The following is a 57671-nucleotide window of genomic DNA, read 5'->3' as shown; positions in this document are numbered from 1 at the left end:
GGCGTACATGGAGGGGCCGATGATCGGCTTCACGGAGTCGTACGCGTCCGTGGACGCGCTGTTCCCCGCGTACCTGACCGCGCTCGCCACCCGCGGCTACCCGTTCCCGCCCGGGATCTTCGGCGCGCACGGCGAGCAGACCGAGGGCCGCGACGGCTACCCGTGGGAGGTCCTGCACATCCGCACGCAGGGGTTCATGGGCGACAACGGCCCCGCCCGGCTCCAGCTCGCCGAGATCGTCCGCGAGTGGAACGACACGTGGACGTCCCCGACGCTGCGGGTGTCGCGGAACGAGGACTTCTTCGCCGAGGCGGAGGCACGCCACGGCGACGAGCTCCAGACGTTCCAGGGGGACTGGGGCGACTGGTGGGTCGAGGGCGTCGGCTCCGCGGCCGTGCCGCTCGCACTCGCCCGGGAGGCCCAGGCCGCCGTCACCGACGCCGGCGCGTTCTCGCAGGCGGCCGCGTTGATCGGCGCTGCCGCGGTACCGGAGGAAACCGCGCGCCGCACCGAGGCCTACGACGCGATCTCGATGTTCAACGAGCACACGTGGGGCGCCGGGAACTCCTGGACCCACGGGGACGCCGGGTTCGAGTCGGGGGAGCTGCAGTGGCAGTGGAAGGTGGCGCAGGGCATCGGCGCGCACCAGCGGGCCACCGAGTTCCGGGAGCAGGCGATGGCCTACCTCGGCGCCACGGTGCCGCGCGATCCCGACGCGGTCGTCAGCTTCACCGCCGCGAACGCCACCGGCCGCCGCCGCAGCACCGTCGCGCGCCTGCTCGTCAAGGAGGCCCACATCGGCCTCGACCAGGACATCGAGATCCGGGACGGCCGCACCGGCGAACCGCTGCCGGTGGTCCTCGAACCGCAGTCGAACACGGCGCACCGGGAGTCCGGGCGCTGGGCGGTCGTGCGGGTCGAGGACGTCCCCGCGTTCGGGTTCGTCCGACTCGACGTCTCCGTTGCGGCGACGTCCGCGCCGAACGGCGCTCCCGTTCCCCTCGGGTCCCGGGCCCGCGCCGAGGTGCTGACGCTCGAGAACGAGTACCTGCGCGTCGTCGTCGACGAGACCACGTCCTCCATCGCGTCGATCGTCGAGCGGCGGACCGGACGTGAGCTCGTGAACGGGTCGTCCGTCGCTGGGTTCAACGCGTACCTCTACGACCAGTACGGCAGCTCGGGCGCCGGGTTCAACCACCTGGCGAACAAGCTGTCCGTCTCCGACCGGCTCGAACTGCTCGTGTCGCGGACGACCGCCCGGCCCGCCGTCGTCCTCGGGCGGACGAGCGACGCGGTCGAGGAACGCCTGGTCTACGAGTTCGTCGCCGACGGGGTGGACTCCGTCGTCGTGACGCTCCGGCTCCGGCACGGCGACGGCGTGCTGCTCATCGAGAACCGCCTGGCCAAGCCGACGACCCTGATCAAGGAGAGCGCCTACTTCGCGTTCCCGTTCGCCGTCGACGACCCGGTCGTCCGGTTCGAGGTCTCCGGCGGGGTCACGGGCGACGGCGTCCCGCACATCCCGGGAGCGCCGCAGCACATGCGCGCGATCCGCAACTGGATCACGTTGACCGACCCGGAGACCCACGACGACGTCGTCTGGGTGACGAAGGACGCGCCGCTCGTGCAGACCGGGAGCATCGCGGTGCCGTACGCGCCGTTCCCCGCGAGCACGAGTCCCGTCGAACCGGGCACCGTGTTCTCGTGGCTCCACAACAACGTGTGGGACACGAACTTCCCGATCGAACAGGCGTTCACCGCGACCTTCCGGTACGCCGTCGGTGTCCGCACGGACCGGGACGGCGCCTCGACCGAAGGGCTGGCCGTGGCGGTGACCGGCGAGGTCGTGCACCCGCTGACGACCGCGGAGGCCAAGGGCCGTCCGGGCACCGCTCGGGCCGATGCGTCCCTGCTCGACCTCGACGACGACCGCGTGCAACTGGTCGGTGTCGTCGCGGGACCGGAGGAGGGCACCTCGATCGTGCGGCTCCAGTCGTTCGCCGACCAGGACGTCGCGCTGACGCTCCGTCCCGGCGCGGCGGTGGCCGAGGCGTGGGTGAGCTCGTTCCTCGGGGACCGGGGGACGGGCCTCCCGGTCGATGATGGTGCGGTGCGGGTCACGCTCGCGCCGTTCGCGACGACCGCGGTGGGCGTGCGTTGGGGCGGCGGGGTCGCCACCGACTGAGTGCACACGCGGACGACGTCGGCTGATTCGACGGGGTCAGTACTTCGGCCGCGCGAACTTGTACTGACCGCTCGTGTCCCAGGGGTCCTCGTAGATCTTCACGTGGTTGGTCGAGGCGTTGCCCGAGCCCACGTTCCCCTCCACCGTGCGGATGTGGCCGTCGCTGTGTGACCGGACGAGGCCGATGTGCCCGACGCCGTAGTACCAGATGATGTCGCCCTGGCGGACGTTGGCGGCCGACACCGGCGTGCAGAGCTTGTAGAAGTCCGACGCCCGAGGGCTGAAGCCGGTGTCGGTGCCACGGAGGCACCAGCTGACGAAGATCGCGCACCAGTCGCCACTCGTCTTGTACTTGGAGGACCAGATCGCGTTCATCTGCGCGAGGCTGTTGCCGGTGTAGCTCTTCGCCTCGGTGATCACGGCGGACGGGGTGGTGGGTGCGGCGGCGCTCGCCATCGATGCGGGTCCTGCGACTGCAGCGATCGCGGCGAGCGAGACACCGCCCGCTCCGATGAGGAGCGAGCGTCGGCTCAGTGAGCCGGAGACGTCGAACTTCGTTGTGGGTGCGTCCATGGCGAGACACTGGCAGCGGCACGAGCAGGCGACAAGTCCTCACTCCAGAGGACAGACCGCGGCGCGTCCGCCCGGCATGTCAGTGTCGCTCGGCCGCGGCCGCGGCCGCTGGGTCCCGGTCGTGTCGGCCCCTGCGTGCTGGTCGTGTCGGTCGTCCCGGTCGTGCCGGTCGTGTCGGTCGCGACCGCTACCGTCGTGCTGCGCGACGAACGAGCGCACCCGGGGGAGGAACCGTGCAACTGACGACCGACGGCCGCGTCGTGCTGAGCCCGAGCGACCTCAGCGTCTGGGCGTCGTGCGAGTGGGCGTTCCTGCGGCGCCTCGACGCCAAGCTGGGGCGCGCCGAACCGGTGGCCGAGGCGGCAGACGCGATGCTCGACCGCACCGCTCGCCTCGGCGACGAGCACGAGCTCCGGTACCTCGCCGCGCTCAAGGCGGAGTACGGCGCGGACCAGGTCGTCGAGTTCGAGCGCCCCGATCCGGACCGGTACGCGCAGGCTGCCCGGGCGGCGGCGGAGGCCATGCGCGCCGGCGTCGCGGTCCTGTACCAGGCGACGTTCCACGACCCGGGCTTCATCGGGTTCTCGGACTTCCTCATCCGCAACGACCGCGGCGAGTACGAGGTCTACGACACCAAGCTCGCCCGGCACGCCAAGATCACCGCGCTGCTGCAGCTCGCCGCGTACGCCGAGCAGATCGAGCGGCTCGGCATCCCGGTCGGGGCGCAGGTGCACCTGGTCCTCGGCGACGAGACCGTGAGCAGCCACGACCTCGCCGACATCGCACCGGTGTACCGGACGCAGCGCGACGAGCTCCGGCGCGTCATCGACGAGCGCATCGCCGCCTCCGAGCCGCTCGCGTGGGGCGACCCCCGCTACACCTCGTGCGGCCGGTGCGGCATCTGCAGCACGCAGGTCGAGGAGCACCGCGACCTCGTCCTCGTCGCCGGCATGCGCCTCGACCAGCGAGCGCGCCTCATCGCGGCGGGCGTGACGAGCATCGACGCCCTCACGACCGCCGAGGGCCCGGTGCCCGGTGTCAGCGCGGCGACGCTGGCGACGTTGCGGGCGCAGGCGCGCCTCCAGACCGGATCGGAACGCGACCGACAGCGGGCCGGTTCCGACGCGCACCCCGCACCACGGTTCGAGGTGGTCGACCCGCAGGCGCTCGCGGCGATCCCGGCGCCGGACGCGGGCGACGTGTTCTTCGACTTCGAGGGCGACCCGCTGTACTCCGAGGACGGCCACACCTGGGGCCTCGACTACCTCTTCGGCCTCGTCGACACGGACGCCCGCTTCACCGCGTTCTGGGCGCACACGATCCGGGAGGAACGACGCGCGCTCGTCGACTTCCTCGCGTTCGTCAAGGAGCGGCGCGCGCAGTACCCGGGCATGCACGTCTACCACTACGCGTCGTACGAGCGGACGCACCTGCTGTCGCTCGCCGCCCGGCACGGTGTGGGCGAGGACGACGTCGACGACCTGCTGCGCGACAACGTCCTGGTCGACCTGTACCCGATCGTGCGGAAGGCCCTGCTCGTCGGCAGCCGCAGCTACTCGATCAAGAAGCTCGAGCCGCTCTACATGGGCGAGGACCTGCGCGACGACGCCGGCGTGACGAACGCCGCGGACAGCATCACCGCGTACGTCGACGCGATCGAGGAGCTCCGGAACGGGGACCCGGTCCTGGGGCAACACGCGCTCGACCAGGTCGCGGACTACAACGAGTACGACTGTCGCTCGACGCTGCGGCTCCGCGACTGGCTGCTCGGCCTGGAGGCCTGGGGGCGCGTCGACGACGGCGGCTCCGCACCCGACACGGCCGGGTCCGACGGCGCATCCGACGAGCTGGAGGTCGCGCTCCCGCCCACGGTGCGCGAGCCCGACCCGGTGTACCTGGCGCTCATGGCCGAGATCGAGGGCGTCGACGCGCTCGACCGCACGGCGGACCAGCAGGCCATCGCGCTCGCCGCGGCCGCCATCGACTACCACCGGCGTGAGGGCAAGACGTTCTGGCAGGAGCACTTCGACCGGCTCCGGAACCCCATCGACGAGTGGGCCGACACCCGCGACGTGTTCATCGTGGAGCAGGCCGAGGTCGTGCAGGACTGGGCGAAGCTGCCCGGCAAGCGGACGTTCTCGCGCGAACTCCGCCTGCTCGGCACGCTCGCACCCGGCAGCAAGGTCCGCGAGGGCACGAAGCCGCACCTCGTCTATGACGAACCCCTGCCGATCTCGATCGCCTCGCCGGGGCTGGGCATGCGTGGCGCCTCGAGCAAGGGCGAGGTCCTCGACATCGGGCCGAACGGCGACCGCATCGAGATCCTGCTCAAGGAGTCGGTCGGGCAGGGGCAGACGGGGCACGAGGACCTGCCGGTGGCCCTCACGCCCGCCCCACCGCCGGCCGCGAAGCCGCAGCCCGAGGCGATCGCCGAGTGGGGGCGCGAGGTGCTCGATGCGCTCCCGTCGATGCTGCCCGACCCGGCCCTCGACCTGCTGCGGCGGGTGCCGCCGCGCGGAGGCGTCGTGCCGCTGTCCGTGACGGAGGACGACACCGTCGCGGCCGTCGTCGCGACCCTGCTCGGACTCGACCGGTCGTACCTGGCGATCCAGGGGCCTCCCGGCACCGGCAAGACGTACGTCGGCTCGCACGTCGTCGGACGGCTCGTGCAGGAGCACGGGTGGCGGGTCGGCGTGGTCGGGCAGTCGCACGCGACCTCCGAGAACTTCCTCGACGCCGTCGTCGCCGCGGGTGTTCCCGCCGACCGCGTCGTCAAGGTGCCGCAGCGCGGGGGAGATCCCGACCGACTCGAGGCGGCCGCTTGGACGCCCGTCAAGGACAACGTCGCGCTCGCCGCGTTCCTGGCCGGCCCCGCAGCGGGATCGACCGGTCGTCCCGGCGGTGTGGTCGGCGGGACGGCGTGGACCTTCGCCAACGCCAACACCGTCGAACGGCGGTCGCTCGACCTGCTCGTGGTCGACGAGGCGGGGCAGTTCTCCCTCGCGCCCACGATCGCCTCGTCCGTCGCCGCGTCGCGACTCCTGCTGCTCGGCGACCCGCAGCAGCTGCCCCAGGTGTCGCAGGGCTCGCACCCCGAGCCGGTCGACGAGTCCGCCCTCGGCTGGCTGGCCGACGGCGAGCACGTCCTGCCGCCGGAGTTCGGGTACTTCCTGGCGCACACCCGGCGGATGCACCCGGCCCTGACCGCGCCCGTCTCGCGCCTGTCCTACAACGGGTCGCTCACCGCGTCCGAGGCCGTCTTGTCCCGGTCGCTCCGGGGACTCGAGCCGGGCCTCCACGTCGCGCCGGTCGCGCACGTGGGGAACACGACGTCCTCGCCCGAAGAAGCGGAGCGGGTCGTGTCGCTCGCGTCCTCCGTCATCGGGCTGCCGTGGACGGACGGCGGCGTGACCAGGCCACTGACCGACGAGGACGTCATCGTCGTGGCGCCCTACAACGCGCAGGGCGCGCTGATCGGCGCCGCGCTCGACGCCGCCGGGCTGCGCGGGACGCAGGTCGGCACGGTCGACCTGTTCCAGGGCCGGGAGGCCGTGGTCGCCATCGTCTCGCTCGCCGCGTCCTCCGCGGCGGAGATCCCGCGGGGGCTCGACTTCCTGCTCATGCCGAACCGGCTCAACGTCGCGATCTCGCGGGCGAAGTGGGCGGCGTTCGTCGTGTACTCGCCGGGGCTCACGACCGCGCTGCCGACGTCGATCGCGGGGATGGCGTTGTTGTCGCGGTTCATCGAGCTCGTCGACGCTCCGCGGTAGGTCAGGCGGCGCCGGGTCGAGCCGGGTGCCAGCGCACGGGTCAAGCGCCGGGCATCGTGTCTCATGGCACACCGGCCCTGCACGCCGACGATCGCGATGCGGCCGCTGGTAGCGTCCGCAGATGGCGCCGACGATTGACGACACCGCTCGCTCAAAGGTTCTCGAGCTCCTCGCGCTTCCATCACCCGATTCGATGCGACCGACAGCGATCCGTCGAGAGCATCTTCGGCGCGATGAGGGAGTGCAGTACGACCGCGTTGTGCTTGACGCTGCTGACGGCGACACGATCCCCTGCCTACTGCTGACGCCGGATGAGCAGGCCGGGATCGACGTGATCGCGGTGCATCAACACGCGGGAGCATTCGCCATCGGGAAGAGCGAGCCAGCTGGACTCATTGGCGAACCGACCCTTGCCTACGGTACGTCGCTCGCTCGCGCTGGAGCGCGTGTGATCCTGCCCGACCTCGTCGGCTTTGAAGAGCGCCAACGGAGGTGGACCGACGATCCCGCTGCCGACGAGCGACTCGACGCGCTCTTCCGAGTGGCGAAGGGCAGCAGCCTTCAGTCCAAGCACACCGGCGACATCGCCGTCGTGACGAGCTGGATGCAGGACACCAGCGTGGGTCCCACTGATGTCAGGATCATCGGTCACTCGCTTGGTGGTCAAGTGGCGCTGTTTTCCCTCGCGGTCGACGCTCGGGTCTCGAAAGGAGTCGTGAGCTGCGGGATTGGCCCGCTGGCGTCATTTGAGTCGGAGCGCATCCGGCACAACCCGGCGTGGTTCGTTCCCGGCCTGTTGGCATCGGGCGACGTTCCGTTGGTCGCCGCTGCCGTCGAGCAGCCCGTTCTCGTCGCTGCCGGACGCAACGACAAGCTCTTCCCGATGGCCGGGGTGCAGGACGCGTTCGACGCTTTCCGGCCGGGCGTGTTGACCGCGATCGTGTTCAACGGTGGACATTCGATGCCGCCGTTCGTCCTGGACGCGGCCGTTCAGCATCTCCTTGCGTCGCCGGCGATGAATTGACCGACGGACAGCTGCGTGGGTTGTCGAGCTCGTCGACGCACCGCGGTAGGTCACTCGTCGCCGCGTTGAGCCGGGATCGCGGCACGGAGCGCCTCGGGAGCCCCGACCTGAACGAGATATTCGCGCCCGTCGTTCAGTCGAACCCGAGCAGCCGGACCGGATGACTGGAACACCGCGAGGGGGCGCCCGGGAGTCTTCCTGATGCCTGTGCCGCTGTGCTCTCTTGCACGGATGACAGTGGGCGAGACCTCGGCGACGTCCTGCAGCGGGATGCTGCGCCGGTACAGGGGAACGACCGCGATCTGGAGCCGGTCCTGGTCGACGGTGACGGACAGCCACTGGATGAGCGCTGCGATGCCGACGAGCCCGGCGACGGTGAACGCGACGATGACCACAGCCCGACCATCACGGTTGCCGGTGCCGAGCATCAGTCCGACGACGACGAGGCTCAGGGCGAGGATCATCGCGCCGACGATTCGGACCCACACTGGGCCGCCCCGGCGTTCGTGAAACAGCGGTTCGACTGGAGACCGGTCAGTGCTCATGGTCTCCCCCACAACGGCTATCTGAAATGTCAGCACAACGGTGCTACTGCAGGGCTCAAGCATTGCTCGGCCGATCTGGCTGAAGGGCGAAGTGCAGGACCCGGACTGGGGGCACGGGTCCGTTCGGGGTGACGTCTCGCTGCTCCTAGCCTTGGAAGACGTCCGTGGGGGTCACGGGCACTGGCGGCAGGGGGAACGTGAGCAGTCTCACGAACGATGGTCCAACGGTCTCGGGAACCACGGCACGTTCAGCTCCTCGCGGCTCCGCTCCCGTGACGCTCCGTGCTCGGAGGCCGGGTTATTCGGTGATGCAGAAGTGCCTCGAGATCCAGCACGGCGCGACGCCGCCCACCCGTCGCGAGCGCTTCTTCGGCAAAGACCCACTCGTGCCCGAGGCGCGGAGCTGGTTCAAGGGCGCGCTGGGTGAGCGGGCCGTCGCGGTCGCACTCGAGCAGCTCGGGCCGGAATGGACCGTCCTGCACGCGGTCCCCGTCGGTACGGGGCAATCCGACATCGACCATGTCGTCATCGGGCCAGGAGGCGTGTTCACCGTCAACACGAAGAACCACGCAGGGCAGAAGGTGTTCGTCGGCGGCGGGTCGTTCATGGTGAGCGGGTACCGGCAGCCGCACATGCGCAACGCCCTGCACGAGGCCGAGCGAGCCGAGCGACTCTTGTCGGTCGCAGCCGGGGTGCAGGTCCGCGTACAGCCGCTGCTGATCCTCGCCGCGGCCGCATCGTTCAAGGTAGGCCGTAAGACCCCGATGGTCGTGACGCTGCAGGCTCACCAGGTCGGTCGCTGGTTCCACGGCCTTCGACGGGTGAAGTCGGCGGAGGAGGTCCGCTTCCTCAGCATGCTGGCTGAGGAGCGGGGCACCTGGCACGTGGAGTCGCTGGTCATCACCGACACGCTCCGCCATGTGCAGCGGTTCGAGCGGCTCGAACGCGAGGTCATCGCCGCAGCGGGGCGCCGGCGCTTCGTTCGACAGGTGTCCGTGCTCGGGGTCCTCGCCGTTCCGGCAGCATGTCTGCTTGGGTACTGGTGGGCCATCGCCGTGTCAGCGCTGCACGGCTGAGCCTGATCTCCAGCACGAAGCGCTGACAGTCCGTCCCCACCGATCGAGGCCGCGGGAGCACCAGGTCCGGCCGCGCCCGGGTGCGCTGGCTGATGCGACGGTCGACGAAGAACCGGCGGCCGCGGCGGTGGAGGAGTCGCCGCAGCGCCAGCTCGGGCGCGGTGTCCCGTCGGCCCAACCGCGCCATGCGTGCCCGCCGTTCATCGTCCGCCTGCCACGTCTCGGTGACCATGCCGGGACGGTAGCGGGGCGGCGGACGGGTGCCGCGCCTCCTGGCCGGATCGGTGGACGACGGACGATCGCGCAGACGTGTTCGGGACCTGTGAGCACGTCAGGAGTCGTGCGCACATTTCCCGGAACGGTCTGCGCGGGGCCAGCGCCCCCGGCCCCGCCCGCACGAGCACTGCGGAGCAGACGACGGAGCAGGCGCACCCGTACGGCCGCCTGCCCCTCACCCCGCCGTCACGGGTACAGCTTGTTCGTGTCCCCGATCTGGATGGCGCCCTGCGCAGCTGGCCCGGCGCCCGAAGCGGTGACCGCCGACACGGACACCAGGTACGTGATCGTCGAGCCCATGTCGCCCGTCGTGTAGGAGCGCGCGGACGCCGGGAGCACGACGACCGTGGGTGTGGCGTGCGGGAGCGGCTGCACGGTGACCTGGTATCCGAGCACCTTCTGCCCGGCGGTCAGGACCGGTGGTGCCCACGCTGCCGACACCGTGCCCGTGAAGAAGTCCTTGTCATCACGGGTGAGCACGAGGTTCCGCGGTGGGGTGGCGAGCTCGGGACCGACCCGGACCGTGACCGTCGACGAGAGCCCTTGGCCCAGGTTCCCAGCGACGGTGACCGTGTAGGTCCTGCCTCGGATCAGGTGGTTGAGGACGATGGACGTGTCCCACACGCCGTTCGTGCTGATGCTCTGGGGACCGATGCCGAGCGAGTCGGTGCCATCACGGCTGACCACCCACGGGCCGAGCGCGCCGGCGGGCTGCGTCCACTGGATCAGGGCGCTGCCGAACCTGGCGGTGGCGGAGGCGAGGGGCAGGGGCGTCGCGCTCACATCGGTCGGCGCGGCGCTCGGCGCGGGGGCCGTGTGGATCGAGTCGGACGCCGCCGGGCCGACGCCGGCCTTGGTGATCGCCTGGACGGTGAAGGAGTAGTCGGTGTCGCGGGCCCAGTCCGTGTAGGTGTGGGACAGCGTGGACGCCGACACCGTCAGCGTGGAGGTCGGCCCGGGCGCCACCGTCGACAACCGATAGCCCGTGACGGGCGAGCCGCCGTCGGTCGCCGGAGCCTTCCAGGTCCAGGTGACGGTCTCCTTCGGCACGTTCTGCGATCCGCCGAGTGCCTGCAGAGCGCTTGGCAGCGAGGCGAGAGGTGCGACCGCCGGTTTCGATGTCCCGGCGGACGTCCTGGAGGCGGTGGCCGGCGAGGCGGACGCCGTCACGGCGGCGTGGGTGGCGGCCGCGGACGAGGAGGACGTGGTCGCCGCGGTTGCGGGGACGGCCGCGCCGACTGCGGCGATGCAGAAGGCCGCGGCGAGGGCAGCGAGCGTTGGTTTGCGCACGGGTTCGGGTCCCATCTGTGAGAAGCGCGTGTGGTGAGTGGCGCTCACCGTAGACCTCGTGGAGCGGCCCCTGGAAGGGGGTAGCGCGCTTCGTCATGTCGCGCTCCGTGATCCGTCGGCGCACGATCGCCGGCGCTCCCACACCCGTTGCTAGAGTTCCGAGCATCCGCCCGGGGCTCCCACCGACCGGCGCCGAAGCAGACCACCCGGAAGGAACCCGATGGACCTCACGATCAACGGCGCCCGACTCAACGTCGAGGTGCTCGAGCCGACGAACGGCGACCCGGACGCACCGGTCCTCATCGCGCACCACGGCGGCGGGGGGATCGGTTCGCTCGCCGAGCCGAAGGCCACGTTCGGCCCGCTCCACGACCGCTTCCGGGTCATCGTCTTCGACTCGCGTGGCTGTGGCCGGAGCGAGGGCGTCGGCCCCTACACGCACGAGCAGTGGGCGGCAGACGTCGACGGACTGCGACAGTGGGCGGGTGTCGAGCAGATCGTCGTGGCCGGTGGTTCGTACGGCGGGTTCATCGCCCTCGAGTACGCCGTCCGCTACCCGGAGCACGTCTCGGCGATCATCCTGCGGGACACCTCCGCCGACGGCAGCAACCTCGAGCTCGCGTTCGAGAACGCGCGGAACCAGGACCGCGTCGAGATCAACTGGGACCACTTCAACCGCTACTGGGGTGGCCAGACGCGCAGCGACGAGGAACTCAAGTCGCTGTGGACGGAGCTCATCCCGCTGTACGACTACGAGTACGACGAGGAGAAGTCCACGGCGGCGGTCGAGGCCGGCATCTACCGGCACGAGGCGCACAACGCCTGCTTCGTCGACAACTTCCCGACCTACGACCTCAAGCCGGACTTGCCGGGCATCGCCGTCCCGACGCTCGTGACGGTCGGCCGCGGGGACTGGGTCACGCCGGTCAGCGCCTCCGAGACGATCGCCCGACTGATCCCCGACGCGGAGCTCGTCGTCTTCGAGAAGTCCGGCCACTCGCCCCAGGTCGAGGAGCGCGAGAAGTTCCAGCAGACGCTCCGCGACTTCCTCGCCCGCGCCGTGCCCGTCGCGGCCACCGTCTGATCCGCAGCACGAGGAGATCGGGAACGGCGGCCCGCGCATCGTGTCCGGCTACGAGTCCTACGACTACCTCGACGGTGACCTCCACCTACCGCGAGATCCGCTGACGCCGGAGTTCGACCGCGTTCCGCCGTACGACGGCGGGCACGCGCCGGCGGTCGTCAAGCGCGCCGAGCGGCTCCTGGCGGCGACCATCACGATCAGCCTGCACGACCACCCGGTCCGGTTCCCGGCCGACATGGCGAACACACCCGCCTACAACCGCACGGGCCGCCAGTTCACCGCGTTCGAGGGCCTGCGCGCGTCCGGGCTGACCGTCGTGTTCGACAACATGATGGACGGCACCGCAACCGTCACGGGCAACACGCCCTGGCAGTGGGAGGACGTCGTCACCGACCTCGGGATGCGGCAGGCGGACATCGCCCACCAGTCGGACGTCGTCGTCATCCGCACGCTCGCCGACATCCACGCTGCGCACGCGGCCGGGAGGACCGGGCTCGTCTTCGGTCTGGAGGCCGCCACCCCGATCGGGAACGACCTCGACCGCCTCGACATCCTGTACGGACTCGGGATCCGGCAGATCGGCCTCGCGTACTCCCAGTCGAACGGTCTCGGGGCCGGCCTCTCGGAGCGAACCGACTTCGGCTTGACCGACTTCGGTCGCGCGGCCGTGCGTCGGATGAACCAGCTCGGGCTCGCGATCGACGTGTCGCACTCGTCCGACCAGACCGGCATCGACGCCGCCGACGCGTCCGACGTCCCGATCTTCATCACGCACGCCGGGGCGCGCGCACTCTGGGACATCCCGCGGCTCAAGTCGGATGACGTGCTCCGGGCCGTCGCCGCCGGCGGGGGAGTGATCGGCATGTCCGCCGCCCCGCACACGACGATCTCGCGCGACCACCCGACGCACAGCCTCCTGTCCGTCATGGACCACTTCGAGTACTGCGCCGAACTCGTCGGCATCGACCACGTGGCCTTCGGTCCCGACACGCTCTACGGCGACCATGTCGGCCTGCACACGACGTTCTCGTCCATGCTCGGGGCGGCCGCGGCCACGACGGAGGACCACCCCCGGGTCGAGTACGTCGACGGGCTCGAGAACCCGACGGAGAGCTTCCACAACATCGCGGCGTGGCTCGTCGAGCACGGGTACTCCGACGACGAGATCGGGAAGGTCCTCGGCGGGAACGTGCTCCGGGTGCTCGGGGAGGTCTGGGTCGCCTGACCTCGGGGTTCACGTCGTCGATGGGAGCCCTGCCCATCGCAATCTGATGGTCTTCCTTCCTTCTAAGAGGACCTTCCGGTGTCGCGGGTCTTGCGGGGGTCGGAATCGAATCGATTCTGGCTTCCTTCAGGGCCATGGCCACGAGCGGCGTTGTCCGCTTGAATGAGGACATGGTCGATCGGCCATCGCGTGACCGGAGGGGACGTACATGACCGACGACCAGGACATCACCTTGGAAGCCGAGGTGTCCGACGAAGACGCGGAGAAGAACATCGCCAAGGCGGTGCGTGGGCGTCGTGCCATCGCTCGCGGCTACGTCCGGTGGGTGCGCCGTCGGCACCCTGACGCGACGCCAGCCGAGGTCATCCAGTTGCTTGAGCGGCACTACGCCAGTTCGATTACGGCGGCTGGTGCGGCGATCACAGTCGGCACGATTGCCGCAGACGTCGGCATCGCGATGATCCCCGGCGTCGGCGCCGCGGCTGCCGGAGCGAAGAGCGCCAGCCAGCAGGTGGCGAAGAAGGCCGGGAAGGAAGCAGCGAAAGCGGTTGCGAAGAAGGCAGGCAAGGACCTTGCGCTCGGCGCAGCCAAGGGGGGCGCCAAGCGCGCCGCTGCCCTCCTGCCTGCGGGCGACGAACAGTTGCAGTTCGAGATCACGGCGTTGTTCGCGCTCGCGATCGCGGACATCCACGGGCTCGAATACGACCACGACCAGGCGCAAGCCCTGGTGTACGGGATTACCAACGAGCGGGTCAGCCAACAGCAAATCGCCACCATGGCGAGTGACCTCGCGAGGACGTCCACCGACGCGGACGCCAGCGTCGGGAAGAGCATCGCGGCCGGGAAGGGCGACTGGTCACACTGGGCGAGCACTCTTGCGGACACCCTGCCAGGCGGGGCGGCGCAGAGCCTCGTCCGCACCATTCAAACCGGCCAGCTGGAAACCGTGCGCGAGACCCTCACCGGCAAGCAGCAGTCGACCATTGAGTACGGTGTCGGGGCGCTCACCGGCGGTGTCGCGCGATTCGTCTTCGGACGCGACGTGATCCTGTCGACACGGTCGGCTTTCCCCGAGCCGCCTCAGGAGTTTCCGGACCATTTGGCCGTCGCGGCGAAGGACGAGCAGGATCTCCGTGACGGCGAGCCGAACCGGGCCCTCGCTGCGCTGGAGCAGGCGGCGAATCGGACCGGGGCGAGAGTGGTCGAGGCGGCGGGAGTCGTGGGAGGCGGGGTGGCGACGGGAGCGGCTGCTGTCGGATCCGGTGTCAGCAAGGCAGCCGGAACGGTCGCGCGTCAGTTCCGGAGTGTGGACCTCGATGGAGACGGAGTTCCCGACGAGCCGCAGGCGCTCACTGCGGTGAAGGGGGCGGGCGGTGCCATCGTCGGTGCGGCGAGTTCGGCCGGTGGAAGCATCTCCGGGCTGTTCCGGAGGAAACGCAGCGACCGAGCCGAGCAAGCCGATCCCGCCGACGCTGACGGTATCGAACTGGCCGATCCGTCCTGACAGAGAGCGTCCCACTCGCTCGTTATGGAGGGACCGGCGGAAGCCGGCATCCGAGCTCGCGCTCCACCGATGCGGTTGACTGTCGCGCTCATGGTCACGGTCGCCGAACCTGTCCCCAACCCCAGGCCACGGCGATGACTACTGGGCCTGTAGGTGTGAGGCTCGCGCCCATGCCCACGATGACCAGTCGGCGCAGGCGCTGGAATTCTGTACATGACGACCCTGTCCCTCGCCGAAGCCCGCGCCAACCTCTCGAAGCTCATCGAGTCCGCGGTCGCCACGCAGGAGCGCTTCGAGCTGACGAGGAACGGAAGCCGGGCCGCCGTGCTCCTCAGTGCGGACGACTACGACGCGCTGCTGGAGACCGTCGACATCCTGAGCCGACCCGACCTGGTCGCGTCACTCCGTGGTGCACTGCAGGAACTCGAGGAGGGTGCGGTGTCGTCGGTCGACGAGGTGCGGACGGCGATGCTCTCGCGAGCTCGGCTCGCGGAGTGACGCAGCCGTATCAGCTCGTCTTCACGAGGACCGCGCGCCGGGCGCTCGCCGAACGTCTCCCCGCAGGTGTCGCCGCCGCAGCCTGGCGATTCATCGTCGGACCCCTGGCGGCGAACCCGAAGCGAGTCGGGAAGCCCTTGCGACCGCCCTTGGCCCCGCTCTTCTCGGCGCGACGCGGGGAGTACCGGGTGCTGTACCGGATCGACGACGACCGCCCGTCAAGCGGGACGGCCCGGGTACCTCACGGGTACAGCTTGTTCGAGTCTCCGATCTGGATCGACCCCTGCGCCGCGGGCCCCACGCCGGAACTGGTGATCGCGGACACGGACACCAGGTAGGTGAACGTGGAGTCGAGCTCACCCGAGGTGTAGGAGCGCGCGCTCGGCGCGAGCACGACGACGGTCGGCGCGGCACCGGTGGCCAGCTGCTGCACGGTGACTTGGTACCCGAGCACCTTCTTGCCGGCCGAGACCTGCGGTGCCGCCCACGCGGCGGACACCGTGCCGACCCGCGCGTTCTCGTCGTTCCGCGTGACCACGAGGGCACGTGGCGGCGTGACCTGATCCGACCCGACGCGCACGGTGGTCGAGGCGGATCGCCCCTGGCCGAGGTCGCCCGTCACGGTGACGGTGTAGGTCCTGCCGCGGACGAGGTGGTTGAGCACGAGTGCGGTGTCGTTCGCCGAGGTCGTGCTGATGCTCTGTGGGCCGATGCCGAGTGAGTCCGTCCCGTTGCGGCTGACGACCCACGCGCCCTGGGCGCCCTCGGGCTTCGTCCAGTGGATGAGGGCACTGCCGAACGTGGCGCGGGCCGAGGCGAGGGGGAGCGGTGTCGCCGTGAGGGCGGTCGGAGCCGGGGCCTTCGCGGTGGCGGTGCGCGCGGGCCCGGCGGCGCTCGGCTTCGCCGTGGCGGCAGTACTCGACTTCGCCGCCGCGGCAGCGCTCGGCGTGGCGGACGCGGTCGCGGACCACGGCGTGGCGGACGGCGACGCAGACGAGGGCGTGGTCGCGGACGGTGTCCGCCCGGCGGCCGGCGCGCTGCTGCGGGCTGCGGCGGACGCCGCCGTGGTCGCGTGGCCGGATGCGGTCGCCGCGGCGGCGGGAACGGTGATGCCGACTGCGGCGATGCAGACGGCAGCGGCGATGACGGTGATGGTCGTTGTGCGCACGGGTTCGGGTCCCCTCGGGTGTCGCGCTTCGGGTGGAGCTCGATCACCGTATCCGGTTTCGGCGGGCCCCCGGAAGGGGGTGTCCGCTCTGCGTGTCGCCCCGCATGTCGGGCCGCGTGTCGGGTCCGGGCTGGCTCACGCGTCGGGGCCGCGTTCCGACCCGCGTGCACGCGCCGCGCGTCAGCCCCGCCCGCCGGCGACGAGGACGGTGACGTCGCCGCGCGCCCGGAACGGCGCCAGCTGCTCCTCGGTCGCCCCCGCGTCGGTGATCAGGGTCCACGGCTGTTCGATCGGTGCCCACGCGTCGAACGGGGCGCGACCGAGCTTCGAGCTGTCGGCGAGCACGTAGACGTGTTCGGCGTGGTCCATCATGAGTTCCTTGAGCCGGGTCTGCACCGGGCTGGCCTCGCAGATCCCGAGCCGGGCGTCGAGGCTGTCGGCGCCGAGGAACGCGCGGTCCGCTGTCAACCGGGTGAGGGCGAGCTCGGCGAGGGGGCCGACGAACCCCTGGCTGATGTTCCGGAGGTCGCCGCCGAGGCCGATGACGTGGACGTGCTCGTCGTCGGAGAGTTCGGCCAGGGTCGTCATGCCGTTGGTGATGACGGTGAGGCCGGAGCGTCCGCGCAGGCGTCGGGCGAGGCTGCCCGTCGTGGTGCCGGCGTCGAGGATGAGCGTCTCGCCCTCCTGCACGAACGTCGACGCGAGGCGGGCGATCTGTTCCTTCTGCGCGACCGCCATCGTGGTCCGCTGACCGAGCGAGGGCTCCTGGCCGGCCGCGCTCGTGGCGATGGCGCCGCCGTAGGTGCGGGCGAGTTCGCCATCCGCGGTGAGCTGTGCGAGGTCGCGGCGGATCGTCGACGGGGTGACGTCGAAGGTCTCGGCGAGCTGTTCGACGTCCACCAGTCCGGCGCGCGAGGTGAGCTGCTTGATCTGCTCGCGGCGCTGGGCGGCACCGGTCTTGCCCCTGCCTCTGGGCATCTCCGCGGCCCTCCCGTCCTCCGGTCCGCCGAGTCCGGCTCGGAGAACGGCACACGGAGCATACCGGGCGGCCGGATCCGGGCGGGTCTGGAGGCGCGGCGCGGCTTCGCCACGGCAGGTCAGCCGGTCCGTTGGTCCGTCGAGCAGCGGTCCGGCCCTCCTGGTGTTGCGCTGAGCGAAACGCGCAGTACGCTTGGTTCTTGCGCACAACGCGCAATCAAGGAGCCGGCCCGGATGCCGAGCCCCCTCGCCCCCCTCGAGAGGTAGTCCATGAGCGGCACAACGAAGTCGTCGTCCAACCACGTGTTCCTCGTCTGGCTCACGGTGTTCCTCGGGTGGGCGGTGACCACCCTCGACCTGCAGATCGTCAGCTTCGTGCAGGGGCCGATGGCGAAGTCGTTGCACACGAGCACGGGCACCGTCGGCGACGCGTTCTTCCTGTACGCGGTGGGTCTGGGCCTCGGCGCCCTCGTCCTCGGGTACTTCAGCGACCGGCTGTTCGGCCGGAAGCGCGCGTTCATGTACGGCATCATCGGCACCGTCCTCATGACCGGTCTGACCGGTCTCGTGCAGGACGCGCCCCAGCTCATGGTGGTCCGCTTCCTCGCCGGGTTCTTCTCCGGCGGTGAGTGGGCGATGGGCCTCGCGATGCTGTCCGAGTTCGCGCCGGTCAAGCGACGGTCGCTCATGCTCGCCGGCACCCAGGCCGGCGTCGGCGTGGGCTACGGCCTCGCCAACGTGTTCGCGCAGACCTTCGGCGCCCCGACGGCCGCCGGGTGGCGCGTCGCCTACCTGGCGTCCTTCGCGTTCGCGGCCATCGCGTACCTCGTGCGCCTCGGCCTGCGCGAGTCGCCGCAGTGGGCGAGGATCAAGGAGGCCCAGGAGGCCGCGCCCGGCGAGTTCAAGCAGGGCCTGCGTGCGCTGTTCGCCAAGAAGCAACTCGGCTACACGCTGATCGCGCTCATCATCGCCTTCCTCATCGGTGCTCCCCAGGGCGGCTGGGACTTCAACTACCCGGCCTGGTACGCCCACGGCGGCATCACCGGACACCCGATCCCCGCGGTGTCGGGCACCACGATCACGTACGCCTACGAGATCGCCCTGGTCGTGTCCACGGTGTTCGGCGGCTGGTTCATGGACAAGGTGTCCGCCAAGTGGACGCTGCCGCTCGTCTGGATCGCGGTGCCGTTCACCCTGCTCATCTGGCTCGCGCCGTTCTCGCAGGGCGTGGTGCCCGTCTCGCTGTACCTGTTCATCGCGGGCTTCTTCCGTCAGCTCGGCTGGAGCGTCACGGCGGCGTACTTCGTCCTCCTGTTCCCGACGCGGATCCGTGGTGTCGGGATGGGACTGGCGGTCGTCGCGGAGTGGTCGCTCGGCTACGGGACCTCGGCCTTCTGGGGCACGAACCTCGTCACGAGCGGCAACTGGAACACGTTCTGGCTCCTGCAGGTGATCCTGCTCGCCCTCATCCCGATCCCGATGGTGATCGCCGGTGTCGAGACCCGCGGGCGCAAGCTCGACTTCCAGGAGGACGTGCTCGAGCCCGGAGCCACGGCGGCCGTCGCGGCGCCCGGTCTCCTCGGGAAGGGGGAACCCCGTGCGCGCGCCTGAGCCCCGCGAGATCGGCCGCGTCGGGGACATCGGTCCCGCCGACGTCCTCGACGCCCTCGGGGCCGCCGGACAGGGCCGCGTCTACGACCTCGACGCGGGCCGGTTCGTGGGCATGCCGCAGTGGGACGGACACCCGACCTTCACCCTCACCCCGTACCGCACGCCGCAGGGCATCAAGCGGTCGCAGGACATCCCCCTGTTCGGCGAGCAGCAGAACGCCGCAGGCGTGAGCATGCTGACCGAGCTCATGATCACCGGCATGCACACGGGCACGCACCTCGACGCCCTCTGCCACATCACGGACGCCGACGACACGTGGTTCGGTGGCTTCCACGCGGCGGAGCACAGCAGCGACTTCGGTCCCACCCGGGCCGACGCCGCGAGCATCCCGCCGATCGTGCTGCGCGGTGTCCTGCTCGACGCCGCGGGGTACTTCGACGTCCCGCTGCTCGAACAGGGCCGCGGGCTGTCCCGGGCGGACCTCGAAGCCGTCGCCGCGGCCCAGGGGACGACGATCCCGCCGCGGTCCTGCGTGCTCGTCCGCACCGGCCTCATGTCGGTGTGGCCGGATCCCGCCCGCTACGGGGCCGCCGACGGCGCGGGCCCCGACCTCGAGGCCGCGCGCTGGCTCATCGACGACCTCGGCTGCGTCGTGCTCGGCTCGGACACCTCGACGGTCGAGCAGGTCCCGTCCGCCGACCCGCAGAACCCGCACCCCGTGCACGAGTTCGCTCTGCGGCAGCGCGGCGTCCACCTGCTCGAGAACGCGTTCCTCGAGGACCTCGCGCGTGATGGCGTGGACGAGTTCACGCTCATCTGCCTGCCGCTCAAGATCGCGGGCGCGACCGGCTCGATGGTCCGTCCCATCGCGATCGCGTAGACGGGATCCGAGCAGTGCAGCACACAGACCGAGGAGGAGACGCGATGGAACGGTGGCTCATCCTCGCCGACGACGTCACCGGCGCGCTCGACAGCGCCGTGGGCTTCGCCGGGACCGGCCTCGTCGAGTACGGGGTGACGCTGCCGGTCCACGTCGACGTCGCGTCCGTCTCGACCGGGTCCCGCGCCAAGCCGACGCACGACTGGGAGACCGACGACCGGTTCGACCGCGACGCCGTCGACCGCCTGTTCGTCAAGATCGACTCCACGCTCCGTGGCTGGCCGGGCGAGCACGTCCGCACCGCCGTCGCGTGGTGGGGCCCGTCCGCGACGGCCGTCATCTGCCCGGCTGCCCCGGCACTCGGCCGCACCGTCACCGACGGCCGCGTGCTCGTCCACGGGACCCCCGCCGCGCAGACGGCCGCCGGAGCCGATCCGGTCGCCCCGACCCGCGAGGACCGCCTGCCGGTGCTGTTCGACGCGCCCCTGGTGGACCTCGCGGACCTCCCGGGCGCGATCGGGCACCACCCCGCCGTCGTCGTGGACGCCGCGACCCAGGCGGACCTCGACGCGCTCGCCGCCGTCATCGAGGCCGCCGGGCCCCGTGCCGTCCCCGTCGGCGCGTCGGGCCTCGCGGCGGCACTCGGCGCACGGCGCTCGCCACGGCAGGCGCCGAGCCCGCGGGCTGCACGCGTGGTCGTGGTCGTCACCTCGGTGCACCCCGTGTCCCGCGCGCAGATCGACGCCCTGGAGGTCCGGGTGCCGATCGTCTCGCCGCCCGCCCTCGACATCGGGACGGTCACGCACGAGCAGGCCGTCGCGATCGCGCGGGCCACCGCCGACCGTGCCGCCGAGCACGTCCACCGGGATGCCGACACCGCCGTGGTCGTCATCGGCGGCGACGGCACCGACGCCCTGCTCAGCGCGCTCGGCGCCGAGGGTGTCGAGGTCCTCGGGTCCGTGCTGCCGGGCGTGCCCTGGGGTCGGATCCGCGGTGGTCGCGCCGACGGCACCACGATCGTGACCAAGTCCGGCGGCTTCGGCGACGCCGACACCCTGAACGCCATCATCCGCACCCTCACGAAGGACGAACCATGACCAACCCCACGCTCGCGCTCACCCTCGGCGACGTCGCCGGCATCGGTCCGGAGATCACCGCCAAGGCGCTGCTCGCACACCCCGAACTCCGGGAGATCGCGCGTCCGGTCGTGATCGGCGATGCCGACGCGATGCGCCGCGGGATGCGCGCCACCGGATTCGACACGGACGCCCTCGTCGTCATCGAGGACCCGCGCGAGGCCCGGAACGACCCGGACACCGTCGAACTCGTGCAGAGCGGACCGTCCCTGGCCGACGTCCCGATCGGCGAGCTCAGCGCGGCCGCCGGCGACGGCGCCTACCGCTTCGTCGTCGAGGCCTGCTCCCTCGTCAGGGCCGGCCGCGCCGACGCGATCGTCACCGCGCCGCTCAACAAGGCGGCCATGCACGCGGGCGGCCACGACTTCGCCGGCCACACCGAGCTGCTCGCCCACGAGTTCGGCGTCAAGGACTACAGCCTCGTGCTCTCGGCCGGGGACCTCTACGTGTTCCACCTCACCACGCACGTGTCGCTCCGCCGTGCGATCGAGGACGTCACCGTCGAGCGGACGACCCAGGTGCTGAACCTCGCACACGGGCTCGCACGGGCCCTCGGGCGTCCGGAGGAGCGGATCGCCGTCGCCGGCCTCAACCCGCACGCGGGCGAGAACCGGCTGTTCGGCGACGAGGACGCCGACGTCCTCACCCCGGCGATCGAGGCCGCCCGCGAGCGGGGCATCCCCGTCGACGGACCGATCCCCGCCGACGCGCTGTTCCCCGCGGCGATGCGCCGGGGCCGCTGGAACCTGCTCGTCGCGTGCTACCACGACCAGGGCCACGCCCCCTTCAAGTCGGTCTACGGTGACGACGGGGTCAACATCACGGTCGGGCTGCCCGCGGTGCGCGTCTCCGTGGACCACGGCACGGCGTTCGACATCGCCGGGACCGGCCAGGCGAACGAGGCGAGCATGCTGCTCTCCTGCGTCCGGGCGGCCGAGCTCGCCCCGGGCTGGGGCGCGGTGGTCGACGCGCTCAGCTGATCCGGGGGAACGGCCGGGAGGCACGGTGCGGGTCGGACCCGCACCGCGCCTCCCGGCCGTCCCGGCTCGCTCGTCGCGCCGCATCACGCTTCCTCGAGCACGGCCTCCGCGCGCTCCGGGCTGCCCTCGGCGAGCCCGCGGTCGATCGAACCGCGGAGCCCGAGCCACATGACGATCCCGGCGACGAGGACGAGACCCTCACTGACGGTGAGCGCCCAGATGATGCCCCCGAGGCCGAACCAGAGGTTCGCCAGGATCACGATCGGGATGAACAGCACCCCCTGGGTGACCGACATGATCGTCGCAGGCAGGGCGCGACCGGTGGCCTGGAACAGCGACGTGATGAGGCCGGTGAACCCGTTGCAGATCATCGACACGAGCTGCGCGGTGATGATCGTGGCGCCGACGGCGAGCAGCGCGTGGTCCGCGACGAACAGTGAGAACACCTGGTCCCGGAAGGCGAAGACGACCCCGGAGAACACGAAGGCGATGCCGCCGACGGTGATCGCCGAGCCGCGGAGCGCCGCAGCGAGCCGTGCCCGGTCGCCCTTGCCGAACGTGTAGGCGAGCAGCGGCAGGACCCCGAGCGTGACGCCCATGATGAGGAACTCCGGCACCTGCGCGATCCGCACGGCGACTCCCATCGCGGCGAGGGGGCCGTCGCCGTAGCCCGCTGCCAGGTTGTTGAGCACGAGCGACGTCACGATGAGGAACGCCGACTGCAGCAGCTCGCCGATGCCGACCCCGAACACGGGCCGCATGACCGCGGGGGAGAGCGTGAACCATCGCGGCGCGAGGCTGACGTGCTCGCTGTGCCGGGTCAGCCACGTGACGAAGTACACGACGGTCACGAGGTTCGACAGCCCGACCGACAGTGCCGCGCCGGCGACACCCCAGCGCAGCACGAGGATGAACAGCACGTCGAACACCAGGTTGCCGACCGTGGACGCGATGAGGCCGATCATCACCTGCCGTGCGGCGCCCTCGGCGCGCACGAGTTGCTCGAGGCAGAACGCCGCGGCGAGCACCGGGACGAAGGCGAGCATGACCGCGACGAACGCGCTCGTCGCGGGGACGGCCACACCGTGCGCGCCGAGGGCGAGCACCAGGGGGTGCAGGACCACGAGGCCGACGCCGCCGAGCACCGCGCCGACGATCACCGCACCCCACACGGAGAACGCGGCGACGTGCTTGATCTCGCCCGCCTCCGCGGGGTCCTGTTCCGACGCGCCGAGCAGCCGCGAGATGAGGGCACTGCCACCGGTCCCGAACACACCGCCGACGGCCATGACGAGCCCGAGGATCGGCGAGCCGAAGGTGACGGCGGCGAGCAGCGTCGCGTCGTGCAGCGAACCGATGAACCCGGCGTTGACGACGTTGTAGACGGCTCCGACGATGAGCGCGGCGGCCATCGGGATGCAGAGGTGGACGAGCGCCCGCACGATGGGCGCAGCGGACAGGTACCAACGGTTCGTGCCGATGGCGGGGGCGGCGACCGATGCGTCGACGGTGGTGGGGGCTGAGGTGCTCATGGTGACTCCTCGAGGGCAGGGTGGAGCCCGGTTCCGGGCATGACGGATGGCGCGCCGACGGACGCCGGCACGGCGGTGGTGGGGGTGCGGCCCGCGGACGGGCGCGCGGGCGACTGGCTACTGCTCCCGCGTCGGACGCGGGAGTGCGGAGGTCACCTTGGTGAGCAGGGCGTGGAGGGTGTGACGCTCCTCCTCGCTCAGGGGCGCGAGGATGGTCTCCTCGGCGTCCCGCATCGCGTCGTCGAACCCGGCGATGAGCGCGGCGCCCGCCTCGGTGGCGTACACGCGTTTGCTCCGTTCGTTCCCGGGTTCCGTGCGGCGCTCGATGAGTCCGCGTCGTTCGAGCCCCTGCAGGAGACTCGAGACGCTGGCCGGGGTCGTCCGTGTCATCGCGGCGATGTCACGCTGGATCGCACCGGGGTTCTGCACGAGGAACCCGAGTGCGAAGCCCTGCTGGTGGCTCAGCTCGCGCTGCCGGATCCAGTCCAGTCCGGCCTGCTGCTGCGCCCAGCCGACCCACCGGAGCAGGTCCAGGTTGGTCGTGAGTTCGGGCTCCTGTTCGGTCATGGTCAGAACTCTGACAGTTCAATACCTAACTGTCAAGGATCAAACCGACCGATCCTGATCGGGCGCGACGGCCGGGAGGCGCGCGACGGCCGGGGGCGCGCGACGGCCGGGAGGCGCACACGGCGCCTCCCGGCCGGGAGTGGTCCTGCGGTGGTGGTCCGGGGGTCAGTACCCGAGCGGCTGGGCACCCGTCTTCCGCGCCTTGACCGCGGCGAAGTAGGCGCTCGACGGCCGGAGGTACATGAGGATCGTCGCGACGATGGCGGCGACCTCACCGACCGCGTTGATGCCGTGGCCCCCGAGGATGGTGAAGAGCGACAGGATCGTCAGGATGAGGAGCACGATGCGTGCCCAGTTCGCCCCGCGACGCATGAACACGTCGAACAGGGCGAACGCGATGATGGAGAGCACGCCGATGACGATCGCGATCACGAGTCCGGCGACGAGCGCGGCGTGCACCGTCGACTCCGAGAGGTTGCTCGACGTCGACGCGACCCGTCGCTTTGCTTCGTCCTCCGCCGTGCCGAAGGTCGAGATCGAGACGATGAGGCTGACGATCTGGGCGAGCACGGCGAGCATGAACAGCCAGAACGCGGCGTTCACCAGCGTCGGCGGGGTGGCACGGGCCTGGCGCTCGGAGGCGTAGGTCATCGGGACTCCTTCGTCGGAAGCATGAGCGTGGTTCGACTGTGAGTCTGCCCGTTCAGCGGCCGCCGCGTCCGCGGGCATGTGCTCCCGGCTCAGGTCGAGGGCTTGAGCGGGTCGTGCCCGATGGACATGAGCCGGTGCCGCCACTCCGCGTCGCCGGCCGTCGGCTCGCGGTCGTCGCCGCGCTCGGCCTGCACCTCGGCGACCACGGTCTCCATGACGGTGACGTCGTCGTCGGTCAGGTCCGTCCTGCGCTTGCCGAGGATCTCGAGCACGGCGCGCGAGCGCTCGTCACCGGCCTGGTCGGCGAAGGCCTCGCTGTCCGGCTGCGACGCATCGGTCTCGAGCCACTCGCGCAGTTCGCGCGAGGTCATGTTGACGGCCGCGTGGAAGTCGTCCCAGAGGGCGTCGTCGATGTCGGTGTGGGCCATGGAACCTCCTGCGTGGGTGGGAGAGCGGACCGGTCGGACCGCGGACGAGGACCGGTCCGACCCTAGACGTCGGGTGCCGTGCCCCTTCAGCTGCGGGTCAGGGACGCGGGAAGCGGGCCTGTCGCCGTCGGGAGCGCCATGCTGGGGGTGATCGTCCGCCGTTCGTCGACGTCCCTCGTGCAGGGACCACGACCATCCCAGGAGGCCAACGCCATGTCCGAACCCACCACCCCGGGCCTCACCGCACGCGACGACGGCGAGCTCATCGCCATCGACGGCACCGACCCGGACTGGTGGCGCCAGGCCGTCGTCTACCAGGTGTACCCGCGGAGCTTCGCCGACAGCAACGGGGACGGTCTCGGCGACATCGCCGGTGTCACGAGTCGCGTGCCGTACCTGCAGCGGCTCGGCGTCGACGCCATCTGGCTCAGCCCGTTCTACCCGTCCGCCCTCGCCGACGGTGGGTACGACGTCGCGGACTACCGGAACGTCGACCCGCGGCTCGGCACGCTCGACGACTTCGACGCCATGGTCGCCGCCGCGCACGACGCCGGCATCAAGGTGATCGTCGACATCGTGCCGAACCACAGCTCGAACGACCACGCGTGGTTCCGGGAGGCGCTCGCCGCCGAGCCCGGTTCCGCCGCCCGCGAGCGCTACGTGTTCCGCGACGGGCTCGGCGACGACGGGCAGATCCCGCCCTCCACGTGGCAGTCGAACTTCGGTGGCAGCGCCTGGACCCGCACCACGGACCCCGATGGCACACCGGGCCAGTGGTACCTGCACCTGTTCGCGCCCGAGCAGCCCGACTTCAACTGGGCGAACCCGGAGATCCGCGAGGACTTCCACACCACGCTCCGGTTCTGGGCCGACCGCGGGGTGGACGGGTTCCGCGTCGACGTCGCACACGCGCTCGCGAAGGACCTCAGCGAGCCGCTCCGCGACGCGAACCCGAAGGACTTCGACCTCCCGCTCGACGGCAGCGACCCGCTGTACGACCGCGACGAGGTGCACGAGATCTTCAGCGGCTGGCGGCGGGTGTTCGACGAGTACGACCCGCCCCGCACCGCGGTCGCCGAGGCCTGGGTGCCGAGCGCGCGGGTCGCCCTCTACGCGCGGCCGACCGAGCTCGGGCAGGCGTTCAACTTCGACCTGCTCCGCGCCGACTTCGACGCCGGCACGTTCTCGCGGATCATCGACGACAACCTGCGGCTCGCGGCCGAGAGCGGTGCGTCGAGCACGTGGGTGCTCTCGAACCACGACGTCGTCCGCCACGCCTCCCGCTACGCGCTGCCCGCCGGTGCGGACGAGGAGGACTGGCTCATGTCCGGCGGCACGCGTCCTGCGGCGGACGAGGCCCGGGGACTCCGCCGCGCCCGCGCCGCCACGCTCCTCCTGCTCGCGCTGCCGGGCTCGGCGTACCTGTACCAGGGCGAGGAGCTCGGACTCCGTGAGGTCGCGGACCTGCGTGAGGAGGACCTCCAGGACCCGGTGTGGGTCCGGAGTGCGCACACGCGCAAGGGCCGTGACGGCTGCCGTGTCCCGCTGCCGTGGGACACGTCGACGCCGGCGTTCGGCTTCGGCCCGGCCGCGCCGCACCTGCCGCAGCCGGCGTGGTTCGCCGACCTCGCCGTGTCCGTGCAGGACGGTGCGCCCGACTCGACGCTCGAGCTCTACCGGGCCGCACTCCGCGCCCGCCACGCGCTGCAGCACGGCGAGGACCTCCGCTGGCTCGACGCTCCGGGGCCGGACGCGATCGCCTTCGCCCGGCACGACGGTTGGGTGTGCGCGATGAACTTCGGGACCGACCCCGTGCCCGCGCCCGCCGGCTCGGTCGTCGTCGCGAGCGGTCCGCTCACCGCGGCTGGCGTGCTCCCGGGGGAGACCACGGTCTGGGTGCGTCCCTGACCGTCGCCCTGGGGAACGGCCGGGAGGCGCGGCGCGGGTCCGACCCGCACCGCGCCTCCCGCTGCGTCATGCCTGCGTGACGGCCGCGATGAGTCCGGGGAACCGCACGTCGAGCTCGTCGCGCCGCAGCTGGATGGCGTGCGTCCGGCCGTCGATGATCGTGCGGGTCAGACCGGCCTCGCGCAGGGTGCGGAAGTGGTGCGACATGGTCGACTTCGTGACGTCGACGCCCCAGTCCTCCATGGTCTTGCCGTGGGGTTCGCCGTCGGCGAGGACCCGCACGATGTGCAGGCGGATCGGATCCGCCAGGGCGCGCATGACCTCGACGAGCTCGACGTCGTCGATGGCGGGGACGGGGTAGTCGGGCACGGGCCTCCAGAAATAGTTCGACAACAATCGAACGAATGCGTACGCTGCACCGTATGACGGTGATCGAACGATCGTACCCAGCCCGCGCCGTGACCGCACGTCTGGCGGTGCTCGCCGCCGGCCTGTTCGTCGTCGGGACGAACGCCTTCGTGATCGCCGGGCTCCTGCCCGAGATCGCGACCAGCCTGCACACCTCCGTGTCGCGGGTGAGCTACTCGATCACCCTCTACGCGATCGTCGTGGCGGTCGCCTCGCCCGCGATCTCGGTCCTCCTCGCTCGACTCGACCGCAGCCGCCTCATGGCCGGTGGGCTGGTGCTCATCGCGCTCGGCACCGGCGTCGCAGCCATCGCGCAGACGATCGAGGTGTTCGACGTCGGCCGGTTCCTGGCAGCGCTCGGTGGTGCCGCGCTCGTCCCCGCCGCCACCGCGGCAGCGCCCGCCATCATGCCGCCGGACCAGCGCGGTCGGGCCCTCGCGATCGCCGGTCTCGGCTTCACCCTCGCCACCGCGATCGGATCGCCGGCCGGGACCGCGCTCGCCGGGATCGGCGGGTGGCGGCTCCCGCTCGGCGTCCTGGCGGGCCTCGGGCTCGTGCTCGCGGTGACGGTGGCCGTGTTCGTCCGCGGGGTCCCGCTCGGAGCGGCGATCGGCATGCGGGAGCGGTTCCGCACCCTCGGACACCGGCCGATGCTCGCGACCCTCCTCGCCACCGTGCTCCTCACCATGGCGTTCAACGTCGTCTACATCTTCAGCGCCGTCGTGACCCGGCCGGCGACGCACGGCTCGAACGGCGTGCTCGCCGTGCTCCTCCTGCTCTACGGCATGGGTGGGATCGTCGGGACGAACCTGTCGGGGCGGCTGACCGACCGGGTCGGGAGCCGGCCGATGGTCGCGGTCGCCCTCGCAGCCGAGGCGGTGGTGCTGGCGGTCCTGCCGTTCGTGGACCGTTCCGTCGTCGCGGTCGGCGCCGCGTTCGTCGTGTGGGGTGTCGTCGCGTTCGCCGCCGTGGTGCCCGTGCAGCACCGCCTCGTCGGCATCGACCCCGGTACCGCGGGGATCGCGCTGTCATGGTACTCCACCGCGATGTACGTCGGGATCGCGCTCGCCCCGGTGGTGGGCGCGCAGGTCCTCGGGGTCGGGGTCGACGCGGGAGCGGTGGCGGTGCCCGTTGCTGGTGCCGTGACCGCCGTGCTCGCGCTCGTGGCGTTCATGTCCGGGTACGCACGTCCTCGGCGGTGAGCGGCCCGCGCGGATGCGGCCGCTCGTCGGCGCCCCGCCGTACGCTCGGAGGCGATGACCTCCTCGCTCTTCGCCGACCTCGACTCGTTCATCCGCCACCCCCGCGTCACGGGCCTCGCGCTCAGTCACGACGGCGCCCGCCTCGTCGCGACCGTGCAGGAGCCCGACGCGGACGCCGCCCGGTACCGGAGCGCGCTGTGGGAGGTCGACCCCGTCGGCGATCGCCCGCCGGTCCGCCTGACGTCCTCGGAGCAGGGGGAGTCGTCGCCCGCGTTCACCCCGTCCGGCGACCTGCTCTTCACGTCGAGCCGCCCCGACCCGCGCAGCGGCGAGAACACGGAGGACCCCGCGCTCTGGTCGCTGCCAGAACACGGTGAGCCGATCCGCGTCGCGACGAGTCCCGGTGGCGTCGGGAGTCCGCTCGTCAGCCGCTCGGGTGTGGTGATCGTGACCGGCAGCCGCCTGGTCGGCTCGTCCTACGCCGACGAGGACCGAGCCCGCCGCGAGCGCCGGAAGGACCAGGCGGTCACCGCGATCCTGCACGACGGCATGCCCATCCGCTGGTGGGACCACGAACTCGACGACACCGAGGCGCGCCTGCTCGTGCTCGACGATGCGGGGGCCACCGCCCCCGACGCCGCTCGAGCCAGCGACCGGGAGGCCCGTCCCACCCCGCTCCGGGACCTCGCCCCCGACGCGGGGCAGCGCTTCCGGAACCCCGAGTTCGACATCGCTCCCGACGGCTCCTTCGTCCTCGCTCGCGCCACCGAGCGGATCACGGGCGGACGCTCGCATGCCGTGCTCCTCCGGATCGACGTCATGACGGGGGAGCGGTCCGTCGTCGTCGACGAGGACGGCGGCGACGCGAGCCAGGCGCGGATCGCGCCCGACGCCTCCCGGTTCGCCGTCGCGATGCGCGTGCGCGGGACGTACGACTCCCCGCACCAGGAGTGGATCGAGGTCCGCAGCATCGACGGCGGAGCAGCGGTGCGGCTCGAGCTCGGCGACATCACAGCGAACGACGTCGTATGGACGGCCGACGGAACGGGCCTCCTGGTGACGGGTGACCTGCACGGCGCGGGGGCGGTCGTCCTCGTCGACCCGACCTCCGGTGCCATCGTCCGATGGCTCGTCACCGACGCGTCGTACTCGAACCTCCTCGTGCACCCGGACGGGCGGACGCTGTTCGCGCTCCGCTCGGCGATGGACCGTCCGGCGAGCCCGGTGCGGCTCGACGTGACCGCGGAGGACCAGACGCCCGCGTTCCTGCCGGCCCCCGGCGTGGTCGACACCCTGCCCGGCACCGTGCAGCGAGTATCGGCCGAGGTCGACGGCGTCGAGGTGCCCGGATGGTTGTTCCTGCCGGACGACGCGCACCGCGGCGACGGCCCGGCACCCGTCATGACCTGGGTGCACGGCGGACCGTTCTCGTCCTGGAACGCCTGGTCGTGGCGCTGGTGCCCCTGGCTCGCCGTCGAGCGCGGGTACGCCGTCGTGCTGCCCGACCCGGCGCTCTCGACCGGGTACGGCGACGAGTGGATCGCGCGGGCCTGGCCGCACCGCGCCGCGATCGTGTGGCGTGAGGTCGAGGGCGTGCTCGACGCCGTCCTCGCCGACAGCGACCACCGCCTCGACCCGACGCGGACGGCGTTGCTCGGCGCGAGTTTCGGCGGGTACATGACGAACTGGATCGCCGGCCACACCGACCGTTTCGACTGCATCGTCACGCACGCCGGGCTCTGGTCCCTCGACCAGCAGCACGACACGACCGATGCCGCCGAGAACAAGAACGGGATCTTCGGCACCGAGCAGGAGCACCCGGACTGGTACGCGCAGAACTCGCCCGACCGGACCGCCGAGGCGATCACGACGCCGATGCTGCTCATCCACGGGAACCGGGACTACCGCGTGCCGATCTCCGAGGCGCTGCGGGCGTGGTGGGACCTGGTATCGGGGTTCCCGGGCGCGCCCGAGGACATGCCGCACCGGTTCCTGCAGCTCACGAGCGAGAACCACTGGGTGCTGTCGCCGTCGAACTTCCGTGTGTGGAGCGAGACCGTGTTCACGTTCTGCGACCAGCACGTCCGCGGCGGGGAGGCCCTGACCAACCGGATCGACTGAGGGATCGCGATGGACTGACGCGGCCGCATCGAGGGCCGTCGCCCGTTCGTCCCGGCGCGGCCCGCCGGCCTCGGTGCCCTCACATCTCGGACAGCGCCACGCTCATCATCGCGACGACGGCGAGGACCGCGACCCCGAGTGCCACCGCGCTGAGGGCCAACGCGGGCCGCACGGCGAGTGCGCGCCGCCGCTCCGGGTCACCGGACCGACCGGGGACGAGCCGCTGCACGAACGGGATCCGGCCACGGGCCGCCAGGTAGACCACCGCCGAGACGGCGAACGCCGGCACGGCGAGGTAGACGACGAACTCCGAGCACGCGCCCACGACGATCGCGACGGTCAGCAGGACGAGCACCCGCCCGGCTCGACCGAGGTCCTTCCGGACGAGCGCATCCGTGATCGGCAGGGCGATGCAGAGACACATGACGGGTACCAGGACGAGGAAGGGCATGGGAACGGCCTCCAGGGATCCGCGGGCGGGTGGTACCGATCGTGGCGGACCGTGCACCGGAGCGGCATCCGTCGTGAGGATGACCGTTCCCGCGGTCGGAAGTGATCCGTAGGTTGGGCGCATGACCGACCACGGAACCGGCGTCGACGCACTCCTCGTCGACACCATCGGCACCGTCGTCGACGACGTCGGGACCATCCGGGACCGTCTGGCGGTGGCGCTCGCCGCGCATGCCGGACACGACGTCGACGCGATCGCCCGTCGATGGGACGACCTGATGGACGCCGCCATGGCGGCGGTCAACACCGGGGAGGCCCCCTGGCGCCCGCACCGCGCGATCCGACGGGAGGCCCTCGACGACCTCGTCGCGGACGGCTCGCTGCCTGTGCTGTCGGCCGACGAGCACGACGCGCTCGTGGACGTCACCGAGACGCTCCGGCCGTGGCCCGATTCGGCGGGCGCCCTCGCGACGCTGGGACGGCAGGTGGTGGTCGCGTCCCTGTCGAACGCGGACCTCGACGAGCTCGCCGCGCTGTCGCAGCGTGCCGGACTGCGCTGGCACGCCGTGGTCTCCGCGCAGTTCGCGCGTGCCTTCAAACCCGCGGCCTCGGTGTACCGGACGGCGTTGGAGCTGCTCGGCGTCCCCGCCGCCCGCACGATGATGGTGGCGGCGCATCCGTGGGACCTCCGGGCGGCGGCCTCGCTCGGCATGCAGACCGCGTTCGTCGCTCGCCCGTCCGCCGACGCTCCGGCGCCCGACGACCGCTTCACGATCACGGTGCGCGATCTCGCCGACTTCGGAGCGCGCCTGCCGACTCTGACGCACCGGCCGGACTGAGACCGGGCCGCGACCGCCTGAAGTGGTCATCCCCTCGGCGGATGTGCGAGCAGTCCTCGGGTTGCGATGCTGCCGTCATGGGGAACGACGGGGTGTGGGCGGGCTTCGACGACGAGTGGGCGCCGGACCCGCTGGCGGATCGGCGTCCGCGGGGGAGTGCGGGCGCGTCGGTCGTGGGGATGACGTTGCTCGTCGGCTACGCGGCCGCGCTCCTGGGCGCCTACCTCGTCCTGCTGGCCCTCGTGCGTCACGAACCGCACGCGGCGCTCACGACACCCTCGTGGTGGGTGCAGGTGGCCGCCCTGCTGCTCGGGCTGTTGTCCGTCGGCTCGGTCATCGCCGCGGCGACCGTGCTCGTGCTCGGTGTCCGCGGGGCGCGCTCCGCCGACCCGGGACACCGCACGCTCGGGGTCGTCGTCGTCGTCCTCGGCGCGATGGCCGTCCCCGTGTCGTTCTGGGTGCTCGTGACCGGTGGCGTCACCGCGCTGTTCGGCTTCGGCGGGTTCTGACATCGCTGGCGGATCCGGGCCTAGGCTGCGGGTACGACGACGAGGGGATCGTGACGATGACCGACCGACAGACCTACCACGGAGATCCGACCGCGACGGCGCGGAGTGCACAGCGCGGCAGCAGCGGCACGTACGTGGCGCCCGAGTTCGCCGAGGTCGACCACCGCGAGCCGCTCACGCCGCTGCGTCCCCGGCAGCTCGCCGTCCGGGTCGTCGTCTCGGTGGTGCTCGGCGTCATCGGACTGTTCGACCTCGTTCGCGCGGTGTCGGGCATCGTCGCGGCGGCAGACCCGGGCGCTTCCGCCCCGGTGGCCTCCTCGATCCTGCTGTTGCTCCTCGCGCTGGCGTTCCTGACCTACCCCGCCATCAACGTCGTGCGGTGGGCGCGCTGGCGGCACGCCCGCCGCTGAGCGGGGCCGGGTTCGTCGCTGCCGCCAGGAGCTGACCGAACGACGCCGCCGTCACCACCCGACCTCGACCGCTCGTCGGACGCCCCACAGGTAGTCGTCGGGTCGCTCCCACGCCGCGAAGTGCCCGCCGTGTTCGAACTCCCGCCAGTCCACGATCCGGAAGCGTCGCTCGGCGAACCGTCGCGGCGCGTTGACGAGGTCGGCGGGGAACACCGTCATCACGGTCGGTACGTCGATGCGACCCCAGTCCTTGCCGCCGCTCACCGCGTAGGGCGCGAACGACGTGCCGATGCATCCGCTGACCCAGTAGGCGGTGATCCAGGTGAGCAGCTCGTCGCGCGAGAACGGCGGCGTGTCCACCGCCTGGTCGGTCCAGCGGTCGAGCTTCTCGCCGATCCAGGCGGCGAGGCCGGCAGGCGAGTCCGCGAGCCCGACCGACAGCGTGTTCGGTCGGGTCGACTGTTCGTGCATGTACCCGCCCTCGTCCCGTTGCCACTGTCGACCGCGCTCGACGTAGGCGCGCTCGTCGTCGTCGAGGTCGTCGGGGAGGCCGCCGAGGAAGTGGTACTGCGACACGTCCGTCAGGTGCAGCGCAGCCACCGCTCCGGGGTGCCGGGCCGCGATCGCCTCGCCCACGTCACAGCCGACGTCCCCGGCCGAGACGACGAACCGGTCGAACCCGAGGTCGAGCATCGCGGCGTGCACGGCGTCCGCCATCTCGATCGCCGACCAGCCGCTCCGCTCCGTCGCCGCGGCGAACGGGAAGCCCGGCAGCGCCGGAACGACGCACGTCACGTCGTCGACGCGGTCGAGCACCCGCTCGAACCGGAGGACCGAGTCCGGCCACCCGTGCAGGAACAGGACGACCGGGGCGTCGGCGCCCGCTCGGTGGACGATCGCGTTCACCGGTGTCGCCGACCCCGAGCGCATCCATGGCCGGGCGAGGACGCGCGCCTCGTGGTCCTCCCACCGGTAGGCGTCGGCCCAGTGGTCGAGGAGGGCGTCGAGGTCGCGCCCCGCCATGCCGAGGTCCTGACCGGCGCGGTCGACGGCAGGCAGCACCCGGCGTGCGCGCACGCGCTCGCGCAGGTCCCGCAGGACGTCCGGATCGACGGGGTGGAGGACGGTCCTCGTGCTCATGTCCCCATGCTGCACCGGGAGAAGCGACGAGGACAGGGGTCCTGCCTCCCGGCCGGTCGGCGAGTGAACGCTCACCCGCGCCCGCCTGGCGGAGTAGACAGGCGTCATGCCCAACGACGCGTACAACGAACCAGCCGTCGCCCTGCCCACCGCCTCGATGCCGCTGCTCGGCTTCGGCACCTGGCAGATCGAGGACGCCGACGCCCCCGCTGCCGTGAGCTCGGCCCTCGAGGCCGGCTACCGCCACATCGACACCGCCACCGGCTACGCCAACGAGCGCGGGGTCGGTCGGGCCGTCGCCGAGTCCGGACTCGACCGCGACGAGGTGTTCATCACCACCAAGCTGCCGCCGGAGCACGGCGGCCGTGAACGGCAGACCATCTCCGAGAGCCTGGACAAGCTCGGCGTCGACCAGCTCGACCTGTGGCTCGTGCACTGGCCGCCGAACGGCGAGGCGACCCCGGCGGTGTGGGAGCAGGTCATCGCCGCCCAGCAGGACGGTCTGACCAAGGCCATCGGCGTCAGCAACTACTCGCTGGCGCAGATCGACGAACTCATCGACGCGACCGGCGTGACCCCGTCGGTGAACCAGGTGCGCTGGAGCCCTGCGGAGTACGACGTCGCCTTCGCGCAGGGGTTGGCCGAGCGGGGCGTCGTCCTCGAGGGGTACAGCCCGTTCAAGGCCTCGAACCTCCAGGACCCGACGTTCCTCCGCATCGCCGAGGCGCACGACGCCGACGCCGCGCAGGTCATCGTCGCATGGCACATCGCGCACGAGTTCGTCGTCATCCCGAAGTCGTCGCAGCCGGAGCGCATCCGCTCGAACGCGCGCGGCGTGACGTTCCAGCTGACCGAGGACGAGGTCGCCGCGATCGACGCCCTGGGCGGCACCGCCCGCTGACGCACGACCCCGCGAGATCGCAGTCGTTGCCGTTCCAGACGCGGTCTGAACGGCAACGACTGCGATCTTGTGAAAGAGGGGGTGGACGGTCAGGGCGTCCGGGCCGGGCGCGAGAGCGCTGCGAGCGAGCGATCGGCGAGCGTCAGCGCCACGAGGACCGCGGCCGCCACGACCATGATCCACGCGAGTTCGTGCAGCCCGGGGGTGGTCGCCCGCGCCCCGAACGCCGCCCCGCCCGACGCCGACGCCACGATCGCGCCGAGGTACGAGAACGTCCGGAGCAAGCCCGCGGACGCGCCGACCCGCTCGGGGTCCGCCTGGTGGTACAGGGCGTTCTGGTTCGCCAGGTTGAGCAGCCCGAGCGGGATCCCGACGAGCGTGGTGAGGGCGAACAGGAGCCACACGGCCGTGCCGGACCCCACGGCGAGGAGCAGGACGCAGCCGACGAGCAACAAGACGCCGCCGACGACGAGCTTCGCCCGCACCTCGGGCCGTCTGCCGGTCAGGGTCGACACGACGATGGCCGCACCGAACAGGGGGAGCAGCACGAGCCCCGCGGCCGATGCCGACAAGCCACGGCCGTCCTCGAGCCACTGCGTGAACCCGTAGAGGAACGCGTAGCTGACGACCTGGGCGACGAGGGCGCGCGCGAACGTCCCGAGCAGCGGGAGGTTGCCGGCGAACACCCGCACGTCGATGAACGGGTCGACGGCACGGAGTTCGCGCACCGTGAAGGCGACCGCGGCGGCGACGGCGACCACGAGCAGCCAGACGAGTGCCGGCCGCAGGTCCATGAGGAACAGCAGGAGCGCGAGGAGCGTCGCCGCGAAGAGCAGGACACCGGCGACGTCGAACCGCGCACGCGTCCGGGTGGCGTCGAGCGCGGTGTGCCGGGGGAGTGCGACCCAGCCGAGCACCAGACAGGCGACACCGAGCGGGATGTTGACCGCGAACGTCGCCCGCCACCCGCCGACGGCGATGAGGAGTCCGCCGAGCGTCGGCCCGATCACCGCGATGGTCTGCGTCGTCACGGCGAGCGCGGTGAGCACCGCCTGGGGGCTGTCCTGCCCGGTGCGGCGGCCCTCGGCACGGATGAGCGTCATGGCGGCGGGGTACCCCGCGCACGTGCCGAACCCGAGCACGACCCGGGCGGCGACGAGCCACCCGAGCCCAGGGGCGGCGGTGCCGATCACGCCCGCGACGAGGGTGAGCACGGCGCCGACGAGGAACAGCCGCCGCGGCCCGAACGTGTCGACGAGTCGCCCCACCAGGGGCTGCCCGATCGACGTCGCCAGGTACAGCGCGGACACCAGCCAGGCGGTCTCCGACGCGGGGGCGCCGAACGCGGCGGCGATCGGCACGAGGGCGACCGCGATGATCGACGAGTTGATCGGGTTGAGGATCGACCCGAGCATCATCGGCGCGAGCAGGCGCCGGTCGAACCGGTCGGGAGGCGCGGCGCGGCGCGGTCGTCCGGCTCCCGGCGTGGACGGTGCAGTGGGGCGGGGGAGCCGCCCGGCGTCCGACTCGCTCATCGGTGGGTGCGCTCCGTCGGCGCCTCGGCGACCCGGTCGAGCAGCGCCAGGGCCTCGAGCAGGCGACGGCGCTCGTCCTCCGTGTACCGCTCGGCCATCACCTCGGTGAGCCACTCCTGCCGCGCGGCGCGGTTGCCCTCGTTCTGCACCGACCCGGCGTCGGTCAGGCCGACGATCTGGCGGCGCCCGTCGGTGGGGTCGGGTGCCCGCTGCACGAGCCCTGCGGCCTCCAGCGCGGTGAGGGTGTTCGCCATCGACTGCGGCCGGACGCCCTCGAGCACGGCGAGAGCCGAGGCGGTGGTCGCCTCGCCCTTGCCGACGCGGGTCAGGACGGACGCCTGCGAGGGAGTGAGGTCGCCCTCGGCCGCGACCTCGCGCAGGCGGCGGAGGAAACGGCCGACGGCCACGCGCACGGCCAGCGAGGTCGCCGCGGGGGATGCGTCGAGTGGGATCGGTTCGTCGGACATGATCGGCAGCCTAGACTGCGCATCAGTACCTGTACAGTCAGGACTGTCGAATTCCACACGACCACCGGAGGCTCGCCATGTCCACACCCGTCCTGCTCGTCATGGACTTCCAGACCAGCATCGTCGACCGGCTCGGGTCGCCCGAGGTCCTGGCGGCCGCCACGCGCGCGGTCGACGCGGCCCGCACGAGCGGCGTGCCCGTGGTGTTCGTCCGCGTCGCCTTCCGCGCGGGGTTCCCCGAGATCGCTGCGTCGAACAAGAGCTTCGGCGCGATGCGGCAGCGGGGCGACGCCGCCGGCTTCGACGAGCGCTCGACCGCGATCCACGCCGCGTTCGCGGTCCGCCCCGACGAGGTCGTCGTGACGAAGCGCCGGGTCAGTGCCTTCGCCGGCAGCGACCTCGACGTCGTGCTCCGCGCTGCCGGGGCGACCGAGCTCGTCCTCGCGGGCATCGCCACGAGCGGGGTCGTGCTGTCGACCCTCCGGCAGGCCGCGGACCTCGACTACGGGATCACGGTCCTCGCCGACGCATGTGCGGACGCCGATCCCGAGGTCCACCGGGTCCTGACCGAGAAGGTCTACCCCCGACAGGCCGACGTCACGACCGTGGACGCTTGGGTGGCGAACCTCCGCGGATGACGCTGCCGGGCCTCCCGGCCGTCCCCCGGATCAGACCAGGATCTTCGAGACGCAGACCACGTCCGCCACGAGGGTGTGCGCACCGAACGGGGCGATCGGCACGTACCCGCGGCGCAGCAGCGTGTCCGTGATGTCCGCGTCGCCCGGGGTGCCGGCGTGCACGAGGGCGGGGGAGCCGAGTTCGCCCGCGACCTGTTCGAGGCGGCTGAGCAGCGCGCTGCCGACACCGGCGCCCCGGGCGTCCTCGCGGATGAAGAACGACTGGATCTCGAGCACGCCATCGGCGACCTCGCTGAGGGCCCCGTAGCCGAGCGGCTCACCCATGCCGTTGCGGACCGTCAGGTTCGCCGCGACCGACGCCGGGGGCAGCGTCCGTGCCATGCGCGGGGGGAGTCCGGCGCTGAGGAGTGCGACGGCCCGCAGGCGAACGGCGTCCTCGCCGCTGTACGGCTCGTGGTCGATCGTGATCTCGGATGGTGCTGTGGTGCTCATGAGCGTCATTGGTTCCTCGGTTCGGGTTGCACAGGGTGACCGCTCGGTCGCCCCACTGCACGTCCGGAGTCGCCACGTCCAGGGCCGGGCGGGAACTCGGATTCGCTAGTCTGTCTAGCAAATCAGGTCACACCGGGGGCACGCTGTGAGTCCTGTCCCCGGTGACCACCCAGTTCGGGGTGTGGTGGATCCGGACGGAACTGTCCTACTCCAGGAGCCCCCGCACGTCCTCAGCCGTCAGCGCTCCCGAGAACGTGTCGTCCTCGTCGATGACCGCGTCGAACAGTTCCCCCTTGCGGGTCGCGAGGGCCAGGACCTTGTCCTCGATGGTGTCCTGCGCGATGAGGCGGTGCACGCTCACGGGGACCCGCTGCCCGATGCGGTGCGCGCGGTCGATCGCCTGGGCCTCCGCCGCGGGGTTCCACCAGGGATCGAGCACGAACACCGTGTCGGCCTCGGTCAGGTTGAGGCCGAACCCGCCCGCCTTGAGGCTGATCAGGAACGCCGGCGCACTGCCCTGCTTGAACCGGTCGATCACCGCTGCGCGACCGGTCGTCGACCCGTCGAGGTACTCGTACGCCACGCCGCGCGCGTCGAGCCCGGACGCGACGAGCCGGAGGAACGAGGTGAACTGACTGAACACGAGGGCACGGCGCCCCTCGGCCTCGAGCTCCGCGAGGTCGTCGAGCAGCAGGTCGAGCTTCGCCGACGGCACGGCCGAGTCCGGGTCGATGAGCGCCGGCGAGAGGGCGAGCATCCGCAGGAGCGTCAGCGAGCGGAACACGATCATCCGGTGCCGGTCCATGTCGTCGAGCAGGTCGAGCACCTTGAGCCGCTCGCGCTGCAGGGTCCGGTCGTAGAGGGCGCGGTGCTCCGGGTCGAGGTCGACGTGCAGCACCTGCTCGACCTTCTCGGGCAGGTCCGCCGCCACGGACTCCTTGGTGCGCCGGAGCATGAGCGGCCGGATCCGCCGCCGCAGTCGACCCATCACATCGGCCCGCTGCTCCGGTGTCAGGTCCGGGGACGCCACCGGCTTGACCACGTCATCGGTGAACCGCGTCACGCTCGACAGCAGACCCGGCGCGACGACCGAGAAGATCGACCACAGGTCCATGAGCCCGTTCTCGAGCGGCGTCCCGGTGATCGCGAGCTTGAACGGCGCGGGGAGGTCCGCCGCGAGCCGGTTCGCCTGCGACGTCCGGTTCTTGACGAACTGCGCCTCGTCGAGGACCAGCCCGGCCCACTCCTGCTGTCGGTACGCCGCCGCGTCGAGCCGGAACAGCGCGTACGAGGTCACGACGACGTCCGCCTCGGCCGCGGCGTCCCGGAGCATCCGCCGTCGCTTCGCGGTCGTCGCCGTCACGCCGCGCACCACGAGCGACGGGGTGAACCGCGCCGCCTCGGTGACCCAGTTGCCGACGACGCTCGTCGGCGCGACCACGAGGAACGGGCGACGGTCGGGAGCCGCGGCTGACGGGCCTCCCGACCGGTCCGGTGCGGCGTCCCCCGAGCCGGCCCGCGCCCGTTCGCGCTCCCGGACGCCCGCCACGAACGCGAGCGTCTGCAGCGTCTTGCCGAGCCCCATGTCGTCCGCCAGGACCCCGCCGAGCCCGTGCTCGTACAGGAACGTCAGCCACGCCAGGCCCTCGCGTTGGTAGGGGCGGAGCTCGGAGTGCACGGACTCCGGCACGGACACGGCCGCGATCACCGGGTCGTCGTCGGTGGCGTCCTGGAACCGCAGGAGGCCCTCGACGGTCTCGCGCCACCGGGCGTCCTGCACCGTCTCGTCGGCGAGCTGGTCGAACTCCGACCACAGTGCGGCCTGGTACGGGCTGATGCGGTAGCGACCGGGCTCCCACTCGTCGAGCTCGGTCGCCTCGTCGATGAGGCGCTTCAGCTCGTCGAACACCGGGTTCTGCAGTGACATGTACGTGTTGTCGATGAGCTTGAGCTTCCGCTCCCGCTTGGCGAGCGCCTCGAGCAGGGGCGTGAACGGGATCGTGCGACCCTCGACGGTCACGAGGAACCCGAGGTCGAACCAGTCGCGGTGCGGGCTCGGCATCGTGGTCAGGGTCAGCTTCGGCTGGTCGGTGACTTCCCGGTAGTCCGGGCGCTCGCCCACGATGCGGACGCGCAGGTCGTCACGGGCCTGGAGTGTCGGCAGGGCCGTCGTCGTGAACTCGATGGCGTCGGAGCCGTCGAGCACCTGGTCGCCGTCGTCGGAGTCCCCGTCGTCGGCGTCGCTTCCGTCGACGTCGACGTCGCGGTGGCGGTCACGGACCGGGTCGACGCCGGTCCGGCTCGGCCACCGCAGGCCGGGCGGCCCGTCGACCTCCGACAGGTCCGGAACCGGTCCGTGCGCTGCGGGGAGGTCCCGTCGGCCGTCGACGTGCCAACGCCAGCTGAGCAGCACGCGGTCCTCGGGCTCGAACGTCACGGTCAGGACGAACTCCGGCGGCGTGCGGTCCGGGAGCTCGAGCGAACCGTCGGCGCTCACGAGGTCCACGCTGCCGCGCAGGCGGGGCGAGACGTCGTGCAGGAACTCGTCGACGTCCGCGGGCGGGACGGTGATGCGGTCCCCGGTCGTCAGGAGACGGCGCTGGTCCTCGCGCAGGGGCGTCGGTGTCGGTGCGAGGGTGACGTGCAGCGACGGGGAGCGGCGGAAGGCGTAGACGCCGTGGGTACCGATCGCGCCCGCGGCCCCCGGCGGGATCGGACGGCCGTCGACCAGGGCGAGCGCGCCGAGCTGCACGCCGTCCGACGTGCGGGACGCATCGAGGACGACCCGGGCCTCCCGGCCGACGACGACGGCACGGGCGTCGGTGTCGGCGCTGGGGTCGGGCGCCGTCCCAGTGCCGGTGCCGGTGCCGGCACTGGCGCTCCGGCCGCGCCCGCGTGCGGCGGCCTTCGCGCCCGCTGCGACGAGCGCGATGCCGAGCCGCTCGGCCTCGTGCAGGAGCGGCCACAGCAGCGGACTCGCGAACTCGTCGAGGAACAGCCAGTCGCTCTCGCCCGGCGCGTACGCCGCGTGCGCGGAGCGGTGCAGCGCGGCGAACTGCAGGAACCAGGCGTGCTGGTCGGGGTCCGCGCCGAGGCGGTTGCGGGAGTAGGGGAGCGACCCCCAGGTGAGTTGCCCGCGGACCCAGTTGCCCGCGGCGCTGCGCGTGACCGGGCGGACGCCGAGGCGGACACGGCTGCCCGTCGACCCGGCGGCGTCGCGACCCGCCGCCGCGCGGGCGAGTCGCTGCGGGACGAGGTCGCGGAGCTCGAACTGGAGGCCCATCGCGGTCGTCCGTGCGCTCGCCGGCCCGGGGTCGCCGGCGAGCGACCCGAGCGCCGTCCGCCAGTGCTCGGGCGGCGCGGCCACGGCGTCGTCGACCGCCGTCGCGGCGAGGCCCGTCGGCTCCACGAGTCCGGTGAGTCCGGCCGCGCCGGTCAGCCCGGGGTCGCGCCGGACCGCGGCGGCCGTGACCTCGAGGAGCGCCGCCGCGACGTGCTTGCAATCGCCACCGATGGGGCACGTGCAGGTGTTCCGGCCGGGTCGGCTGAACGGACCGCGGGTGGGCGTGAGGTGCACGCTCACCTGGTACGGCTCGGGGCCGGAGCCCTGCACGAGGGCGGCGAGCGTCTCGTCCGCGTCGTCCCAGCGGGTCCCGAGCACGCCGCCGGCACGCACGAGGTCCTTCGCGCGCCCGAACGGACGCGGGCCGACGAGTCGGATGACGTCGACCGCGTCGACGAGCGGGGCGGGCATGTCCCCCATCGTCGCAGGAGCGTCCGACGTCGTCAGTCGCCCGGCTCCGCCCGCAGTCCCGCGAGCAGCAGCCGCACCATGCGTTCGGCACGGCCGGACCGCTCGGTCCCGGGAGGCCCACCCGCGTGACAGAGGTCCGCGACCGCTCCGAGGAACTCGGCGGCGTCGACCTCGTGCACGACGTCCCCGGACGCGGTCGCCGCGGTGAGCAGCCGATCGAGCGTCGGTGCGAGTCGCGTCGAGAAGTACTCGGCGAGCGGTTCGTACGCCGGGTCGCCCGAGTGGAGTGCCGCAGCGAGCCCGCGCTTCGTGGCGACGAACTGGGTGTAGCGCATGATCCAGCGGTCGAGTGCCTCGCCCGGCGGCGAGGTGGCCTCGATCTCGTCCGCGGCCGCCACGCACGCGTCCATCTCCCGCCGGAACACCGCCGAGATGAGGTCCGAGCGGAGCGGGAAGTGCCGGTACAGGGTGCCGACCCCGACGCCCGCGCGTTCAGCGATCGACCGCACCGGCGCGTCCACACCGGCGTCCGCGAACACCGCCTTCGCGGCTTCGAGGAGGGCATCGACGTTCTGCCGCGCGTCGGAGCGCATCCGTCGGCCGGCCGGGGCGATCGACGCCTCGGTGTCGCTCGTGGGCGCGGACATGATGGGGCTCCTCTTGCGGCGGAACAAAGTTCCGCATAAGGTGACGGAATCAAGCGGAACAACGTTCCGGATATCCGATCGCATCGAGCGGTTGTTCCGGAAGGTCGTTCCGATTCATCGATCATACGACCCGCCTCGGCTGACAGGGCGGCGCGGGTCCGGAAGTGGAGCATCATGCAGTACCGCACTCTCGGCCGCACCGGCATCAAGGTCACCCCGTACGCGCTCGGCGCGATGATGCTCGGGAGTCTCGGCAATCCGGACCGGAAGGAGGGCGTCCGGATCATCCACCGGGCCCTCGACGCCGGCATCAACCTCGTCGACACCGCCGACCGCTACGGCGACTCCGAGGAGGTCGTCGGCGAAGCGCTGAAGGGCCGCCGCGACGACGTCGTCCTCGCCACGAAGTTCTGGGGTCCCGTGGACGACGACGTCAACCACCGGGGCGCGTCGCGGCGCTGGATCACCCAGGCGGTCGAGCGATCGCTCCGCCGCCTGCAGACCGACCACATCGACCTGTACCAGCTCCACCGCCCGGACCCCGACACCGACATCGACGAGACGCTGTCGGCGCTCACCGACCTCGTGCGGCAGGGCAAGGTCCGCGCGATCGGGTCGTCCTCGATGCGCGGCTCCGAGATCGTCGAGGCGCAGTGGACGTCCGAGCGCCGCGGGTTCGAGCGGTTCCGCACCGAACAGCCGAACTACTCGATCCTCGACCGTGAGATCGAGCGCGAGATCCTCCCCGTCGCCGAGCGCTACGGCATGGGGACCCTGGTCTACAGCCCGCTCGCCGGTGGCACCCTGACCGGGCGCTACCGGGCGGGTCAGGACAACGACGTGTTCCGCTCGTCGGTCTCCGGGATGCGGCACTTCCGCGACGAACGCCGCCTCGCCACCGTCGAGCAGCTCATCACGCTGGCCCAGGAGGTCGGTGTCCCACTCACCCACCTCGCGATGTCCTTCGTGATCGCCCACCCCGGGGTGACCTCCGCCATCGCCGGACCCCGGACCATGGAGCAGCTCGAGGACACGCTCGCCGGGATCGACGTCGCGCTGTCGGACGAGGTGCTCGACCGGATCGACGCGATCGTCCCGCCCGGCGAGAGCGTCGGGGTGATGGACATGGTCTACCGCGGCCCGGAGGTCGGCGACCCGGCGCTGCGCCGACGCCCGGCCGCGGAGCGCTCCGCCGCCTGACCGTCCCGTTCTTCCGCGAGATCGCAGTCGTTGCCGGTATCTGCGGCTCCAGAGCGGCAACGACTGCGATCTCGACGAAGGGGGGGTGACCGGGCCGGTGGGAACGCTGGTCAGCGCAGCGCGGAGAGGGCGTCCGTCGACGCCGAGTGCGTGGCGCCGTCGCTCGTCGTCCAGGTCACGGTCAGGTCCCCGAGGTCCCCGGTGTCCCGGTCCACCGGCGGCCACCACGCGGTCCACAGGCCGTCCCCGACGGTCGTCGTGATCGTCCGGCCCGAGGCGGTGTGGAGCACGACACCCGTGACGTCCGGCCCGACCTGCCCGTACGCGCGGCTGATCGCCTGGCCGCCCGATCCGTTCATCTCGGTGCTCTGGACGTTGACCGTCCCGGCGGCGAGCACCGGCAGCGGGGTCGAGCGGTCGTCGATGAGCTCCCACGACACGACATGTCCGGAGCCGACAAGGCACCAGCGCCGCGCGCCGTCGCCCGCGCTCGACACCACCATGGTCAGGACCGAGCCGCGGCGGTCGACGTCCGACACCGAGATCCGTCCGGCCGTCGAGGTCGCGTCGGTGCCCACCGACGTCGTGCACTGCTGTGCGATCGCCTCGATCGACGAGGACGTCGCTGACGGGTGCGAGGGGACCGCCGTCCACGAGGCGATCTCGGCCGTCGACAGGCTCGTCGCGTGTCCCGGCAGCTGGTGGTAGAGGTCGCGGGCGATCGGCAGGCCGACCACGGCGCCGCCGAGGAGCAGCGCGCCGCCCGCCACGGTGGCACCGGTCGCCCAGGCGGCCCGTGTGACCGGCCCGCGTCCGATCCGCGTCGCCGGCATCGGCCGGGAGGCCCGGGACGAGCCCGTCGCGCGGCCCACCCCCGGTTCGGGGTCGAGTCGGACGATGGCGGCGAGGAGGCGTTCCGCGCGGTCGATCTCGGGTGGGGTCAGGTCGGCGCGGGGCTCGGGGTCAAGGCCGCCGAGCTCGTGGTCGAGTCGTGGTGCGTGCGGTCGTGTCATCGTCGTGCCTTCCGGTCGAGGCGGAGTGCGGTCATCGCGGTGGGGGAGTCCGGGTGGTCGGGGCCCGGATCCGCGTCGGGGGTGGGCCAGCTGGCGAGCGGGTGCGGGGCCTCCCGGCCGGTGTCGGAGGTGGGCCAGGTGGCGGCGGGTTGCGGGGCCTCCCGGCCGGTGTCGTCGCAGGCGGTGGCGGCGGCCGGTGCCGTCGACGATCCGCGTCGCTCGCCCTCGTCGGAGGCGCGGAGCACCGCTGCCAGGCGTCGTCGGGCGCGACTGGCGCGCATCGAGTAGGCCGCACGGCTGATGCCGAGGACGGCGGCGGCTTGCGCTCCGGTCATGCCCTCCCAGACCTGCAGGGCCAGGGCCTCCTGGTCGAGCTCGTCGAGCGAGCGCCACGCGAGGGCGAGGTCGTGCCGACGTTCGAGCGTCGCGATCGGGTCATCGCTCGGAACCGCGACCGATGCCTCACCCTGCACCCGGACGGCGAGTCCGGTCCGACGTCCGGCGCTCCGGGCGGCGTTGAGCATGACGTTCCGCGCCGTTCGGTAGAGCCAGGGGAGCGGTGCGACGAGCATCTCGTCCTGCCGGCGCCACGCGGCGACGAAGGTCTCGGACACGACGTCGTCCACGGCCGCCGGATGCGCTCGTCGACGGACGAACCGCAGCACCGCGGGGTAGTGGAGCCGGTACAGCTCGGTGAATGTGGGGTCCACGGGACTCCTTCGGATCGGTGGTCACCCTGGATGTGTCCGGCACGCCCCAGTGTGCAACCGGATCCCCTTGTCCCCTTGTCCGCGGAATCGCACTCGTTGCCGTTCTGACCCGGGCCAGAGCGGCAACGACTGCGATCTCGGCGCTCAGATGGTCAGGGTGGCGGTCGGGCGGCCGGGAGGGACGGCGTCAGGACGCGAAGTCGAGGTCGAGCACGCCGTCGACTGCCTCCGACCGCGGCGGCACCTGCCCCGTGTCGAGCATCTCGTCGAGGTGGACCGACAGGTAGAGACGGACGATCGGGCGGCCGCTCGCGTCGTGGACGGGGACCCGACGGCGGAACCGGACGTACGGGTACCGCCGGTGCTCGAACGTGGCGACGACCACGTCGCGCGGCCAGGCCCCCTCGACGACGACCTCCACGTTGCGGTAGTCACTCGGCACGCGGTGCATCGCATCGTCCTCGGCGGTCCACATGACGGTGTCGGAGCTGAGCCCGGTGAACTGCGAGCGGACTGCCTCGACGTCGGCGACGATCTGTTCGTGGCTGCGCTCGGCGAGGTGCCAGCGTGTCCCCGCGACGCCGTCGAGCTCGATGCGATCCCGCCAGGGATGCACCGTCGCCTCGCGGTCGTCGAGATGGCGCTCCCACCGCTCGCCCCAGTCGGCACCCTCGTCGGACGGGTCGCCGTCCGACCGGTCGTCGTCCGACGGGTCGTCGTCCGACGCGTCGTCGGCGTCGTCCCACCGCTCGCCGTCGGCCGCGGACCGCCCCTCGACCGTGGGCAACGAGTCGGTCACGATCCGATCCGGGAGGCCCTGCCGCACGTCCACCTCGACGGTGCGCGGCTCGTACCGGATGTCCCAGGACCGGTGCGCCGGGACGTGGCGCGGACCTGCCGCGTGCACGCGGAGGCGCAGCACGTCACCGACCCGCTCGACCGCATCCACGAGGTGGTCGACGACGATCGTGCGCCGCGCGCCGTCCATGCCGACGTGCACGATCTCAGTGGGAGGCGTGGGGAGCGGTGTCGGGGCGGGTCCGAGCGGCCGTTCGTCCTCGTCGTCGCCCGGGAAGCGGATGTACCAGCCGGAGCCCGGGCCCTCGTCGTCGGCGTCGTTCCCCGTCGCAGCGGCGAACATGGCCGCCGTGGCGACCACACTCGGGCCCGCCGCCTCGGACTCGGCGGCGGCGTGGTCGCCCTCCGCGTGGTTCTCGGGGTGGTCCTCGTTCTCGTCCTCGTCCTCGTCCAGCCAGGTCCCGTCCTCCTCGGTCCAGCCGTCGGCGTCGCCCCACGCGCCCGCGTCCGGCCAGAACGCCTCGTCGTCCTGGTCGTCGGATGGCGGCGCTTCGAGCGGCAGGTCCTCGACGTCGGGGAACGAGGTTGCGTCGTCGGGCTGTTCGTCGTCCTCGGATCCGATCCAGAGCGAGGGACCCCGCGGGTCCACCGTCCAGAGCCCGGCCGCGTCGGCGCTGCTCGGCCGCCGGGGACCCAGATCGACCGAGGAGGTCCTGCCGTCGGCCCCGACGTGGACCGCGGTCCAGGTCGGGCCGGTACGCGTCCCGGCTCCGCTGTCAGGGATCTCGCCGTCCTCGGACTCCTCGTACACGACCCAGACTCCGTCCGGGGCGGCGATGACTTCCGTCGACGGTGCGTGCTCCGGGAGCGGCGCATCCGGCCAGGTTGCGAATCGAGTGTCGTCGTCGGTCACGAGTGCGGCGACCGGGCGATGCTCGTCGACCACGATCGTGATCGCGCCAATGACGACGGGGAGCAGGGGTTCGAGCGGATCGACGACGGTCACGCGCTCACAGTAGGGGGACCGGCGTCCATCTCGCGAGATCGCAGTCGTTGCCGTTCTGACCCAGGCGAGAGCGGCAACAAGTGCGATCTCGACGGTTTCGGCCGGCGGCCCGCCGAGCGGTTGCCGGCCCGCCGGCCCGGTCAGGCCTGCGGATGCGCCCAGGCCAGGAGGCGCTCCACCGGCCATGTCGTCACGATGCGGTCGGCCGACACCCCGTTCTGCGCCGCCCGCTCCGCCCCGAGCTGCAGGAAGTCGAGCTGTCCGGGCGCGTGTGCGTCGGTGTCGATGCTGAACAGGCAGCCCACCTCGAGCGCGAGCTGGATGAGGTCGTCCGGCGGGTCCTGTCGCTCGGGTCGGCTGTTGATCTCGAGCGCCACGTCGTGCTCCACGCACGCCTCGAACACCGCACGCGCGTCGAACGTCGACTGCGGGCGCTCGCCGCGGGACCCCTGCACGAGGCGGCCGGTGCAGTGCCCGAGGACGTTCGTGTGCGGATCACGGATGCCGCCGAGCATGCGCTCCGTCATCGTGCGGCGGTCAGCGCGGAGCTTCGAGTGCACGCTCGCGACGACGACGTCGAGCCGGTCGAGCATCGCCGGGGTCTGGTCGAGCGTGCCGTCCTCGAGGATGTCGACCTCGATCCCGCTGAGCACCCGGACGTCGGGGTGGTCCGCCCGGAGGTCGTCGAGCACGCCGAGCTGTTCGGTCAGGCGCTCGGCGGTCAGACCGTGCGCGACGGTCAGGGTGGGCGAGTGGTCGGTGAGCGCGATGTACTCGCGCCCCAGGGTCCGCGCCGCCTCGACCATGAGCGCGATGGGCGTGCCGCCGTCCGACCACTCACTGTGGCAGTGCAGGTCGCCGCGCAGGTCGGCCAGGAGGACCGCCCCGGCCTCGCTCGTCGTCTCGCGTTCCCGGTCGCGCAGGGCCTGCAGGTAGTCGGGCACGCGGCCCTCGAGCGCCTGGCCGATCACCTCGAGGCTGCGGGAACCGACCCCCTTGGTGCGGGCGAGTGCGCCGGAGCGGAGCCGGGCCTCCAGATCGTCGTCGGACCGACCGGCGATCGCGGCGGCCGCCGTGCGGAACGCCTGCACCTTGAACGACGGGGCGAGGTCCCGTTCGAGCCAGAAGGCGATCTCCTGCAGGGCGTCGACGGGATGCATGTCGTCCATCCTGCTCGTCCCTGCGTCCCTGCGTCCCGACGTCCCGGCGTCCCGGCGGCCCGGGCGTCCGGCGTCCCGGTGGCCGGGTGGCCGGCACCCGACCGTTCCGACGAGATCACAGTCGTCGTCGTTCCGACGCCGGTCAGAGCGGCAACGACTGCGATCTCGCGGAAGGGGGAGCGGGGGAGCGGCCGGCGGTCAGCCGACGCTGTGCCCGCAGGCCGCCGCGTAGTCGCGGAGGACCTCGCGCACGGCGTCGACCGCGAGGGCCTCGGGCTCCGGCGCCAGCACGCCCTGCCGCACCCGCGTGAACTGCTTCGGCAGGAACTGCCCGATCAGCGGCTCGGGGATCCCGGACGCGGTCAGGTTGGTGAACAACCGGTCGACGCGCTCCTCGACCTCGGGCGAGGCCCAGTAGTAGCGGATGCGGTCGCTGTAGCTGTACCGGCGGGCGATGCGCTGCTCCTCGGCGTCGCCCTCGTAGTAGTGCTCCCAGTACCCGGGATCGGCGACCATCCGCTCGTCCATGAACGCGACGAGGTCGGAGCGCTCGCCGGCGGGCACGAGTTCGTCCTCGATCGCGGCGAGGGCGAACAGGGCCTCGCGCAGGGCGAACGTCAGCCCCGGCCCGACCTTGAGCACGGCCCAGTGGTCTTCGACGAGCTCGGTCAGGTGGCCGCGGGTCTGGTAGTCGGTGCTGTGCGCCTCGAACACCATGTCGGGCTCGTCGTCGAGGACCCGCTGCAGCTGCTGCGTGGCCGTCCGGTCGTAGTCGATCACCTTGAGGTGGTCGAACTCGACGCCGGGCTGCACGACGAGTGCGACGACCCGCGGCCACACCGCGTCGAGGCCGCGGTCGCGCAGGGCGCCCCGGTGGGCGTCGAGGGTCTCGCGTGCGGCCGCGGGACTCGTCGGCTGGAGCGCGCCGAGTGTCTCGTGCGCGCCTCCCGGCACGGGCACCTCGGTGCCGATCACGTACACGGGCGGTTCGCCGTCGGTCGGCCGGGCGGCCTCGGCGATCGCGATGAGCCGGGCCGCGCGTTCGGCGACGACGGCGTCGGGCAGGGGCGTGGGGTCGCCGTCGAGCCGCATGCTGCAGTCGATGTGGAGTTTGGCGTACCCGGCGGCGGCGTACGCGGCGACGAGGTCGTCGGCCTTCGGCATCGCCTGATCCGGGGTCTCGCGCTGCCACCGGTTCGGCCCGAGGTGGTCCCCGCCGAGCACCAGGCGGTCGCGGGGGAAGGACTCCTCGTCGGCGAAGCCGAGCACCTGGTCGCGGAACTGCTCCGGCGTGAGCCCCGTGTACCCGCCGAACTGGTCGACCTGGTTCGAGGTCGCCTCGATGAGCAGGACGGAGCCGTCCTCGAGGGCCTGCCGCATCGACGCCCGCAGCACGAGGGGGTGCGCGGAGCAGACGGAGGTGATCCCGACGGTGTCGCCGCCGCGGTGCCGACGGACGATGGCTTCGACCTGGTTCATGTCGTGGGGTTCCTTCCAGCGCGGTGAGCGCGGTCCGTGGTCGACGACGGGACGTCGACCGGGAACGGGTGCATCGGGACCAGCATGGCGGTTCCCGACGCACCCGATGGTGGTGCGGCGGCGATCAGTGGAGACGCAGCGCCTGTGGGATCCGGTCGCCGTGCGCCTCGAGCAGCTCGTCGCACATCGCGTGGATGTCGTCCAGGCTCAGCGACGCGGCGGCGTTCGGGTCGAGCATCGCGGCGTGGTACACGTGGTCGCGGTCGCCCTCGAGGACGGCCTTGACCGTGAGTTCGACGACGTTGAGGAACGTCCGGTTGAGCGCGACGAGCTGCGCGGGCAGTGCGCCGACGGACTGCGGGTGCAGGCCGTCGGCGTCGACCGTCGCGGGGACCTCGATCGCGCACTCGTCGGGGAGGTTCGCGATCTTGCCGTTGTTCACGACGTTGACGTACAGGTCCGTCGGCTGACCGGTCACCTGCGCGCGGATGTACTCCGACGCCATCTCCGAGGTGGGCTCGAGCGTGAGTTCCCCGCCGCCCTCGAGGATGTGCTTCGTCTCGTCGAGCTCGTCGAGGTTCTCCTCGGAGCGGCGCAGGTACTCGCCGACCGGGATGCGGAACCGATCGATCGCGGCGTCGTCGTGCATGAGCCATGGCACGTACTCGGCCGAGTGCTCGCTCGACTCGGTGGGGAAGTACCCGAACCGGCGGAAGATCTCGACGCGCACGCGGCGCTGCAGCTCCGGGTCGGCCTCGACGACCTCGCGGAGGCGCGGGTACAGGTCCTCGCCGTCGCGGGTGAACCGGAGGACGAACGCCTGGTGGTTGAAGCCGGCGGTGACGTACTCGATCTCGTCCTGCGGAACGCCGACGAGCTCGGCGAGCTGGCGGTGGGTGTCGCGCACGGAGTGGCACAGGCCGACGACGCGCTGGAAGGGCGTGCTCGCCGCGACGGCCCACGGCAGCATCGCCATCGGGTTGCTGTAGTTGAGGAGCGTGGAGTCGGGCGCGACCTCGGCGAGGTCGTTCCCGATGCCCTGGAGCACGGGGATGGTACGGAGGCCGCGGAAGATGCCGCCGACGCCGATCGTGTCGCCGATCGTCTGACGCAGCCCGTACTTGGCGGGGATGTCGAAGTCGAGGCGGGTCGCCGCGTACCCGCCGACCTGGATCTCGTTGATGACGAAGTCGGCACCCTTGAGCGCGGCGCGTCGGTCGATGTCGGAGCTGATGCGCGCGCCGGCCCCGGCCAGGTCGGACACCCGGCCGGCGAGGGCCTCGGCGTACCCGAGGCGCTCGGCGTCGATGTCGTGGAGCGACAGCTCGAGCTGTCCCTGGAGCTCCGGGTAGGTGCACAGATCGGTGACGACGTTGCGGGTGAACTCGACGCTCCCGGCGCCGATGAAGGCTACTTTGACCACGAGCTCACCCTGGCATGCTGCGTGCTTTCTGCGCAATCAGCGCGCAGGAATGCATGGAGAACTGCGCGAAATGCTTGGTTCCTCAGGCGCGGACGACCCGGCAGCCCTGGCGCTCGATCGCCTCGACGGCGCTGTCCGGCGCCCGCGTGTCGGTGACGAGGACGTCGACGTCGGCCATCGAGCAGACGCTCGCCAGCGCCATGCGACCGATCTTGGTGGCGTCGGCGAGCACCACGGTGGCGCGGGACCGCCGGCTCATCATCGCGTTCACCCGGGCGCCGACCGGATCGTAGTTCGTGCACCCGGCCGTGGCGTCAACTCCGTCGACCCCGACGAACGACACGTCGATGTGGTAATCGGACAGGAACGCCTCGGCGCTCGGACCGACGGTTTCCTGGCTGCTCGACCGGACCTCCCCACCCGCCGCGAACACCCTGACTCCGCTGTGTTCGACGAGCCCCGTGGCGATGTTGAGCGCGTTCGTGACGACGGTCAGCCCCGTGCGGTTGCCGATCTGCTGCGCGAACTCCCACACCGTGGTGCCGCCGGTCAGGCCGATGACGCGCGCGCCCTCGAGGTAGGCGAGCGCGGCACGGGCGATGCGGTGCTTCTCCGCCGCGTCCTGCGAGGTCTTGTACCCGAGCGGCAGGTCGTTGAACGCGACGTGCCGGGTGGCCCCGCCTCGGGTCCGACTGACGAGCTGCTGCTGTTCGAGGAGCTCGAGGTCCCGCCGGACGGTGGCCTCGGACACGGCGAACCGTTCCGCGAGTTCGGGGACGTCCATCGAGGTGTTCTCGACGATCGCGGCGACGATCTGGTTGAGCCGTTGCTTTCGCTGCACACAGCAACTCTAGCCTTCGCGCAGTTCCTGGGGGAGTGTTCGCGCGTTTCGATCATGATTCCTGCAACTTTGTGTCCTGCTCGTTACGAGCGCCCGTGCTCAGTTGACGGAACTGCGCGAAAAGTGCAAGCGTTGCCGCCACGCCCGCGCAGGTTGCGCAGGTATCGGTCCTCGGCGCGACGACGCGCTGCGGTGGCAGAAGGGTCACGACAATGGCAATCAAGCGGAAGGGCCTCCGGGGCTCGGCGCTCGTCGCGGGAGCGCTCGGGCTCTCGCTCCTCGCGACCGGGTGTGCCGGGGGCGGGGCGAGCTCGGGGTCGGACCAGACCAAGGGCGCGACGATCACGGTCGCGTGGCTGAACCCCTCCCCGCCCAAGGCGGCGCTCGCGCAGTTCACGAAGCAGACGGGCATCCACGTCAAGTGGACCGTCGTCGACTGGGACAGCCTGCAGACGAAGATCGCGGCCGCAGCGACCTCGAACACGTACTTCGCCGACGTCACCGACGTCGACTGGTCCCGCGTCGGTCAGCTCGGCAAGCTCGGGTGGTTCCGCCCGATGTCCGACTACCTCGACGTGAAGTCGATGAAGTCGGACATGCCGCAGATGAGCTCGTTCACCTCGAACGGCACGGTCTACGGCATCCCGTTCGACTCGTCGTACATGGTCACGACCGTGAACCAGGACGAGTTCGCCAAGGCCGGCATCACGACCATGCCGACCACCATGGACGAGTACACCAAGGACCTCGAGCAGGTGAAGGCGAAGGGCGTCACGGACACCCCGCTCAACATCCCGTTCGCCGCGGCCGAGGGCCTGTCGACGTACTGGTACCAGACGACGGCCGCGTTCGGCGGGCAGGTCCTCGACAAGAGCGGCATGCCGCAGTTCACGTCGCCGAGCTCCGGCGGCTACAAGGCCGCCAAGTGGATGGTCCAGTCGATCAAGAACGGCCTGGTCCCGAACGGGAACATCAACGTCACGGATTCGCAGGGCATGCAGAACCTCATGGCGAAGGGCATCACCGCCTCGACCCTGTCGGACTACTCCGGCAACGTCGGCAGCCTGTACGACGTCCCGGCCTCGTCCACCGTCGTGCACCACGTGCAGTACATCCCGACGCCCGGTGTCAGCGGCACGGTCGCCAACCTCGGCAACCCGGACGGCATCGGGATCCCGAAGCAGGCGAAGTACCCGAAGGCCGCCGCGGAGTTCATCAAGTGGATCACCGCCTCCGGCAACCAGGCCGCGTTCGCCGGTGCCGACGGCGCGTCCAAGGTCATGCCGAACTACCCGACGCCGTCGCGGCTCAGCGCGATGAAGACCCTGACGACGTCGGGCAACCTCGCGCAGGGTGCCGAGCTCACGACGCTGCTGCAGGGTTCGAAGGCCGTGTTCCCGGCCGGTGCGCCGTCCTGGTACCCGCAGTTCTCCCGCGCCGTGAACACGAACCTGCACGCGGCAGCGGTCGGCTCGATGTCGGTCGACCAGGCGGTCGCCGCCATCGCGAAGAGCGCGAACTCGCTCGCGAAGGGCAACTCGTGACGGTCGGCACCAGCGCGCCGGCCACCACGCGGACCGGCCGGGCCGGTCGCGTGGGCAGGGCGGGCCGCGCCGCGAGCGGGCTGCCGGCGGGCCGACCGGGAGGCCCGGGGCGGCGGAAGCGCATGGACCTCCTGCCCTACGCGCTCGTCACGCCGCTCGCACTGTTCATCCTCGTCCTGGCGCTCGTGCCCGCGGGCATCACGCTCGTCGAGGCGTTCTTCAAAGCGCAGCCGCTGGATCCGCCGAACTCGTTCGTCGGCATCCAGAACTTCGTCCAGCTGTTCCGTGACGACACGATCGTGTCGAGCATGGTGAACACGGCCTACTACGTCGTGATCGGCGTGATCGTGTCGACGGTGCTCGGGATCGTCATGGCGGTGACGCTCCAGAAGCCGTTCATCGGCCGCTCGGTGCTCATCGCGATCCTGATCCTGCCGTGGGCGCTCCCTGGCGTCGTCGAGGGCATCGTCTGGTCGGGCATCTGGGACAGCAACACGGGGCTGCTCAACAGCGTCCTGTCGACCCTGCACGTCATCACCCACTACCAGGTGTTCCTCGGCCAGAACCGGTTCGTCACGATCCTCGTGATCGAGATCGTCCAGGTGTGGCAGATGACGCCGCTGTCGACCCTGCTCGTCCTGGCGGCGCTGCAGAACATCCCGGGCGAGCTCTACGAGGCGGCCTCGATCGACGGCGCCACCGGATGGAAGTCGTTCATGCAGGTGACGCTGCCGTTGGCCCGACCGGGCATCGCGATCGCCATGGTGCAGGCCGTCATCGCCACCCTCAACGTGTTCGACCAGCCGTACGTGTTGAACGGCGCCGCATCGACGGGCGCGTCCGTCACCGAGCAGACGTACTTCGTGAGCTTCCAGAACCTCGACTTCGGCGAGGGGTACGCGCTGTCGCTGCTCATCACCATCGTCACGGTCGTCGTCTCGCTCGCGGTCGTCCGCTTCGTCTACAAGCCCGTGGAGTTCTGATGCGTCGCAGATCCGTCGCCCGTCCCGTCGGCGTCGTCTTCATCGTCCTCTGGACGCTCGTGCCCCTGTACTGGGTGCTCAACACGAGCCTCCAGACCGACCAGCAGATCAGCGCGAAGCCGGCGAACTACATCCCGCCGACGCCGACGTTCGGCAACTACGCGACCCTGCTCGGCGGCAGCGGGGACATCGCCTCATCAGTCCGGCAGTCGACGCTCAACATCTTCATCGAGTGCGGCGGCGCGACGATCGTCACCGTCGTGCTCGCGACGATCGCGGCGTACGCGTTCGCCCGGATGACGTTCCGTGGTCGGAACGTGCTGTTCTCCGCGGTCCTCGCGACCATGGCCTTCCCCGCCTACGCCACGCTCATCCCGCTGTACCGGATGCTCAGCGCCGCCGGGCTCGTGAACACCTACACCGGCATCGTGCTCGTCTACGTGTCGGGCTTCCTGCCGCTCGCGACCTGGATCCTCTTCAACTACATGTCGAGCCTCCCGCTCGCCCTCGAGGAGGCCGGGTCGATGGACGGGGCCAGCCGACTCGGCGTGCTCTGGCACATCGTGCTCCCGCTCGCCCGGCCGGGCATCGTCTCGACGGCGATCATCACGTTCCTGTCCGCCTGGGCGCAGTTCCTGTTCCCCCTCGTGCTCTCGAGCGACATCTCGACCCAGCCGCTCACGGTCGTGATCGCCGCGTTGCAGGGCCGCCACACGGTGCCGTACTCGCTCATGAGCGCAGCCGGCGTCCTGGCGGTCGTCGTGCCCGCCGCGATCGCCGTCGTCCTCAACCGCTACATCGTCAGCGGCCTGCTCACCGGGAGCGTGAAGTGACGGACGCGTTCGTGCTCATCGGCGCCGGCAGCACGGTGTTCACGCCGGGGTTGCTCACCGACCTCGCGCGGAACGAGGCGTTCGACGACGTCACCGTCCGGCTCGTCGACCTCGTGCCCGAGGCCGCCGAGACGATGGCCGCGGTCGGACGACGCATCGCCGCCCAGTACGGCTCACACATGCGGGTCGAGGCTGTCGCGGACCGGCGGGAGGCCCTCCGCGGCGCCCGGTTCGTCACCACCACCATCGCGGTCGGGTCCGCGGACGGCTGGCGCCGGGACCTCGAGATCCCCGAGCGGCTCGGCATCCGGCAGACGGTCGGCGACAGCGTCGGCCCCGGCGGGGTGCTCCGCGCGCTGCGGCACGTGCCCGAGCTCGTCGCGATCGCGCGGGACGTCGCCGACGTCGCGCCCGAGGCGGTGCTCGTCAACTACAGCAACCCGCTCACCGCCAACGTGCGGGCCGTGACCCGCGAGACCCCGGTGCAGGCGGTCGGGCTCTGCCACGGCACCATGCACACGAAGGCGGCGCTCGTCCGGGCGCTGGGGGAGGACCCGGACCGGGTCTCCGCCACCTTCGCCGGGCTCAACCACCTGTGCTGGCTCCTCGACATCCGCACGCCGGAGCGCGACCTGTACCCGCGCCTCCGCGATCTGGTGGCCGACCAAGCGGGCGGGATCGACGCGGTTTCGGACTGGACCGAGGGGCCGCAGGCGCCGGTCTCCGCGGACCTGCTGCGGACCTTCGACCGTTACCCGGCGCCGGGAGACCGGCACGTCGCCGAGTTCTTCGGCGACTACCTGCGAGCCGGACCCGACGACGCGCTGCCGTGGGGCCTCCAGGCCGGTCTCGACGCGACCCGCGAGTACATCGGCGAGAAGTCGCGGTTGTGGGACGACCTGCGCGAGCTCGCCGACGGCGATCGGCCGGTCCCGCCGCCGACCGACCAGGAGGCGGAGCGCCTCGTCGCGATCGCCGCGGCGATCCGCACCGGCGGCAGCCACGTCGAGCTCGCCGTCAACCTGCCGAACCGGGGCCTCATCACGAACCTGCCGGCGACCGCGGTCGTCGAGGTGCCGGCGGCGATCGGTGCCGACGGCATCCGTGGGATCGGCGTCGGGGACCTCCCGGCCGGCATCGCGGCGGTGCTGTCCGCCCGAGCCGAGCAGCAGGAGATCACCGTCGACGCCGCGCTGTCCGGGTGCCGCGACCTCGCGCTGCAGGCACTCGTGCTCGACCCGCTCGTGCCCGACCGCGCCACGGCCGTCGCCGTGCTCGACGCGGCCGTCACGGCCGACCCGGAACACCTCGGCGGCTTCGCGCGGGCCGAACGAGCCGAGGCCTGACCACCGCGGACCGACCCCCGCCCCGCTCCTGCACCATCGTCGACGCGACCGGACGCCGACGCATCACCGACCGAACCACCACCATCGTCCGCCCACCCGCACGGGTGCGGCGGAGCACCATCGACGTCTGGAGACCGACATGACCGACACCCAACCGCACGCCACCGAGCACGCGGTCACGGCGGGCGCCGAAGCCACGTTCCGCGAGATCCGCCAGCAACCCGCGGTCTGGCGCGACGCAGCCGCGACCCTGACCGACCGGCGTGACGAGGTCGACGCGTTCCTCGGCCCCCTGCTCGCACTGCCCGACCTCCGCATCGTGTTCACCGGTGCGGGCACCTCCGCGTTCGCCGGTGGTGTCGTCGCCCCGACGATCGCTCGCGCCACCGGTCGCCGCGTCGAGAGCATCGCGACCACCGACCTCGTGTCGAACCCGCACCACTACCTCGCTGAGGACGTCCCCACGCTCCTCGTGTCGTTCGCGCGGTCCGGGAACAGCCCCGAGAGCGTCGCCGCCACGCAGCTCGCCGACCAGGTACTCGCCCACACCCACCACCTCGTCATCACCTGCAACGCCGACGGCGACCTCGCCCGGCAGCACGAGCAGCGCGACGACTCCCTCGTGCTCCACATGCCGGCCGCCTCGAACGACGCCGGGTTCGCGATGACGTCGAGCTTCACGTCGATGATGCTCAGCGCGCTGCTCGTGTTCCTCGGTGACGCCCCCGATCGCGTCACGTTGCTCGCGGACGCGGCGCAGACCGTGATCGACGACCGGTGGCCCGGCATCGCCGCGCTCGCCGAAGCGGGCGTCCGCCGCCTCGTCTACCTGGGCAGCGGGCCGCTCGCCGCCCTCGCGCAGGAGTCCGCGCTCAAGGTCCTCGAGCTCACCGCGGGGCGGGTCGTGAGCTACCACGATTCTTCGCTCGGCTT

Annotated in this window: 51 protein-coding genes and 1 pseudogene (2 of these 52 running past the window's edge); 27 read left to right on the top strand and 25 right to left on the bottom strand. The window is 71.6% G+C overall.

Annotated elements, in window-relative coordinates; genetic code table 11:
• Window positions 1-2185: the 3' portion of a glycoside hydrolase family 38 C-terminal domain-containing protein gene (locus DEI86_RS02340; protein ID WP_181439678.1), read on the top strand. The gene continues 1016 nt to the left of window position 1, outside the view; only the last 2185 of its 3201 coding nucleotides appear in the window; its start codon lies off the left edge, out of view; its stop codon occupies window positions 2183-2185.
• A gap of 36 nt (window positions 2186-2221) precedes the next feature.
• Here the strand turns inward: DEI86_RS02340 and DEI86_RS02335 are convergent, their stop codons facing one another.
• Window positions 2222-2758, bottom strand: coding sequence for a CHAP domain-containing protein (locus tag DEI86_RS02335; protein WP_111036011.1), 537 nt, complete (start codon window positions 2756-2758; stop codon window positions 2222-2224).
• Between the two features lie 233 nt (window positions 2759-2991).
• On the opposite strand from DEI86_RS02335, the gene DEI86_RS02330 reads away from it, so the two are divergent.
• Together DEI86_RS02330 and DEI86_RS02325 are read left to right on the top strand one after the other, a co-directional pair.
• Complete coding sequence (locus DEI86_RS02330; protein WP_220038480.1) at window positions 2992-6528, top strand: bifunctional RecB family nuclease/DEAD/DEAH box helicase; 3537 nt, start codon at window positions 2992-2994, stop codon at window positions 6526-6528.
• 121 nt (window positions 6529-6649) lie between these two features.
• Window positions 6650-7552, top strand: coding sequence for a S9 family peptidase (locus DEI86_RS02325; protein ID WP_111048709.1), 903 nt, complete (start codon window positions 6650-6652; stop codon window positions 7550-7552).
• A 50-nt stretch (window positions 7553-7602) separates the two neighbouring features.
• On the opposite strand, the gene DEI86_RS02320 is transcribed toward DEI86_RS02325, so the two are convergent.
• Window positions 7603-8016 (bottom strand): hypothetical protein, encoded by a 414-nt coding sequence (locus tag DEI86_RS02320; RefSeq protein WP_146244850.1) that lies wholly within the window; start codon window positions 8014-8016, stop codon window positions 7603-7605.
• Between the two features lie 389 nt (window positions 8017-8405).
• Between DEI86_RS02320 and DEI86_RS02315 the strand changes: the two genes are divergently transcribed.
• Window positions 8406-9173: a nuclease-related domain-containing protein gene (locus DEI86_RS02315; RefSeq protein ID WP_111048745.1), complete on the top strand. Its 768-nt coding sequence runs from the start codon at window positions 8406-8408 to the stop codon at window positions 9171-9173.
• Window positions 9174-9225: 52 nt separating this feature from the next.
• Here the strand turns inward: DEI86_RS02315 and DEI86_RS17015 are convergent.
• Window positions 9226-9405: pseudogene (locus DEI86_RS17015) on the bottom strand (hypothetical protein); the annotation flags it as partial.
• A 230-nt stretch (window positions 9406-9635) separates the two neighbouring features.
• Complete coding sequence (locus tag DEI86_RS02305; protein WP_181439677.1) at window positions 9636-10499, bottom strand: fibronectin type III domain-containing protein; 864 nt, start codon at window positions 10497-10499, stop codon at window positions 9636-9638.
• Here DEI86_RS02305 and DEI86_RS16435 point away from each other — a divergent pair.
• The 5 genes from DEI86_RS16435 (at window position 10480) to DEI86_RS02285 (ending at window position 15050) form a co-directional block, all read left to right on the top strand.
• Window positions 10480-10776 carry a hypothetical protein gene (locus DEI86_RS16435; protein WP_181439676.1) on the top strand — a complete coding sequence of 99 codons (297 nt, stop codon included), beginning with the start codon at window positions 10480-10482 and terminating at the stop codon, window positions 10774-10776. The genes DEI86_RS02305 and DEI86_RS16435 overlap by 20 nt on opposite strands.
• Window positions 10777-10959: 183 nt before the next feature.
• Window positions 10960-11823, top strand: coding sequence for an alpha/beta fold hydrolase (locus DEI86_RS02300; RefSeq protein WP_111048705.1), 864 nt, complete (start codon window positions 10960-10962; stop codon window positions 11821-11823).
• 40 nt (window positions 11824-11863) lie between these two features.
• Window positions 11864-13048 carry a dipeptidase gene (locus DEI86_RS02295; RefSeq protein ID WP_258371972.1) on the top strand — a complete coding sequence of 395 codons (1185 nt, stop codon included), beginning with the start codon at window positions 11864-11866 and terminating at the stop codon, window positions 13046-13048.
• Window positions 13049-13256: 208 nt separating this feature from the next.
• Window positions 13257-14552 (top strand): hypothetical protein, encoded by a 1296-nt coding sequence (locus tag DEI86_RS02290; RefSeq protein WP_111048704.1) that lies wholly within the window; start codon window positions 13257-13259, stop codon window positions 14550-14552.
• 213 nt (window positions 14553-14765) lie between these two features.
• Complete coding sequence (locus DEI86_RS02285) at window positions 14766-15050, top strand: type II toxin-antitoxin system Phd/YefM family antitoxin (protein WP_111048703.1); 285 nt, start codon at window positions 14766-14768, stop codon at window positions 15048-15050.
• 241 nt (window positions 15051-15291) lie between these two features.
• On the opposite strand, the gene DEI86_RS02275 is transcribed toward DEI86_RS02285, so the two are convergent.
• Together DEI86_RS02275 and DEI86_RS02270 are read right to left on the bottom strand one after the other, a co-directional pair.
• The gene (locus DEI86_RS02275) at window positions 15292-16218 is read right to left on the bottom strand and encodes a fibronectin type III domain-containing protein (protein WP_111048702.1); all 927 of its coding nucleotides are present in this window, start codon (window positions 16216-16218) and stop codon (window positions 15292-15294) included.
• Between the two features lie 180 nt (window positions 16219-16398).
• Entirely contained in the window at window positions 16399-17196 is a 798-nt protein-coding gene (locus DEI86_RS02270; protein ID WP_111012728.1) for a DeoR/GlpR family DNA-binding transcription regulator, read from the bottom strand.
• A gap of 270 nt (window positions 17197-17466) precedes the next feature.
• On the opposite strand from DEI86_RS02270, the gene DEI86_RS02265 reads away from it, so the two are divergent.
• The 4 genes from DEI86_RS02265 to pdxA are packed head-to-tail and all read left to right on the top strand — an operon-like array spanning window position 17467 to window position 21803.
• Window positions 17467-18807 (top strand): MFS transporter, encoded by a 1341-nt coding sequence (locus DEI86_RS02265; protein WP_111036032.1) that lies wholly within the window; start codon window positions 17467-17469, stop codon window positions 18805-18807.
• On the top strand, window positions 18794-19687 hold the full coding sequence (locus tag DEI86_RS02260; RefSeq protein ID WP_111048701.1) for a cyclase family protein: 894 nt from the start codon (window positions 18794-18796) through the stop codon (window positions 19685-19687). Before DEI86_RS02265 ends, DEI86_RS02260 begins: the two co-directional genes overlap by 14 nt.
• A gap of 44 nt (window positions 19688-19731) precedes the next feature.
• The gene (locus DEI86_RS02255) at window positions 19732-20784 is read left to right on the top strand and encodes a four-carbon acid sugar kinase family protein (RefSeq protein WP_111048700.1); all 1053 of its coding nucleotides are present in this window, start codon (window positions 19732-19734) and stop codon (window positions 20782-20784) included.
• The gene (gene pdxA, locus DEI86_RS02250; protein ID WP_111036035.1) at window positions 20781-21803 is read left to right on the top strand and encodes a 4-hydroxythreonine-4-phosphate dehydrogenase PdxA; all 1023 of its coding nucleotides are present in this window, start codon (window positions 20781-20783) and stop codon (window positions 21801-21803) included. Before DEI86_RS02255 ends, pdxA begins: the two co-directional genes overlap by 4 nt.
• 83 nt (window positions 21804-21886) lie before the next feature.
• Here the strand turns inward: pdxA and DEI86_RS02245 are convergent, their stop codons facing one another.
• From DEI86_RS02245 to DEI86_RS02230, 4 genes are all read right to left on the bottom strand, one after another.
• Window positions 21887-23335 (bottom strand): MATE family efflux transporter, encoded by a 1449-nt coding sequence (locus DEI86_RS02245; RefSeq protein WP_111048699.1) that lies wholly within the window; start codon window positions 23333-23335, stop codon window positions 21887-21889.
• A 117-nt stretch (window positions 23336-23452) separates the two neighbouring features.
• On the bottom strand, window positions 23453-23902 hold the full coding sequence (locus tag DEI86_RS02240; protein WP_111008520.1) for a MarR family winged helix-turn-helix transcriptional regulator: 450 nt from the start codon (window positions 23900-23902) through the stop codon (window positions 23453-23455).
• A gap of 165 nt (window positions 23903-24067) precedes the next feature.
• Window positions 24068-24553, bottom strand: a complete 486-nt coding sequence (locus tag DEI86_RS02235; RefSeq protein WP_111012721.1) for a hypothetical protein — start codon at window positions 24551-24553, stop codon at window positions 24068-24070.
• Between the two features lie 89 nt (window positions 24554-24642).
• Window positions 24643-24981 carry a DUF3140 domain-containing protein gene (locus DEI86_RS02230; protein ID WP_111008522.1) on the bottom strand — a complete coding sequence of 113 codons (339 nt, stop codon included), beginning with the start codon at window positions 24979-24981 and terminating at the stop codon, window positions 24643-24645.
• Between the two features lie 213 nt (window positions 24982-25194).
• On the opposite strand from DEI86_RS02230, the gene DEI86_RS02225 reads away from it, so the two are divergent.
• The gene (locus DEI86_RS02225; RefSeq protein WP_111048744.1) at window positions 25195-26889 is read left to right on the top strand and encodes a glycoside hydrolase family 13 protein; all 1695 of its coding nucleotides are present in this window, start codon (window positions 25195-25197) and stop codon (window positions 26887-26889) included.
• 66 nt (window positions 26890-26955) lie between these two features.
• On the opposite strand, the gene DEI86_RS02220 is transcribed toward DEI86_RS02225, so the two are convergent.
• Window positions 26956-27258 (bottom strand): helix-turn-helix transcriptional regulator, encoded by a 303-nt coding sequence (locus tag DEI86_RS02220; RefSeq protein WP_111048698.1) that lies wholly within the window; start codon window positions 27256-27258, stop codon window positions 26956-26958.
• Window positions 27259-27347: 89 nt separating this feature from the next.
• Here DEI86_RS02220 and DEI86_RS02215 point away from each other — a divergent pair, with 89 nt between their 5' ends.
• On the top strand, window positions 27348-28499 hold the full coding sequence (locus DEI86_RS02215; RefSeq protein ID WP_258376438.1) for an MFS transporter: 1152 nt from the start codon (window positions 27348-27350) through the stop codon (window positions 28497-28499).
• Between the two features lie 54 nt (window positions 28500-28553).
• Complete coding sequence (locus tag DEI86_RS02210; protein WP_111048696.1) at window positions 28554-30620, top strand: prolyl oligopeptidase family serine peptidase; 2067 nt, start codon at window positions 28554-28556, stop codon at window positions 30618-30620.
• A 79-nt stretch (window positions 30621-30699) separates the two neighbouring features.
• Here the strand turns inward: DEI86_RS02210 and DEI86_RS02205 are convergent, their stop codons facing one another.
• Window positions 30700-31071, bottom strand: a complete 372-nt coding sequence (locus DEI86_RS02205; RefSeq protein ID WP_111048695.1) for a hypothetical protein — start codon at window positions 31069-31071, stop codon at window positions 30700-30702.
• 121 nt (window positions 31072-31192) lie between these two features.
• Between DEI86_RS02205 and DEI86_RS02200 the strand changes: the two genes are divergently transcribed.
• The 3 genes from DEI86_RS02200 (at window position 31193) to DEI86_RS02190 (ending at window position 32828) form a co-directional block, all read left to right on the top strand.
• Window positions 31193-31909, top strand: a complete 717-nt coding sequence (locus DEI86_RS02200) for a haloacid dehalogenase type II (RefSeq protein WP_111048694.1) — start codon at window positions 31193-31195, stop codon at window positions 31907-31909.
• A 77-nt stretch (window positions 31910-31986) separates the two neighbouring features.
• A complete protein-coding gene (locus tag DEI86_RS02195) occupies window positions 31987-32418 on the top strand; it encodes a hypothetical protein (RefSeq protein WP_111048693.1) in 432 nt (143 codons plus the stop codon).
• A 50-nt stretch (window positions 32419-32468) separates the two neighbouring features.
• Window positions 32469-32828 (top strand): hypothetical protein, encoded by a 360-nt coding sequence (locus DEI86_RS02190; RefSeq protein ID WP_111012715.1) that lies wholly within the window; start codon window positions 32469-32471, stop codon window positions 32826-32828.
• Window positions 32829-32879: 51 nt separating this feature from the next.
• On the opposite strand, the gene DEI86_RS02185 is transcribed toward DEI86_RS02190, so the two are convergent.
• Window positions 32880-33968: an alpha/beta fold hydrolase gene (locus DEI86_RS02185; RefSeq protein WP_111048692.1), complete on the bottom strand. Its 1089-nt coding sequence runs from the start codon at window positions 33966-33968 to the stop codon at window positions 32880-32882.
• Between the two features lie 106 nt (window positions 33969-34074).
• Between DEI86_RS02185 and DEI86_RS02180 the strand changes: the two genes are divergently transcribed.
• Entirely contained in the window at window positions 34075-34869 is a 795-nt protein-coding gene (locus DEI86_RS02180) for an aldo/keto reductase (protein ID WP_220037236.1), read from the top strand.
• 89 nt (window positions 34870-34958) lie between these two features.
• On the opposite strand, the gene DEI86_RS02175 is transcribed toward DEI86_RS02180, so the two are convergent.
• Window positions 34959-36404, bottom strand: a complete 1446-nt coding sequence (locus tag DEI86_RS02175; RefSeq protein ID WP_111048691.1) for an MFS transporter — start codon at window positions 36402-36404, stop codon at window positions 34959-34961.
• Window positions 36401-36871, bottom strand: coding sequence for a MarR family winged helix-turn-helix transcriptional regulator (locus DEI86_RS02170; protein WP_111048690.1), 471 nt, complete (start codon window positions 36869-36871; stop codon window positions 36401-36403). Before DEI86_RS02170 ends, DEI86_RS02175 begins: the two co-directional genes overlap by 4 nt.
• A gap of 77 nt (window positions 36872-36948) precedes the next feature.
• Here DEI86_RS02170 and DEI86_RS02165 point away from each other — a divergent pair, with 77 nt between their 5' ends.
• Window positions 36949-37509, top strand: coding sequence for a cysteine hydrolase family protein (locus DEI86_RS02165; protein WP_111012711.1), 561 nt, complete (start codon window positions 36949-36951; stop codon window positions 37507-37509).
• A gap of 30 nt (window positions 37510-37539) precedes the next feature.
• Here DEI86_RS02165 and DEI86_RS02160 read toward each other — a convergent pair whose 3' ends face one another.
• The 3 genes from DEI86_RS02160 to DEI86_RS02150 all read right to left on the bottom strand — a co-directional run bounded on the left by DEI86_RS02160 (window position 37540) and on the right by DEI86_RS02150 (window position 42402).
• Window positions 37540-38001, bottom strand: coding sequence for a GNAT family N-acetyltransferase (locus DEI86_RS02160; RefSeq protein ID WP_181439675.1), 462 nt, complete (start codon window positions 37999-38001; stop codon window positions 37540-37542).
• 205 nt (window positions 38002-38206) lie between these two features.
• Entirely contained in the window at window positions 38207-41755 is a 3549-nt protein-coding gene (locus DEI86_RS02155) for a DEAD/DEAH box helicase (protein WP_181439674.1), read from the bottom strand.
• A gap of 32 nt (window positions 41756-41787) precedes the next feature.
• The gene (locus DEI86_RS02150; protein WP_258376437.1) at window positions 41788-42402 is read right to left on the bottom strand and encodes a TetR/AcrR family transcriptional regulator; all 615 of its coding nucleotides are present in this window, start codon (window positions 42400-42402) and stop codon (window positions 41788-41790) included.
• A gap of 174 nt (window positions 42403-42576) precedes the next feature.
• On the opposite strand from DEI86_RS02150, the gene DEI86_RS02145 reads away from it, so the two are divergent.
• Window positions 42577-43602 (top strand): aldo/keto reductase, encoded by a 1026-nt coding sequence (locus DEI86_RS02145; protein WP_111048687.1) that lies wholly within the window; start codon window positions 42577-42579, stop codon window positions 43600-43602.
• Window positions 43603-43712: 110 nt separating this feature from the next.
• Here DEI86_RS02145 and DEI86_RS02140 read toward each other — a convergent pair whose 3' ends face one another.
• The 7 genes from DEI86_RS02140 to DEI86_RS02110 all read right to left on the bottom strand — a co-directional run bounded on the left by DEI86_RS02140 (window position 43713) and on the right by DEI86_RS02110 (window position 52032).
• Window positions 43713-44615, bottom strand: coding sequence for a hypothetical protein (locus DEI86_RS02140; RefSeq protein ID WP_111048686.1), 903 nt, complete (start codon window positions 44613-44615; stop codon window positions 43713-43715).
• Window positions 44612-45325, bottom strand: a complete 714-nt coding sequence (locus DEI86_RS16430; protein ID WP_181439673.1) for an RNA polymerase sigma factor — start codon at window positions 45323-45325, stop codon at window positions 44612-44614. Before DEI86_RS16430 ends, DEI86_RS02140 begins: the two co-directional genes overlap by 4 nt.
• A gap of 187 nt (window positions 45326-45512) precedes the next feature.
• The gene (locus DEI86_RS02130) at window positions 45513-47129 is read right to left on the bottom strand and encodes a hypothetical protein (RefSeq protein WP_111048685.1); all 1617 of its coding nucleotides are present in this window, start codon (window positions 47127-47129) and stop codon (window positions 45513-45515) included.
• A gap of 140 nt (window positions 47130-47269) precedes the next feature.
• The gene (locus DEI86_RS02125; RefSeq protein WP_111048743.1) at window positions 47270-48289 is read right to left on the bottom strand and encodes a PHP domain-containing protein; all 1020 of its coding nucleotides are present in this window, start codon (window positions 48287-48289) and stop codon (window positions 47270-47272) included.
• A 198-nt stretch (window positions 48290-48487) separates the two neighbouring features.
• Entirely contained in the window at window positions 48488-49768 is a 1281-nt protein-coding gene (locus DEI86_RS02120; protein WP_111048684.1) for a D-tagatose-bisphosphate aldolase, class II, non-catalytic subunit, read from the bottom strand.
• A gap of 124 nt (window positions 49769-49892) precedes the next feature.
• On the bottom strand, window positions 49893-51191 hold the full coding sequence (locus tag DEI86_RS02115; protein WP_111048683.1) for an alpha-glucosidase/alpha-galactosidase: 1299 nt from the start codon (window positions 51189-51191) through the stop codon (window positions 49893-49895).
• Between the two features lie 82 nt (window positions 51192-51273).
• A complete protein-coding gene (locus DEI86_RS02110; protein WP_111012703.1) occupies window positions 51274-52032 on the bottom strand; it encodes a DeoR/GlpR family DNA-binding transcription regulator in 759 nt (252 codons plus the stop codon).
• 212 nt (window positions 52033-52244) lie between these two features.
• Here DEI86_RS02110 and DEI86_RS02105 point away from each other — a divergent pair, with 212 nt between their 5' ends.
• From DEI86_RS02105 to DEI86_RS02085, 5 genes are all read left to right on the top strand, one after another.
• A complete protein-coding gene (locus tag DEI86_RS02105) occupies window positions 52245-53576 on the top strand; it encodes an extracellular solute-binding protein (protein ID WP_111012702.1) in 1332 nt (443 codons plus the stop codon).
• 122 nt (window positions 53577-53698) lie between these two features.
• Complete coding sequence (locus DEI86_RS02100; RefSeq protein WP_111012701.1) at window positions 53699-54559, top strand: carbohydrate ABC transporter permease; 861 nt, start codon at window positions 53699-53701, stop codon at window positions 54557-54559.
• Window positions 54559-55392, top strand: coding sequence for a carbohydrate ABC transporter permease (locus tag DEI86_RS02095; protein ID WP_111012700.1), 834 nt, complete (start codon window positions 54559-54561; stop codon window positions 55390-55392). Before DEI86_RS02100 ends, DEI86_RS02095 begins: the two co-directional genes overlap by 1 nt.
• Window positions 55389-56738, top strand: coding sequence for a hypothetical protein (locus DEI86_RS02090; protein ID WP_111048682.1), 1350 nt, complete (start codon window positions 55389-55391; stop codon window positions 56736-56738). The genes DEI86_RS02095 and DEI86_RS02090 overlap by 4 nt, the downstream gene beginning before the upstream one ends.
• Before the next feature lie 139 nt (window positions 56739-56877).
• A protein-coding gene (locus tag DEI86_RS02085; protein ID WP_111048681.1) for an SIS domain-containing protein crosses the window boundary here: on the top strand, window positions 56878-57671 show its 5' portion. Its footprint extends 370 nt past the window's final position; only the first 794 of its 1164 coding nucleotides appear in the window; the start codon lies at window positions 56878-56880; its stop codon lies off the right edge, out of view.

Origin of the sequence: Curtobacterium sp. MCBD17_028 (genome assembly GCF_003234875.1) — a bacterium.
In the GTDB taxonomy this organism is placed as follows: Bacteria; Actinomycetota; Actinomycetes; order Actinomycetales; family Microbacteriaceae; genus Curtobacterium.
This window is presented reverse-complemented; position numbering and strand designations above follow the sequence as displayed.

Coding starts and splice junctions, on each gene's coding strand:
- DEI86_RS02335 (WP_111036011.1), bottom strand. CDS start 2,758: ATGGACGCACCCACAACGAAGTTCGACGTCTCCGGCTCACTGAGCCGA.
- DEI86_RS02325 (WP_111048709.1), top strand. CDS start 6,650: ATGGCGCCGACGATTGACGACACCGCTCGCTCAAAGGTTCTCGAGCTC.
- DEI86_RS02320 (WP_146244850.1), bottom strand. CDS start 8,016: ATGATCCTCGCCCTGAGCCTCGTCGTCGTCGGACTGATGCTCGGCACC.
- DEI86_RS02315 (WP_111048745.1), top strand. CDS start 8,406: ATGCAGAAGTGCCTCGAGATCCAGCACGGCGCGACGCCGCCCACCCGT.
- DEI86_RS02300 (WP_111048705.1), top strand. CDS start 10,960: ATGGACCTCACGATCAACGGCGCCCGACTCAACGTCGAGGTGCTCGAG.
- DEI86_RS02290 (WP_111048704.1), top strand. CDS start 13,257: ATGACCGACGACCAGGACATCACCTTGGAAGCCGAGGTGTCCGACGAA.
- DEI86_RS02285 (WP_111048703.1), top strand. CDS start 14,766: ATGACGACCCTGTCCCTCGCCGAAGCCCGCGCCAACCTCTCGAAGCTC.
- DEI86_RS02270 (WP_111012728.1), bottom strand. CDS start 17,196: ATGCCCAGAGGCAGGGGCAAGACCGGTGCCGCCCAGCGCCGCGAGCAG.
- DEI86_RS02265 (WP_111036032.1), top strand. CDS start 17,467: ATGAGCGGCACAACGAAGTCGTCGTCCAACCACGTGTTCCTCGTCTGG.
- DEI86_RS02255 (WP_111048700.1), top strand. CDS start 19,732: ATGGAACGGTGGCTCATCCTCGCCGACGACGTCACCGGCGCGCTCGAC.
- pdxA (WP_111036035.1), top strand. CDS start 20,781: ATGACCAACCCCACGCTCGCGCTCACCCTCGGCGACGTCGCCGGCATC.
- DEI86_RS02245 (WP_111048699.1), bottom strand. CDS start 23,335: ATGAGCACCTCAGCCCCCACCACCGTCGACGCATCGGTCGCCGCCCCC.
- DEI86_RS02240 (WP_111008520.1), bottom strand. CDS start 23,902: ATGACCGAACAGGAGCCCGAACTCACGACCAACCTGGACCTGCTCCGG.
- DEI86_RS02235 (WP_111012721.1), bottom strand. CDS start 24,553: ATGACCTACGCCTCCGAGCGCCAGGCCCGTGCCACCCCGCCGACGCTG.
- DEI86_RS02230 (WP_111008522.1), bottom strand. CDS start 24,981: ATGGCCCACACCGACATCGACGACGCCCTCTGGGACGACTTCCACGCG.
- DEI86_RS02225 (WP_111048744.1), top strand. CDS start 25,195: ATGTCCGAACCCACCACCCCGGGCCTCACCGCACGCGACGACGGCGAG.
- DEI86_RS02210 (WP_111048696.1), top strand. CDS start 28,554: ATGACCTCCTCGCTCTTCGCCGACCTCGACTCGTTCATCCGCCACCCC.
- DEI86_RS02205 (WP_111048695.1), bottom strand. CDS start 31,071: ATGCCCTTCCTCGTCCTGGTACCCGTCATGTGTCTCTGCATCGCCCTG.
- DEI86_RS02200 (WP_111048694.1), top strand. CDS start 31,193: ATGACCGACCACGGAACCGGCGTCGACGCACTCCTCGTCGACACCATC.
- DEI86_RS02195 (WP_111048693.1), top strand. CDS start 31,987: ATGGGGAACGACGGGGTGTGGGCGGGCTTCGACGACGAGTGGGCGCCG.
- DEI86_RS02185 (WP_111048692.1), bottom strand. CDS start 33,968: ATGAGCACGAGGACCGTCCTCCACCCCGTCGATCCGGACGTCCTGCGG.
- DEI86_RS02180 (WP_220037236.1), top strand. CDS start 34,075: ATGCCCAACGACGCGTACAACGAACCAGCCGTCGCCCTGCCCACCGCC.
- DEI86_RS02175 (WP_111048691.1), bottom strand. CDS start 36,404: ATGAGCGAGTCGGACGCCGGGCGGCTCCCCCGCCCCACTGCACCGTCC.
- DEI86_RS02170 (WP_111048690.1), bottom strand. CDS start 36,871: ATGTCCGACGAACCGATCCCACTCGACGCATCCCCCGCGGCGACCTCG.
- DEI86_RS02165 (WP_111012711.1), top strand. CDS start 36,949: ATGTCCACACCCGTCCTGCTCGTCATGGACTTCCAGACCAGCATCGTC.
- DEI86_RS02160 (WP_181439675.1), bottom strand. CDS start 38,001: ATGAGCACCACAGCACCATCCGAGATCACGATCGACCACGAGCCGTAC.
- DEI86_RS02155 (WP_181439674.1), bottom strand. CDS start 41,755: ATGCCCGCCCCGCTCGTCGACGCGGTCGACGTCATCCGACTCGTCGGC.
- DEI86_RS02150 (WP_258376437.1), bottom strand. CDS start 42,402: ATGTCCGCGCCCACGAGCGACACCGAGGCGTCGATCGCCCCGGCCGGC.
- DEI86_RS02145 (WP_111048687.1), top strand. CDS start 42,577: ATGCAGTACCGCACTCTCGGCCGCACCGGCATCAAGGTCACCCCGTAC.
- DEI86_RS02140 (WP_111048686.1), bottom strand. CDS start 44,615: ATGACACGACCGCACGCACCACGACTCGACCACGAGCTCGGCGGCCTT.
- DEI86_RS02125 (WP_111048743.1), bottom strand. CDS start 48,289: ATGCATCCCGTCGACGCCCTGCAGGAGATCGCCTTCTGGCTCGAACGG.
- DEI86_RS02120 (WP_111048684.1), bottom strand. CDS start 49,768: ATGAACCAGGTCGAAGCCATCGTCCGTCGGCACCGCGGCGGCGACACC.
- DEI86_RS02105 (WP_111012702.1), top strand. CDS start 52,245: ATGGCAATCAAGCGGAAGGGCCTCCGGGGCTCGGCGCTCGTCGCGGGA.
- DEI86_RS02100 (WP_111012701.1), top strand. CDS start 53,699: ATGGACCTCCTGCCCTACGCGCTCGTCACGCCGCTCGCACTGTTCATC.
- DEI86_RS02095 (WP_111012700.1), top strand. CDS start 54,559: ATGCGTCGCAGATCCGTCGCCCGTCCCGTCGGCGTCGTCTTCATCGTC.